Consider the following 57,671-nt stretch of genomic DNA (forward strand, 5'->3'; position numbering starts at 1 on the left):
ATTCATCCTTTGAGGATATTGAGAGTGATTCAAAAATACTTAGAAGCAGCATAGAAAAAGTAAGCAGTGAATTAGAAGGTGTTGGTAAAGATAGAGAAAATATAGTAGAAGCATTTTTAGGTTTAGCTCGAATTGCTGAAGACACGGCAGCATCTACAGAAGAAGTTAGTGCATCATCACAAGAGCAAGCTAGTGGACTTAGTGAAGTTCTAGCATCAGCAGAAAAATTAAGCAATTTAACAGACGAACTGAATGCTGCAGTTAAAAACTTTAAAATTAATTAAAATTTTATTCTAGATTTTAGCCAGTGAAAATTGATCACTGGCTAAATGTTTCATATTATTTCGCTTTATTTTTTTTATATGAAAGTGTAAAATCTAATTAAAGTGTAATTTTATGAAAGAAGCAGTGATTGCAATGTCTATTGTGGTTATGTTTTTATAATAAAAGGAGGTATTTAAAATGTTTGATACTCATATACACACAAAAATTTCTTCAGATTCAAAAATGGAAATAGAAGATGCTATAAAATGTGCTAAAAGTAGAAATATATCCATGATAATAACTGAGCACATGGATTTAAAATTTCCTAAGGAAGGGCTGTTTTGCTTTGATGCAGCACAATATTTTGAAGAGTATGATAAATATAGAGGTGAAGATCTTTTACTTGGCGTTGAAATTGGAATGAAGAAGGATTGTATTCAAGAAAGTAAGAAGGTTGCCAAGAATAATCCTTTTGATTATATAATAGGATCTGTACATTTAGTGAATAATTTAGATATTTATTATGAAGAATATTATAAAGGAAAAAATAAAAGAGAAGCATATGAAAAGTATTTTATGTCCATGTTGGAATCTATAAAGACCTATGATTTTATAGATAGTATGGGACATATAGATTATATTTCAAGGTATGCTAAATATGAAGATAAGGAAATATATTATGAGGAATACTCAGATATTATTGATGAAATATTAAAGGTTTTGATAAATACAGATAAATGTATGGAACTTAATACTAGAAGGCTTAATGATGAAAATGCAGTAAAAAACATAATACCTATTTATAAAAGATTTAGAGAGCTTGGTGGACAAAATATAACTATTGGTTCAGATGCCCACAATACACTGTCTATTGGAAGTAATTTTAATGCAGCAAAAGACATTGCTAAATTGTGTGATCTAAAAATAGTATATTTTAAAGAAAGAAAGAAAGAGTATGAAAAAGATCAATAAGTTAATACGAGGAGGAATAAACTATGGATTTTACAAATGATTTAGATAGGGCTATGGAATGCTTACATAAGGGTGGAGCATTTTTAACTTGTAAAAGTGAAAATAAGTTAAATACTATGACTATAAGTTGGGGAAGTATTGGATTTATGTGGAAAAAGCCAGTGTTCACAGTAATGATTAGGGAATCAAGATATACTCGAGAGCTTATAGAGAAGTCAGGAGAATTTACTGTAACAATTCCACTAAACGACGCTATGAAAGAAGCATTAGCTGTTTGTGGTTCAAAATCAGGAAGAGATATAGATAAATTTAAGCAGTGTAATTTACAAGTAGAAGAAGGTAAAAGTACCTTTACTCCGGTTATAAAATGTAAGGCAATGCAATATGAATGCAAGATTTTATATAAAAATACTATAAGTTCTGATTCTATGGATAAAAATACGGAGAAGGAAATTTATAATGGTGAGAATTATCATACTATATATTATGGAGAAATTGTAAATTGCTATAAGGGTGAATAAAATCATGATAAATATCAAGAGCTAAATAGTTCTTGATATTTTATTTTATATCAATTGCTTGTTAAAAATAAATGATAATATTATTATTTATACAAGGAGTGATATTATGAGCCTTATAAAGAAAGTGTCAAAAATAAGCAATATTATAGCGAGTTCTACCAAGGAAAAAATAAAGTGCAGTTATTTGGAAATGAATATTAAAAGTTTAAATAAGAAACTTGAAAATATAGATGATAAAAAAGGAGCACATCTTATAATAAAAAAAGAAAATATACAGAAAAAAATAGAAGAGGAAAAAATAAATGAAAGTGAAAGAAGAAAAAAAGCAGCAGAGGAGCTAAAAAAACAAGTTGAAATTTCAAAAGTAAAAAGAAAAGAAGAAGTTAAAGATTTAAATAATATTCAAAAGGTAAAAAAAGAATTTGAAGAACTTCCAATAGCAACAGCAATAGATGATTTAGTTTCGGGAGTATCTGATATTGAAAAGGTACAAGAATTAGTGAAAAAGAGTCCAGAGAATATTTATGTTTGGCTTAATTTAGCAGAGACCATAAAATTTCATAAAAAAGCTTTTTTGATTATAAATGGAATAAAGGCACCTTGGGATATGGTTGGAAGTACTATTGATTTGACTATGGAATTTGTAGGAGGAGCAATAGAGGATAATGTAGATAAAAACAAATGGACTTATGAAAGAGCTATTAATCAAGCTATAAAATTAGGAGCCACAAGAAAACAGATAAGAGAGTTTGCAGAAAATTATAAAAAGAATCTAGTTATTTCAGGTATAAAAGGCACATCTCATATGATTTCGAAACAAGGTAAGAAGCTTACTAAAACTAGTGAGAGAGTCATAGATTTTGCAGTTGATAAATTTCTGCTAAAAAACAATAAGAAATAGAGGAGAGACACATAATATGAATCCTTTAGCCAATAAAATAAGACCTAAAAATTTAGATGAAGTAATAGGACAGAAACATTTATTAGGAGAAGGAAAAATACTTCAAGATATGATAAGTTCAGGTCATCTAATGAACATGATTTTTTATGGACCTCCAGGTACAGGAAAAACTACTGTAGCTAATATAATAGCTTCTGCTACAGGAAAAAAGTTTTATAAATTAAATGCTACGACAGATTCCTTAAAAGATATTAAGGATATCATAAAGGATTTAAATACCATAATGGGATATAATGGTGTAATTCTTTATATAGATGAAATTCATCATTTTACTAAAAGAATTCAACAAAGTTTATTAGAATTTATTGAAAACGGGCAAATAACATTAATAGGCAGTACTACGGAGAATCCATATTTTTATATATTTAAAGCTATTTTAAGTAGATCTATAGTATTGGAATTTAAGAAGCTTACTAAGGAAGATATAGTAAAAGGTTTGAAAAGGGCATTGGAACTTATCAAAGATGATTTTCCTGGGAAAATTATAAGCTATGATGAAGCAGCGTTAGATTATATGGGAGAACTATGTGAAGGCGATTTGAGAAGAGCTTTAAATATATTAGAGTTAATATTATATTCTAATTCTTTAAGAGAAGATAAAGTTCATATTACAGTGGATTCTGTAGAAAAGTTTTCACAGAAAAAAATATTAAATTATGATAGAGATGGAGATAGTCATTACGATATTTTAAGTGCATTTCAGAAATCTATAAGAGGCAGCGATGCAAATGCAGCAATATTATATCTTGGAATGCTTATAAAGGCAGGAGACTTAGCTTCAATATGCAGAAGACTTTTAGTTATTGCCTCGGAGGATGTGGGTCTTGCTTATCCTCAAGCTATATCCATAGTGAAAGCTTGTATTGATTCAGCATTACAATTAGGATTTCCTGAAGCAAGAATACCACTTTCAGAGGCTGTTATACTTTTAGCTACAGCACCTAAATCTAACTCAGCAATTTTAGCTATTGATTCTGCACTTAAAGACTTAGAAACCTTGGATGTTGGAGAAATACCTTTATATCTTAAAGATGGACATTATGAAGGTGCAAAAGTCTTAGGAAGAATGCAAAATTATAAATATCCGCATAATTATAAAAATAGTTATGTAGAACAACAATACCTCCCAGATAACGTAAAAACTAAACAATATTATAGCTTTGGTAATAATAAAATGGAGCAAATAAGCAAAGCATATTGGGATAAAATTAAAGAAAAATAAGGAAGCATGATTGTTCAATTTTTACAGTTTAAATGCATTTGTATAAAAAGATTTTAAAATAATAAAGTATAAATGTAAAATGGCAAACAATGATTATTTTGCTATTTTGTAAACATATTAAGATAGGAGAGAGGTTACATGAATAATGAAAAAGAAGATATTTTGAAAGTACTTATAAATAATCCGTATTACATAAAGTCTATTGATAATCCTACAGAGGAAATGCAAATGATAGCTATAAAAAAGGATGGCATGCTTTTAAAATATATAGCAAACCCTACAATTAAAATTCAATATGAAGCCTTAAAGTCCAATAAGTGGGCTATTGAATATATAAAGGAACCAACAGAGGAAATGTGCAGTTTTGTAGTGGAACAAGCTTGGAATGCAATTAAATATATTAAAAATCCATCTAAAGAAATTTTAGTTAAGGCTATAAAGCAAAAAGGATGGGCTATTCAATTTTACAAGGATCCACCTGAAGAAATTCAAATTATGGCAGTGGAAAAAGATTGGGATTCTATTAAGTATATAGAACAACCAACGGAGAAAGTAAAAGTTAGAGCAGTTGAAATGGAATGGAATGCCATAAAATATATAAAAGAACCATCTATGAAAGTTCAAAGAATAGCTGTGTCTAAAAATGAAGAGGCTATAACGTTTATTAAAAATATAACAGAAGAAACGTGGAAGAATTTTATTGAAGATAATATTAAGGTCCTAAAGTATGTAGAAAATAAAATTTCTCAAGTTGATATAGAAGAAATTATTAAAGATAAAATTAAAAAAGAAGATGTTAATAAGGATTATATTATAGATTTTATAAAAGATAGTACTTTAAAAATTGATAAGATTAAATTTATATATAAATATGGCAGCATGAAGGCTAAAGCTACACTTTTAGATTATAAGCTTTCAATATCAAATAATCTTTAATTAAAATGTTAATTTCCACGTTACAAAATCAAGTATGATATGAAAATTTGAATAAAAGAAAGGGGAAATAAAAATGAATTTTACAGATGCACTATTAACAGTAGAATTAGTTATTAAAAGTGACTCAGTACCTTTGATTGTAGGTGAAAGTGGTATAGGAAAAACTGCACTGGTTAAAAGTTTAGCACAAATGCATAATTATTATAGTATAGGCATAGATGGCAATATGCTTAAGGAGGGCGAAATTGGAGGGTTACCTACAGTTGAAGAATATAAGGTAAATGTGGATGGAAATGTAGAAATAAGAAAAAAGACTGTATACGCAATACATACAAAACTTTTAGAAATACACAATGTTTTGAAAAAGGATCCCAACAAAAAAATATTGTTGTTCATCGATGAACTAAATAGGTGTGAACATAGTGTACAGCAAGAGCTTATGAATATAATATTAAACAGAGAAATAAATGGGTATAGGTTACATGATAATGTAAAAGTTATAGCTGCTATGAATCCATCTAATAAATATGATAATTTTGCCAATACAGATTACCAGGTAGTAGATATGGATCCTGCACAAGAAGATAGATTTGTTTGGATTGAAATGGAAGCAGATGCCAGGTCATGGCTTCAGTGGGGAATGAAGAAGAACGATAAAAATGGACAAACTAACATACATGAAGAAGTATTGGAGTTTATAGCAAACTTTCCTGAATATTTGAGTACTCCAAATTCAAAAGAATACATAAAGGCTACCCCAAGAAGCTGGGAAAGAGTGTCTAAAGCTTATAGAGTCTACTTAAATAGTAAAAATGAAATACCTTCTAGAATATTTTATAATGTTGTAAAGGGAAATTTGGGTGCAAGCATTGCTCAAGATTTTTATAATTATTTAGAAAATAATAAAAATCCTCTAATAAAGCCAGAAAATATATTTATAGATGAGAATATAAGTGATGAGCTGAAAGAAAGAATAGAAAGTGAAAGCCATTCTAGATTATATCTTACTGCTAAAAATGCATTGAATTATCTTAATAATAAAGAACATGGAAAAAGAGAGATTAGGTTATTATCAGAATTATTGCAATGTTATCCTGCAGATTTAAAAATGAGTATAATGCAAGAAATAAAATGGAATTATGAAGATAGTTTATATAAGGAATTTTTAGAAGAGCCATCTTTTGTAGAAGGATACTTTGATGTATATGAAATGGTAAATTCTTAGAAATTTGAATGAAAAAGGGTGATTTAAATGGAGGAAGTTAATAAGTTTGAGGATTTGAGAATTAAATTATTAAATGAAGTAATTCAGTGGGACAACAAGCCTAATTTAACAAAAGAATTTAAAGAAAATTTTTTTAAATTACTAGAACTTTGTACATTTTCTATGATGCAGGATAAGGATAATTTTTTTGCTCTTTTTACAGTTCAAATGAAAAGAGAAATAAGACTGGATTTAGATACAGCAGTGGGTAATATGGCATCGTTAACGCATTTTAATATATACTTTAATCCTTATATTTTTTTACAATGTTCTATTGAAGAGATGAAAGCATTAATAAAACATGAAATCTACCATATCATGAACAATCATTTAAAAAGAGCTAAATCTATAAGAGGAAAATATAGTTCTGTAGCTATAAGCAAAGCTATGGATGTATCAATTAATCAGTACATAGATAAACTTCCAGCTTGGTCCGATAATTTAACTAATGTAAGTCTTACTTATAATATAGATTTAAAACCTAATGAAAATATGGAATACTATGCTAAAGAAATTCAAAAGGGTATAGATAAATTAAAATCCAATAAGGGTAAAGAAATTATTGAAAATAGAGATGATAAAAATAGTAAATTAGTAAAAAAGGAGCATGATAGTGCTCATGCTCATGATTTATGGTGGTATTCAGAGGATGATCTCAATTTAGAACAATTAAAGGATCTTATAAAAAAAGTAGCTAATAATGCTAACAAGGGAAAAATTCCTAGTGAGATTCAACAAATAATTGATGATCTAAATAAAATACCTGAAATATCATGGAAAGATTATTTAAAAAAGATTATAGGAACATTACCATCAGGTCACAAAAAAACTATTACAAGAAAAGATAGAAGGCAACCATATAGATTGGAATTGAGAGGAAAGCTTAATAATCACATAGCTCAAATAATTATAGCAATAGACATAAGCGGCAGTATAACAGATGGAGAGATAGATCAAATAATGACAGAAGTTTTTAATATTATAAAAAGTTATCCTTCAGAAATAACGATTATAGAATGTGACAATCAAATAAGAAGAGTGTATAAGGTGAAAAATAAAAGAGATATAAGAAAAAAGCTAGATACTAGAGGTGGAACTTCATATTCTCCTGTATTTGAATATATTTATAGTCATAGAATGAGGAATCATCTGCTTATATACTTCACAGATGGGGTTGGAGAAAAAGAGCTTACCTGTATGCCTATAAACTATAAAACACTTTGGGTAATTACAGGAAAGGGGGAGAGCTTATCATTAAATAACTCATATGGTGAAGTAAAAAGATTATCAAATATAAAAGTGGAAAAACCAGATCCCACATATGCTAAAGATACTATGAAAGATATGCTTGTAGAATGGCAAAAATAAAGTAAAGTTTATTGTTGACAACTTTACTCTGGTTTGATATTATATATTTATAAAGCATAGTAAAATACTCAACATTAAAGGAAGTGGTTAAGTGAAGCTATCAACTAAGGGACAATATGGAGTAAAAGCTATGGTTGATTTGGCTGTTCACTATGGTGAAGGACCATCATCCATAAAAAGTATAGCAGAAAGACAGAATATTTCTGAATACTACTTAGAGCAATTATTTTCACCTCTTAGGAAGGCAAATTTGATAAAAAGCATAAGAGGAGCTCAAGGCGGTTATGTACTTGAAAGAGAGCCAAAGGATATGACTGTGTTTGAAATAATGGAAGTATTAGAAGGACCAGTAGAAATATCTAAATGTATAGATGAACACAATGAAAATTCTTGTGGTAATATGGATTGTTGTGCTACTAGACTTTTATGGTCAAGAATAAAGGAAAGTATAGATAGTGTTATGAAAGCTACCACTCTTGAAGACATGGTAGAAGATTATAAAAAAATGAAAAGTAACAAGGTGAAAGGGGATAATATTAATGAATAAAAATGTTTATATGGATTATTCAGCTACTACTTATACAAAGCCTGAGGTACTAAAGGAGATGCTTCCATATTTTACAGAATATTTTGGAAACCCATCCTCATTATATTCAATGTCAGATGCGCCTAGAAAGGCTATAGATAAAGCAAGAGAAAGAGTAGCTAAAGCACTAAATGCTTCTAAAGATGAAATATTCTTTACTGCAGGAGGTTCTGAAGGTGATAACTGGATATTAAAAGGTATAGCCTTTGCAAATAAAAACAAAGGAAATCATATAATAACTACAAAAATAGAACATCATGCCATATTACATACAGGTAAGTTCTTAGAGAAAAGTGGTTTTGATGTAACTTATTTACCAGTAGATGAGTATGGACTTATAAGAATAGAAGATTTAAAGAAAGCAATTACAGATAAAACTATACTTGTTTCAGTAATGTTTGCTAACAATGAAGTAGGTTCAATTCAACCTATAGAAGAAATAGGAAAGATATGTAAAGAGCATAATATTTATTTCCATACTGATGCAGTGCAAGCTGTAGGACATGTGAAGATAGATGTGCAAGCTATGAATATAACTGCATTGTCTTTAGCTGGACATAAGTTCTATGGACCTAAGGGTGAAGGTGCATTATATTTAAGAAAAGGAACTAGAATAGAAAATTTAATTCATGGTGGAGCACAAGAAAGAGGAAAGAGAGCTACTACTGAAAATGTACCTGGAATAGTAGGTCTTGGTAAAGCAATAGAAATTGCTGTAGAAGAATTAGAACCAGAAGCTAAGAGATTAACTAAACTTAGAGATAAGCTTTTAAATGGTCTTGTAGAAAAGGTTCCTTATGTTAAAGTTAATGGACCAATAGGTGAAAAGAGAATGCCTGGAAATGTTAATGTAAGTTTTATTGGAATAGAAGGAGAAACTTTATTATTAGATTTAAATGATGCAGGTATATTTGCTTCTACAGGAAGTGCGTGTGCATCAGGATCATTAGATCCATCTCATGTACTTTTAGCACTAGGTTTAAAACATGAAGTAGCTCATGGTTCATTAAGATTAAGCTTAGGCGCAGGAACTACTGAAGAACAAGTAGATTATGCACTAGAAGTAATACCTAAAATAGTTGAAAGAAGAAGAGAAATGTCACCACTTTGGGAAGATTTTATAAAAACAGAAAATGCAAAGAAAGAAGGTAGATAAATATGATGTACAGTGAAAAAGTTATGGATCACTTTAGAAATCCTAGAAATGTAGGAGAAATTCCAGATGCTAATGGTATTGGAGAAGTTGGAAACCCACAATGTGGAGATATAATGAAAATATATATTAAAGTTGAAAATGATATAATTGAAGATGTAAAATTTAAAACTTTTGGATGCGGATCAGCTATAGCATCTTCAAGTATGGCTACAGAACTTATAAAAGGAAAAAAGGTTGATGAAGCTTGGGAATTAACTAACAGAGCAGTAGCTGAAGCTTTAGATGGACTTCCACCAGTAAAAATGCATTGCTCAGTTCTTGCAGAAGAAGCTATTCATAAAGCTATAAATAATTATAGAGAATCTCAAGGATTGGAACCTTGGGCAATGAAGACACATTCAGAAACTATTCATGAACATGTGCACGGAAATTAAAATATAATTTATAAAAATATAACCTTATTTTGAGGTTATATTTTTTTTGCCATTGCACAAAATACAGCAAAGGAAGTTATTCAAGTTTTATAACTTAATTATAAATAGAGGTGATGAAACTTGTATAGATCAAAAGATTTTACACTTATGGATGTTATAAATGTAAATGGCAAAAAACTCGGATTTATAAATGATTTGCTTGTAGATTTTTATATGAAAAAGATAATAGGATTTAGTATTGCTCCATATGGGCTATTGAAAAAAACTTTAAATGTACTTATAGAAGATGTAGTTAGTTTTAATTCGGTAATGGTTATTACAAAAACAACTTCAGCAGATTTTTTGCAATTTAAAAGTATTAAAGATATGGATGTGAGAGATGAAAAAGGCAATATATTGGGTATGGTAGAAGATATAATATTTGATAAAATGTCTTTCAAAATAAGTTCATTAGTAGTATCTATGGGTTTTATAACTAATTTTTTATCTGGTAAGAAAATAATATTGATTAAGGATATTTTAATAGGAGAAGAAAGTTTGTTGTTTAATGGAAGAAGTGAAAACCTAAGTTTTTGTAGTTTACCACATAAATTGTTTACGGAAGATGATTTGAATGAAAAAAGTTAAAAGAATATATAAGTACATATTAACTATTATAATTGTATTTTTAATAATACTTCTATGTTTAAGAAGTTCTGCTATTAGAGAAGCAATATATTTACTGTTCATTTCTTTTATAATTGCTTATACTTTAAGACCAATGAATAAATATATGGAGCAAAATGGAATAAGAAAAAAATTTGCAGCAGTAAGTCTCATATGCATTTTAATATTAATTACAATGACAATTTTTTTGCTAATTGTACCATCTGCTTTTAAGGAAAGTTTAAATATAAGTTATACAATAGATAAAATACAGAAAATTATAGATAATTTATATTTAAAGTTAAAGCCTATAAGTAACAATAAAACCATTTATGCAGTAATGAATAATGTATCCATAAAGATAAATAATCAATTAATTAGTTTATTTTCAAAAATATTTGATTCAGCCTTAAATATAGGTCAAAATATAGTATCTATTGCGGTTATACCTATAATATCTTATTATTTTTTAGCAGATGGAGACAATATAGCAAATAAATTATTAAATTTTTTTCCAATTAACAGCAGGAATATGGTAAAAAAAATAAGCAAGGATATAGATAAAATATTAGGTAGATATATAGTTAGTCAGCTGCTTTTATGTGCATTTATTGGAATTGTAACTTTTGCAATTTTAATATTTCTACATATAGATTTCCCTATAATTTTATCCATACTAAATGCCTTTTTTAATATAATACCCTATTTTGGACCAGTTTTTGGAGCTGTGCCTGCAATTTTTATAGCACTGATTAAATCGCCACAAAAAGCTATGTGGGTATTGATATGGTTATATTTATTACAACAAATAGAAGGTAATATATTATCACCTAAAATTACAGGGGATAGTGTAAATATGCATCCACTTATGGTTATAATATTACTTGTAGTAGGTGGAAAGATTGCCGGTTTTCTAGGAATGATACTTGCTATTCCAGTAGGAGTTATGATAAAGGTAATTTATGAAGACTTGAATTATTACTTATTTTAAATAAGTGTAATTCTAATTTATGTAAATTTTGCGATTTATTAGCTGATACTGTTGACATATGAATTATTTTTAATTATAATTTGTATCATAATTAGATATGAAGGCAATGATTGGAAGGAGTATTTATATTTCTACATAAAGAGAAGAAGTGGAAGGTGAAAACTTCTTGTAGGATATACTGAAGCAGTCCAGGAGTCATAAGCTTTAAAGAGACACAGCTTTATTTTAAGAAGTGATTACTGAACTCAAGTTTTAATTTTCATGTATTTATAAATTAAAACGTTTTAGCTGTGTAATTAGGGTGGTACCACGGAAACAGCTTTCGTCCCTTTTGGGATGGAAGTTTTTTTGTTACAAAACATTAAGAATAAAGGAGAGATAATTTATGAAAAAGATAGGTTTAAATGAACTTAGAGAAATGTATTTAAAATTCTTTGAAAGTAAAGAACATTTGAGATTACCGAGCTTTTCACTTGTTCCTAAAAATGATAAAAGTTTATTGCTTATAAATGCAGGAATGGCACCTTTAAAGCCATATTTTACAGGGTTGCAAGTGCCTCCTAAGACAAGAGTTACAACTTGTCAGAAGTGTATAAGAACGGGTGATATTGAAAATGTAGGTAAAACATCAAGGCATGGTACGTTTTTTGAAATGTTAGGTAATTTCTCTTTTGGTGATTATTTTAAGGAAGAAGCTATTCCATGGGCGTGGGAATTTACTACAGAGGTATTAAAACTTCCTAAAGATAAACTGTATGTAACTATTTATTTAGATGATGATGAAGCACATGATTTATGGGTTAAAAAGACAGATATAGATCCTTCAAGAATATTTAGATTGGGAAAAGATGATAATTTTTGGGAGCATGGGATAGGACCTTGTGGACCTTGTTCTGAAATTCACTTTGATAGAGGAAATGAAAAAATAAATACAGTAGAAGAATTTTTAAAAGCAGCAGATGAAGATAGAGTAGTTGAATTCTGGAATCTTGTATTTACACAGTTTGATAAAGATGAAGATGGAAATTATAATAAATTAAAAAATCCTAATATAGACACAGGTATGGGACTTGAAAGAATAGCTACAATTATGCAGGGAACAAATAGCATTTTTGAAGTTGATACTATAAGAGCCATACTAGATGAAGTTAGTAAAGTGGCAAAAATTGAATATGGAAAAGATGAAAAAAGTGATATATCTATGAGAGTAATAACAGACCATGTTAGAAGTGTTAGTTTTATGATTAGTGATGGAATATTGCCTTCAAATGAAGGTAGGGGATATGTTCTTAGAAGATTACTTAGAAGAGCTGCTAAGCATGGAAAATCTTTAGGAATAAATAATGCATTTTTATATAAACTAACAGATATGGTTATAGATAATTCTTGTGGAAACTATGCTGAACTTGCAGAAAAAAGAGATTATATTAAAAAGGTTATAAAATTAGAAGAAGAAAGATTTGATGAAACTATAGATAGTGGAATGCAAATTTTAAATGAATTTATAGAAAATTTAAAAATTAATAATGAAACTATTTTATCAGGAGAAAAAGCATTTAAGTTATATGACACTTATGGATTTCCAATAGAGCTTACTGAAGAAATACTTGAAGAAAAAGATATGAAAGTGGATTTAGAAGGCTTTAATAAAGAAATGCAAAATCAAAGAGAAAGAGCTAGAGCTGCAAGAGAAGAGACCAACTACATGGGAGCAGAAGATACTATATTAAATAAAATACCTTTAGAAATAGAAACAAAATTTAATGGATATGATACTTTGCACACTACTTCAAAGGTTAAAATTTTAATTAAAAATGAAGAATTTGTTTCAACTATGGTAGAAGGAGATAAGGGTGTAATAGTTACAGAAAATACTCCTTTTTATGCAGAAATGGGAGGTCAAATAGGTGATCACGGTATAATATCCACAGATTCATTTAAGGCAGAGGTTGTGGATTGTAAAAAAAATGTAGCAGGAAAAATACTTCATTTTGTAAAGGTATTGAGTGGAACTATAGGTGTAGATCATCAAGTAACTTTAAATGTAAATGAAGCTAGAAGAAATAATATAAGAAGAAATCATACTGCAACACATTTGTTAAATGAAGCATTGAGAAAAGTTCTAGGAGAACATGTTCATCAATCAGGTTCTTACGTAGATGATGAAAGATTGAGATTTGACTTTAATCATTTTGAAGCACCAAGTCATGAGGAATTAAAAAAAGTTGAAGCTTTAGTTAATGATGAAATAGTAAAAGTACTAAATGTGCAAACACAAAGCATGAGTTTAGAAGAAGCAAAAGAAACTGGAGCTATTGCTTTGTTTGATAACAAATATAAAGATGAAGTTAGAGTAGTCTCAGTAGGAGATTTTAGTAAAGAATTGTGCGGAGGAACTCATGTATCAAATTCCGGAGAAATAGGTTTGTTTAAGATAATATCCGAAGCTGGTGTGGCTGCTGGTATAAGAAGAATAGAAGCAGTTACTGGACCTAAAGCAATTGCATATGTAGAAGCTAAAAATGATCTTATTAAGGAAATTGGTAACAAGCTAAGATGTTCTGAAAAGGAGATAATTCATAAATTAGATTTGCAGGCTCTTGAACTTAAAGAAAAAGATAAAGAAATTGCAGAATTAAAATCTAAACTTGCAGGAAGTGCAGAAGATGAAATATTAAATGGTTTCCAGGAAGTAAAAGGAATTAAGCTTTTTACTGGTGTATTAAAAGATGTAGATGGAAATGCACTTAGAGATTTAGCAGATAAGATCAGGAATAAAGGTGGAGAATGTGTAGTTGTTCTTGGAAGTGTAGTAGAAGGAAAAGTTCAGTTTGTATCTATGACTACTAAAGAGGCAATTGCTAAAGGAGTTCACTGTGGAAAAATTATAAAGGAAGTAGCAGCTATAGCTGGCGGCGGCGGCGGTGGAAGACCTGACATGGCTCAAGCTGGTGGAAAGCTTCCTGAAAAAGTGGAAGATGCAATAGGAAGTTGTGTATCAATATTGGAAAAACTAGTTAAATAGTATACATTTTCACGAATATAGTCTATAATAGAATTAGTAGAATTACTAGCGGGGTGATATAAATGGGTAACGATAATACTATTCAGTTTAATATTCCTAAAGATAAAGAAGATTTGACTAAAGAAATATTAACTGAAGTCTATGATTCTCTAATTAAAAAGGGATATAACCCTGTAAATCAATTAGTTGGTTATTTAATTTCAGGGGATCCTACATACATTACAAATTACAATGGAGCTAGATCCTTAGTTAGAAAGTTAGAAAGAGATGAAATATTAGAAGAAGTATTAAAAGCATATTTAGGAATAAAATAAAATCTGTTCCAAATGGGTTTTTAAACTCATTTGGAACAAATTATGTCGATGAATGAGATTAAAATATAATTGTATATATTGCAATTTTGATAAAATTTGATTTTAACAATAACACATTGTACAATACGATAATGAAATTAGGAGAATGAAAATGAGAATACTAGGATTAGATGTAGGCGATAGGACTATTGGTGTTGCCGTAAGTGATCCCCTTGGATTTACAGCACAAGGTATAACTACGATAAGAAGAAAAAGCCAAGATGCAGACATAAAGGAACTTAAAAATATTTGTGATGAATATAATGTGGAGACTATTGTATCAGGACTTCCTAAAAATATGAATGGAACCTTGGGACCACAAAGTGAAAAGGTATTAAAATTTTGCGAAGTGATAAAAGAAAAAATAGGGCTTCCAATTAAAATGTGGGATGAAAGATTAACCACTGTAGCAGCACATAGAGCTATGTTAGAGGCAGATTTATCTAGAAATAAGAGAAAAAAAATAGTTGATAAGATGGCTGCAATATACATACTTCAGGGATATTTAGATAGTATTTCAAATAAATAAACAAATAAATGAGGTGAAAAACCATGGAAAATGATGTAACAACTATCATTCTAAATGATGAGGATGGCAAAGAGGTAGAGTTTGATGTAGTTACTAAAATGGATATAGAAGATAAAGAATACGTGATAGTTGCTCCAAAAGATAAAGAAGAGATAGATGAAGCGATAGCATTAAGAATAGATGTAGACGAAGAAGGTAATGAGGTATTAACTACTGTTGAAGATGAAGATGAATTTGCAATGGTAGAGGAAGCTTACGAAACTTTATTCAGTGAAGATCAACTTAATTAATGTTTAATGCAAAAGCTATGATATTCATAGCTTTTATAATTTTATATAAGTCTAATAAAAATTAATTTTAACGAATTAATTGATTTTCAATTGACAATCAATTAAATACGTATTAAACTATGGTTTGAAAATAATTATTGAAATGGGGTTATATAATGTCAAAGCTTTCACCTGAAGAAACAGAAAAACTTAAGAATAATTTAAAGGAAAAAGGCTATAAGTTTACCCCTCAGAGAAGAGCCATTATAGATATAATAATAAAGAATGAAGGTAGTCATCTTACAACGGAAGAATTATATGATTTAGTAAAGAAGGATTGTCCAGAAATAGGATTGGCTACAGTATATAGAACAGTTCAATTATTAGAAGAATTAGGTGTTATATGTAAATTAGAACTTAATGATGGGTGTAGTAGATATGAGTTGATTCATGAAGAAGAAAATCATCAACACCATCATTTGATATGTACTAATTGTGGAAGTGTTATTGAAGTTCAACATGATTTGTTGGATGATTTAGAACATGAAATTGAAGAAAAATATAATTTTAAGATTACTAATCATAGTCTGAAATTTTATGGAATATGTAGTAAATGTAAAAATGAAACTTAATTCAGGTAGTATATATATGCCATCTGAATTTTAGCTGAATTTATCCAGCCCATAGCAGTCGTTTTTTATTGCTTTTATAATCAAGTAGTATTATTAGGATAGCTATTGGATAAAATATTTTAAAAATTATAAAAAAGGAGGGAAGATTTTTTTGCGAAAGGAAAAAGAGAAAATAAAAATCATTCCATTAGGTGGATTAAATGAAATAGGAAAGAACCTTACAGCAATAGAGTACAAAAATGACATAGTAGTAATCGACTGTGGATTAAGTTTTCCAGACGATGAAATGTTAGGAATAGATTTGGTAATACCAGATATAACATATCTACAAAAAAATATAGAGAAGGTTAAGGGTATATTTTTAACTCATGGACATGAAGACCATATTGGAGCGTTACCATATGTATTAAAAGAAATGAATGTACCTGTATATGGAACAAAATTAACATTGGGTATTATTCAAACAAAATTAAAGGAACACAATTTGTTAAGTGTAGTAGAGTTAAAATGTGTAAAACCAAAAGATATAGTTAAATTAGAGAATGTATCTGTAGAATTTATAAGAACCAGCCACAGTATTGCAGATTCAGTAGCTATTGCAATTCATACGCCTATCGGAGTTATTTTACACACAGGAGATTTTAAAATTGATTACACACCTATTGATGGATGTGTAGCTGATTTAGCAAGATTTGCAGAATTAGGTAAAAGAGGGGTACTAGTTATGCTGGCAGATAGTACTAATGTGGAGAGGCCAGGATATACTATGTCTGAAAGTACTGTAGGAGAAACATTTGGCAGAATTTTCACTAATGCTAAAGGAAGAATAATTGTGGCAACATTTGCTTCCAATATTCACAGAATACAACAAATAATTACAGAATCAATAAAGTATAATAGAAAAGTTGCTGTTTCTGGAAGAAGTATGGAAAATATAATGGAAGTTGCAATGGAATTAGGATATATAGATGCTAATAAAGATGTATTTATTAATGTTGATAATATAAACAAATATCCTAATAATAGAATAACTATTGTTACGACAGGAAGCCAGGGAGAACCTATGTCAGCACTCTCAAGAATGGCATCTTCAGAACACAAAAAGGTAAATATAATACCAGGAGATAGAGTTATTATATCTGCTAGTGCTATACCAGGAAATGAAAAATTAATTTCAAAAGTTATAAATCAGTTATTTAAAAAGGGAGCAGATGTAATTTATGAAGCATTGGCAGATGTTCATGTTTCTGGCCATGCGTGTCAAGAGGAATTAAAACTTATGCATACGCTTGTAAAACCTAAATTCTTTATGCCTGTACATGGTGAATACAGACACTTGAAACAACATGCAGAGTTGGCTGTTAAATTAGGACTTCCATCAAGTAATGTTGTAATTGCTGATAATGGTGATGTAATAGAAGTAACAAGAGATTCTATTAGAAAAAATGGAACTGTTATTTCTGGTCAGGTGTTTGTAGATGGCTTAGGTGTAGGTGATGTTGGAAATATAGTATTGAGAGATAGAAAACATCTTTCACAGGATGGTATACTTACAGTAGTAGTTACTATTGAAAAAGAAAGTGGAAGTGTAATTGCTGGACCAGATATTATTTCAAGAGGATTTGTTTATGTAAGAGAATCTGAAGATTTAATGGAAGAAGCAAGAGAACTAGTCAAGGATGCCTTGAAAAAATGTGAGGAAAAACATATAACTGAATGGGCAAGCATAAAATCAAATATAAAGGAAGTTCTTAGAGTATTCCTTTATGAAAGAACAAGAAGAAAGCCAATGATACTTCCTATAATTATGGAAATATAATTATAGATTTAAATTTTATTTGGCACTTGTTTGGATTTTAAGTTAAAGTTCCAATTATAAATAAGGAGGAGTTTATTTATGAATATCTATGATAAGGCTCACGAATTTGCAAAAGAGTTGGGAAATTGTCCGGAAGTTATTAACCTTAGAGAAGCAAGTAAAGGCATTGAAGGCAATGATAATAATAAAAGAATGTTGGATGATTTTAGAAAATTGCAGATAGAAGCTTATTCACAGCAAATGCAGGATGGAAAAGTATCTGATGAAATAACAGAAAAACTTAAAAATTTAGGACCAATTATATCTACTAATCCTGCTGTAAGCAATTACATTCAGGCAGAGCAAAGATTCAGCATTGTATGGAATGATGTTTTAAAAATTTTAAATGATGCAATAGGTATAGATTTTACCTTTGGAATGAATAAATAAAATACTTCAAAAGTTGACTTTTTAATGTTATGATACTAAAATAGATAGGGTAAGCATAATTGGGTACTTTATAAGTATCCAATTTTTTTGAGTGCTTATTAGGATATAAGGTTACATTTAGTGATTTAAACAAAAAATTGGAGGAATAATAATGGAATTATTTACAAGAAACGATATAAGGAATGTGGCAATAATCGCACACGTTGACCATGGTAAGACTACACTAGTAGATGCACTTCTTAAGCAAAGCCATGTGTTTAGAGAAAATGAAAAAGTTCAAGAAAGAGTAATGGATTCAAATGATCTTGAAAAAGAAAGAGGTATCACAATACTTTCAAAAAATACAGCAGTTATGCACAATGGAATAAAAATAAATATAGTAGATACTCCTGGTCATGCTGATTTTGGAGGAGAAGTTGAACGTGTACTTAAAATGGTAGATAGTGTTTTACTTGTAGTAGATGCTTATGAAGGACCAATGCCTCAAACTAAATTTGTATTGAAAAAGGCTTTGGAGCTTGATCTAAGACCTATAGTAGTTATAAATAAAATAGATAGACCAGATGGAAGACCAGCAGAAGTTTTAGATGAAGTATTTGATTTATTTGTAGAGCTTGGTGCAAGTGATGAACAACTAGATTTTCCAGTAGTTTATTGTTCAGCTAGAGCTGGCTTTGCAAAAAAAGAATTAGAAGATGAGTCAGATAATATGGACCCAATGTTTGATGTTATAGTGAAAAATGTTCCAGCACCACAAGGTCATCTGGACATGCCGCTTCAAATGTTAGTTACAACTATAGACTATAATGAATATGTAGGTAAAATTGGTATAGGAAAAATACAAAGGGGAAGTATAAAAAAGAATCAGCAAGTAGCTTTAGTGAGAACAGATGGACAAATAGATAATGTAAAAATTTCTAGTCTTTATGTGTACAATGGACTTAAAAGAGAAGAAACAGATGAAGCTAAACTTGGAGATATAGTAGCAGTTGCTGGTATTCCAGATATAAATATAGGAGAAACTATAGCAGATAGCGCTAATCCAGAAGCTCTTCCTTTTGTTGAGATAGATGAACCTACATTAAGCATGAACTTTATGGTTAATGACTCACCATTTGCAGGAAGAGATGGAGACTTTGTTACATCAAGACACTTAAGAGACAGACTTATGAAAGAATTAGAAACTAATGTATCTTTAAGAGTAGAAGAAACAGAAAGTGCAGATTGTTTCAAAGTAAGCGGAAGAGGAGAACTTCATCTTTCAGTGTTAATTGAAACTATGAGAAGAGAAGGATATGAATTCCAAGTTTCTAAGCCATCAGTTATATTTAAAGAAGAAAATGGTAAAAAGTGTGAACCTATTGAATACCTTACAATAGATGTACCAGAAGAATTCATGGGAGTTGTTATGGAAAAGCTAGGACCTAGAAAAGGTGAGATGGTAAACATGACATCTGCTATTAATGGATATACAAGACTTGAATTTAAGATTCCTGCAAGAGGACTTATAGGATTTAGAAATGAATTTATGACTGATACAAAAGGTAATGGTATAATGAACCACGTATTAAGTGGATATGAACCATATAGAGGAGAAATTCCTGAAAGAACTAGAGGATCACTAGTTGTATTTGAAACAGGTACATCTATTGGTTATGGATTGTTTAATGCACAAGAAAGAGGAACATTATTTATAGAACCAGCTACAGATGTATATGCTGGAATGATAGCAGGACAATGTTCAAGAGCAGATGATATAGAAGTTAATGTATGTAAGAAGAAACATTTGTCTAATACTAGATCATCAGGTGCAGATGATTCTTTAAAATTAGTACCAGTAACTCAAATGAGCTTAGAGCAAAGTCTTGAATTTATAGGTTCTGATGAACTTGTAGAAATTACACCTAAAAATATCAGAATGAGAAAGAAAATATTAGATTCTGATACTAGAAAGAGAGCTTCAAGAAAAAAATAAATTAAAGCATAATGAAAAAAATGTTTTATTAAATCATATATGTAATTAAAAAATAAGTAGTGTATGAATAAAGCCAGAAGTATCATCTTTTTAAAAGATATGCTTCTGGAAAATTTTATATGCATATATTGAGAAAAATAATTGATTTTGATTAAATATTTTGGAGGAAATAATGAAGGGTATCACATATGATTATATGGAACAATATATAAGATCTCTTATAGAAGAGCATAATGAACCTTTAAAAGAATTAGAGGATTATGCTCATGAAAATAATGTTCCTATAGTACATAAAGAGGTTGCTAGATTTTTGGAGCTTATGATAAATATCAAAAAGCCTTTAAAAATATTAGAACTTGGTACTGCTATAGGATATTCATCTATCCTTATGAATATAAGTTCTAAAGGCAATAGTGAAATAACAACTATTGAAAGAGATGAAAAAATGATAGCAGCAGCCCAAAGAAATATTGAAAAGTATGGATTTGCAGATAAAATTAAAATAATCCAGGGTGACTGTCTGGAAGTATTAAAGCAATTAAATGATAAATATGATTTAATATTCATGGATGCAGGGAAAGGTCATTATAATCACTTTCTTCCTGAATGCATGAGATTATTGAACAAGGATGGCATAATAATAGCAGATAATGCATTATTTAGAGGAATGGTTGCTTCTGATGATTTAGTAGAAAGAAGAAAAATAACCATAGTTAAAAGAATGAGAGAATATTTAAAACTTGTATCTGATAACAAAAGCTTTATAACTTCAGTTATACCTATGGGAGATGGAATTGCAGTTACAACAAGGAGGGATTGATTTGAAAAAACCTGAATTATTAGCACCTGCAGGAAATTTAGAAAAGTTAAAGACGGCCATAAATTTTGGAGCAGATGCGGTTTATCTTGGCGGTAGTAAACTTAATTTAAGAGCTTTCGCAGATAATTTTACAGATGATGAATTAAAAGAAGCATTAGAATATGCTCATGAAAGAGGAAAAAGAGTATTTGTTACTATAAATGTTTTTCCACATAATGAGGATTTAATTGGATTGGAAGAATATTTAAAAAAGTTATATGAACTAAAGGTAGATGCCATACTTGTATCAGATCCAGGAATTATTATGACTGCTAGAGAAACGGTACCAGATCTAGAACTTCATTTAAGTACACAAGCAAACAATGTTAACTGGAAATCTGCGCAGTTTTGGCATAAACAAGGAGTAAAGAGAATTGTTTTGGCTAGGGAGTTGTCTTTAACTGAGATTAAGAAAATAAGAAATAAACTTCCAGAAGATTGTGAGATAGAGGCTTTTGTGCACGGATCTATGTGCATGTCCTATTCTGGTAGATGTGTTATTTCAAATTATATGACAGGAAGAGATTCTAATAGAGGACAATGTGCTCAACCATGCAGATATAAGTATTATTTAATGGAAGAAAAGAGACCTAATGAATATTTCCCTATACTTGAAGATGAAAGAGGAACATACATATTAAATTCAAAAGATTTATGTATGATAGAATATATACCAGAGCTCGTTGAAGCAGGTATAAATTCTTTTAAAATTGAAGGTAGAATGAAGAGTCCTTATTATGTTGCTAGCATAGTTAAGGCTTATAGACAGGCAATAGATGCATATTTTGAAAACCCTAAAGAATATAAATTCCAGAAAAAGTGGATGGATGACCTTACAAAGGCAAGCCACAGAGTATATTATACAGGCTTTTATTTTGGAGATGCTAATAAACAGGCACAGGAATCTTCTAATTACATAAGAGAATATGATATTGTTGGAATAGTTAGAGATTATGATAAATCCACAGGTGTTGCTACTGTAGAACAAAGGAATAGAGTATTTGAAGGAGATACAGTAGAGATTTTTAGATCAGAGGGTGACAGTTTTGAAATATGCTTAAATGATATGAAAAATAGTAAAGGTCAAAAAATAGAAGTAGCACCTTCAGCTCAAATGATATTTACAGTTACCACATCAGTGGAACTAAAGAAAGATGATATGCTTATAAAGAAAAGAGATTAGTGTAATAAACTTGAGAGGGGGATACGAATGAAACGTCCAATTTTAATAGGTATTACTGGCGGAACTGGTTCGGGAAAAAGCACAATTGCTAAAGAAATATATAATAAGTTTGGTGAAGATTGTATAGCTATGATAGAGCAGGATTCCTATTATAAAGATCAAAGCCATCTTTCTATGGAAGAAAGAGTAAAAACTAATTATGATCATCCTAATGCTTTTGATACACAACTTTTGATAGAACATTTGGAGACACTTTTAAAAAAACAAGCTATAGATAAACCTGTTTATGATTTTGAGTCACATAACAGAAAAAAGGAAACTATAAGGATTGAGCCTAGAGAAATTGTGATAGTAGAAGGTATACTTGTACTTGAGGATGAAGAAATAAGAAATCTTTTAGACATAAAGTTGTATGTAGATACAGATGCAGATGTGAGAATAATAAGAAGAATACTAAGGGATATAAATGAAAGAGGTAGAACTGTAGATTCTGTTATAAATCAATACTTAAATGTAGTAAGACCAATGCATATGCAGTTTATAGAACCTACTAAAAGATATGCTGATATTATAATACCAGAAGGTGGACATAACAAAGTTGCTATAGACATTATAGTGGCTAATATAAAACAATTTTTACAAAGAGAAGAGTAAATTATTGAATAAAAAACCTCATTTTGGACAAAATTTTAGTTTGAGATGAGGTGTTTTTTTATGATGATAAAATTAAATAGGAATACGATAAAAAAGAGACAATATGTAATTTTTTGTATGTTTATAATATTTATTATAGGTATTTATGTTAGAATAGTTTATTTTCAGTATTTTAGCTCAAATAAACTAAGTGTTATGGCTAACTCACAGTATTCTTATAAAGAAGATATTACAGATGCAAACTACATGCTTTTTGATTCAAATGGAAAACAATTACTTGATTATAAAAAGAAGTATTATGTAGTTATATGTCCAGATATATTTATTAAAAATAATCAGGATACTGATTCGGATAAAATTTTGACTTTAATATATATATTGAGAAATTATAATAATGAGTACGACTTATCTAAGATAACTAATTTAAGCAGCAGCCAAAAGTTGTACTATGAAATAGATGAAAATACGTATAATAAATTGAAAAATGTGAAAGGAGTAAAGGGATTCTATACTTATACATATTCTTCAATAAATAGAGATGGTACCTGGAAAATAGAGAACTTATTAACTAGTACTAAAAAAACAGATAGTAATCAACTAAAGTCATCAAATTCATTAGAAATGCAGATTGCTGATAAAACTAAAAATAATAAAAAACCTCAAGTTATAATAGATAGAGATGTAAATGGAAATGTAACAAATGAAAAGACAGAATTGCCTGAAAAAAACATGAATGTAAGGCTTACTGTGGATAAAAATATAGAGGATAAAATTAAAGAGACTTTAAATGATGACAAGTATAAGAATTTTAGTCAAATAGGAGTAGTACTAATGGAGGCAAATACAGGAAATATAAAAGCTATGGTTCAAAAAAATGATAATCTACCTAATATAAATTTAGGTGCAGCAACTAACCATGGATTTTTTCCAGGATCCATATTTAAAGTAATAGTAGAAGAAGCTGGCTTGGATAGGAAAACATTAAGTCTAAATGATAAGTTTACATGTAAAGGACTATACGAATCGGAAGAACCACCACATGGTACTTTAAATCCAGCACAAGCATTAATAGAATCCTGTAATGATATATTCTTTCAAATAGGAAATAAAGTAGGATTTAATAATTTTTATGATAATGCTAAGTCTCAAGGTTTATTGGAAAAATCACTAGGTTTAGACTGTGAAAAGGAAGGAAATTTTGAAGTTAAAGATCCTAAGTATGGTGATGGTAGTTTAGGTGCAGCCTCAATTGGGCAGGGGATTAGAATAACTCCTATAGAAGCTATAAATATAGTTAACACAGTTATTAATGAAGGTGTTTATGTAAAACCTAAAATTTTAGATGCTTATGTTGATGATAACAATAATGAAATAGAAAAATTAAATTCTAATGGCCACCCTGTCATAGAAAAATCTACAGCTAATGTACTGAAGGACCAAATGATAGAGGTAATAAAGCAGGGAACTGGAAAAGCAGCAGCTGTAGACAATGTGGAAATGGGTGGTAAAACGGGAACCACGCAAAGAGTAGAAATGTCTAAATCATTAGCAAAGTCAGAAGAACATTCAGATGGATGGTTTGTAGGCTTTTTCAAGTTTAAAGGAAAATATTATTCTATGGTTGTATTTGTAAAAGATATAGATAAAGATAAAGAAAGCGGCGGTATTACAGCTGCACCAGTTTTTAAGGATGTTGTTAGTAAACTAGTATCTAAGTAACTATCTGAACTTCATGATAAAAGCATAATGCGACACAACTTTTTCAGAGGACAGAGGACAATTGACAGAGGACAGTGAAGGATGATTTTTCTCTGCTTTGCTACGAAAAATCTTTAATTAAATTTTGATGACTCGTTTCGCTAAAGCGAAACATTGCTGAATTATATACATCTAAAGATTATTTTGCTTTAGCAAAATAATCTTTAGAAATAAATTAGTTTTCTGACGTAAGGATGAAAACTCACCTTCATTGTCCTCTGTACTCTGTCAATTGTCCTCTAAAAAATGCTTCACATTTTTTTATATCATGAAGTAAAATTTGTTTGTACAGGCACTTTTTTTAATATTAGCTCATAGTATATTAATAAGCACTATTAGGAGGAGCATCCCGTGTTTTTAACCAACTGCTTATTAGATCTTGCAGGCAGCATGGTATTTCTCACTGCCTATATTACAAATAACAGTTCCTTTCCACAACCTTTAAACGATAAAGAAGAAGAATATTATTTAAAAAAGTTTAAGGAGGGGGATTTACTAGCCAAGAATATTTTAGTTGAAAGAAATTTAAGATTAGTAGCTCATATTGTAAAAAAATATTCATATCCAGGAAAAGAAGTAGACGATTTGATATCCATTGGTACTGTAGGACTAATAAAAGCTATAGATTCCTTTGATGCTTCAAAGGGAACTAGACTTGCTACTTATGCTGCTAAGTGTATAGAAAATGAAATACTTATGCTTATAAGAAATAATAAAAAAACTAAAGGTGAAATATATCTTCAAGATCCTATTGGAATAGATAAAGAAGGAAATGAAATTTCCCTTTTAGATGTACTTAGTAGTGATGAAGATTCTATAATTGAGATTGTGGAGAGTAAAATACAGGTAAAAAAACTATATGATAAAATGAATACTTGCTTAGCAGAAAGAGAAAAGAGTGTGGTAGAAATGCGTTATGGACTTTTAGAAGGAAAACCAAAAACTCAAAGAGAAATAGCTAAAATTCTTGGTATATCTAGATCCTATGTATCAAGAATAGAAAAGAGGGCATTAAAAAAGTTGTATAAAGAATTAAATTATGGTAAAAAGTGAAGATTAAAAATTAATGATTAAGATTTTTAGTATTCTTAGTCATTAATTTTTAGTTTTTTATAAATTTGTCTTTTGTAAAAGGAATTTAATAAAATTTGTAGAATATTAACTTTAAGGCAAGTAAGATTTAACTAATAGGTTACCAACTTCTTTAATAGTACATTTTACAAAAAATTAATCCAGATAACATATTGAATTTGCAAAATTATAATTATAGTAAGGATTGGCGAAAGGAGAACTTAAAGTGATATCACTAAAGGAATTATTGGAAATAACCATTAAAAATAATGCATCTGATTTACATTTAACTGTAGGAGTTCCACCAATAATAAGAATAAATGGAGAATTATCAACTGTTAATAGTGAAAAACTTCAACCAGCAGATACTGAAAGTTATAGTAAAGAAATTTTGAACGAAGACTACGAAGAATATATTAAAAAAGGTGAATTGGATACTTCTTTTTCCGTATCAGGATTAGGAAGATTTAGAATTAATTTATTTAAGCAAAGAGGAAGTTGTTCACTAGCTATAAGGGTTGTAGGACTAAAAATACCTTCAATAGGTGATTTGAATTTTCCATCTGTAATAAAAGAAATTACAAATAACAAAAGAGGTCTTGTACTAGTTACAGGTCCAACTGGGTCAGGAAAAAGTACTACATTAGCGGCAATGATAAATGAAATAAATTGTACCAGGGCAGCACATATTATTACTCTTGAAGATCCAATTGAATATTTACATAAACACAATAAATCTATAATAAACCAAAGGGAAATAGGAAAAGATAGCTTGAGTTATCATAATGCTTTAAAAGCGGTTTTAAGAGAAGATCCAGATGTTATTCTCGTGGGAGAAATGAGGGATTTGGAAACTATTTCTATAGCACTTACAGCTGCTGAAACAGGGCACTTGGTATTTTCTACGTTACATACAATAGGTGCATCAAAAACTATTGATAGAATAGTTGATGTATTTCCTCCATATCAACAGCAGCAAGTAAAAACACAATTAGCAGCAGTCCTTAAAGGAATTATATCACAACAACTATTGCCTAAAGTTGATGGTAATGGAAGAATAGCAAGTTTAGAAATAATGATAGCAACTGCAGCTATCCAAAATATGATAAGAGAAGGAAAAACTCATCAAATAGAATCTTCTATACAAACAGGAGCTAAATATGGTATGAAAACTATGGATATGTCTTTAGCTGAGTTATACAAAAAAGGAATTATATCATATGAATGTGCTTTGAGCTATGCTATGGATAGGGATATATTGAGCAGAATAATATCATTGTAGTTAAAAATAAAAATAGGACCTAAGTCCTATTTTTATTTATTAGAATATAAAGTAATCAAACATTTTTAGACAAGTTTTATTGGAATCAGAATCTAAATATACAGAAAGATCATCTTCAATTTGATGAGTACTTTCCTTCTCACTATCACATATATTCATAGTATCTACAGCATACATTTTTTCAAGCATGGCATCCATAAATAAACCTCCTTAAATTTTAAAATTTTTATTTAAAATTTTAAAGAGAATTTATCCAAAGGATTCATCTTTTTTATGAAGCCTTCGCAAATCAATATAAAAGATCAGTTCGTAGCGCCTCATAAGGCTCTACCCCCTTTTCAATTGCTGTACTATAACAGCGAATTTAATTTGTTATAATTATATAATAACACATGACAAAATTAATAACAAATCGTGTATATGCCATTAAAATAATTTAAAATTGAAAAAAATTTTAATATTCATTAATAAAATGATTTATGTACATTTTTCCTATGTATATCTCATGGTTAAGCATTTTTCCAAATGAGTGTAAAATATTTTTTACTTATTTATTACAAATTATATAGTAATTAATTTTTATTTATGCTAAAATAACTTTGAATTAGGGGGGATAAGTGGTGAGCATTTTTAAAGATATAATTCATGGCACCTCTAGTGTTTTTACCTGTATAGTATATGTTATAACGATATATTATTTATGTATATCATTTTTTGGTATATTGAGGAAAAAGAACGAAAGAGCCGTAGAACCAAAAAAAGTTTTTGCTTTAATTGTAGCAGCACACAATGAAGAAATTGTCATAGGTGATATTGTAGAAAGCTTAAAAAAGCTTGATTATCCTAAAGAACTTTATGACATTTTTGTTATTGCTGACAATTGTACAGATAAAACTGCCGAGAAGGCAAGAGAAAAAAGTGCTATTGTGTATGAAAGAACGAATAAGGAAAAAAGAGGAAAAGGGTATGCTCTAGAATGGATGTTTGATAAAATATTTAAGCTAGATAAAAAATACGATGCTATTGCCATATTTGATGCTGATAATTTGGCTCATAAAAGTTTTTTGAAAGAAATGAATAAAAAATTATGTGAAGGATTTAAAGTTGTTCAAGGATATTTAGATAGCAAAAATCCAGAAGATACGTGGATTACAGGAAGTTACTCTATATCTTTTTGGTCAAATAATAGGATGTTTCAAAATGCAAGAAGTAATCTGGGATTATCTACACAATTAGGTGGAACAGGTTTTTGTGTGGATGCAGAAATATTAAAAAAGTTAGGATGGGGAGCAACTTGTCTTACAGAGGATCTAGAATTTACATGTAAAATTGTGTTATCAGGTTACAAAGTAGGATGGGCTCATGATGCAATAATATATGATGAAAAACCTTTAACGCTTTCTCAATCTTGGTGGCAGCGAAAAAGATGGATGCAAGGATTTGCAGATGTTGCTAGTAGATATTTTTTCAAATTGTTAAAGAAATCTATAACCAACTTTAGTTTTACAGCATTAGATTGTGCATTATATAGCATACAGCCTATAGTAGCTATTTTAATAGGTATTTCTGCAGTAACAGGTATAATTCAATATTGTATGAAAGGACTTAACTTAATAAGCAACTTTAATACATTTATATATTCTGTTAACTTTGATTTGCTTCATATTACAATAGCATTATTAGCAATATTTCAATTTATATATACTCCATTTATTTTAGTATTAGAAAAAAAATTGAATAAAAAAATATTTTGGTATTACATATTATACCCAATATATGCTATTACTTGGTTTCCTATTTCGGTTCAAGGAATTATAGATAGGAATAAAAAAGAATGGAGTCATACTGCGCATACTAGAAGTGTAAAAATAAATGATTTAGATAAAGCCAACTAAAAAATGGGAAAGGTTCAAATCCTTTCCTTATTTTTGCAATGCTTACATTTAAAAACTATATTATTTAACTATATTTGAGATTTTATTAAAATATGATAAAATAATAAGAGGAAAAATAGAATTTTTGTTGAATATATAATTTTGGATGGTTCTCTAAGGGGGGAAAAGCACTTAATGGATGAATATATAGTTGGAATAGATATTGGGTCATCGAAAGTTCGTGCTGCTGCAGGAAAAGTTGATAGGTACGGCAAAGTACAAATTATGGGAGTTGCATCGGCAAAATGTAATGGAGTAAAAAAAGGAATTGTTGTTGATATAGATAATACTTCTGAAGCTGTAAAGGAGTGTATTGCAGCTTTGGAAAGAATGGTAGATATAAAAATTAAAGAAGCGTATATCTCTTTACCAGGGGGCATAAGTGAATTACTTTGGAATAAAGGTGTAGTAGCTGTATCTTCAGAAGATAGAGAAATAAGAGAAGGCGATGTAAAAAGAGTTTTAAAAGCATCTAAAATTGTTACGATTCCATCCGATAAAGAAATTATAGGAGTTATACCTGAGCAGTATATAATTGATGGTTATGATAAGATAAAAGATCCTATAGGTATGAGTGGGTTAAGATTAGAAGTAGATGCACAGATAATTTTAGCTCAGACCACTGTTGTTAATAATCTTTTTAAAAGTGTAATTAAGGCTGAAGTGAAAGTTTTGGGAGTAGTATTTCAACCTTTAGCTATATCACAAGCTGTACTTAAAGATGATGAAATTCAAAGAGGTGTAGCAGTGATAGATGTGGGGGCTGAATGTACAAATATTTATGTTTACGAAGGAGGAAATTTAGCCAGTATTCAAACAGCAGCCTTAGGTGGAAGTATTATAACCAATGATATTTCTGTATGCTTAAAAATACCTTTTTCTGAAGCTGAAAATCTAAAGAAAAAGCATGTTAGCTTAGGTGAAGATAACGCCAATTATAACATAAAAATAGAAGTTAATGCTGATTACAATAATAAAATTAAAGTAGATAATTATATGCTAAAGCAAATAGTTGAAGCTAGAGTAGAAGAACTACTGTATATAATAGATGAAAAACTAAAAAGTAGTGAGTATTATGAAAAAGTATCAGGTATAGTTATAGTTGGAGGAGGTTTAGGACTAATTAAGGGTATTGAGGATTTTAGCAAGAATATAATTAAGAAACCAGTTAGAATAGGAACTCCAGGCACTGTTGGTGCATCTAGTCCTTTATACGCATGTACAGTTGGTATAGTTAATGATGTTTCTTATGCTGTAAAGGGTAATAAACTTTCGGCTGATGTTGAAAAGCAACCAGAAAAGAAATATAAAGAGTATACTAAAAGTAAAGACAAAAAAGAAAATAGAAACGAAAACAAAAATGGAATTATGTTAAAAATAAAAGAATTTTTTACGGATTTTTTCTAATAAGGAGGTAGTATTGTGCTAGACTTTGATGTTGATGTTCAACAATTTGCTCAAATAAAGGTAATAGGCTGCGGTGGCGGAGGAAACAATGCTGTCAACAGAATGATAAGGGAAGGCCTTAAAAATGTTGAATTTATAGCTATAAACACAGATAAACAGGCTTTAATGTTATCACAAGCATCACAAAAAATACAAATAGGAGATAAACTTACCAAAGGATTAGGAGCAGGTGCTAATCCTGAAATTGGTCAAAAAGCTGCTGAAGAGAGTAAGGATGAAATATCCCAGGCCATAAAAGGAGCTGATATGGTTTTTATAACAGCAGGTATGGGAGGAGGAACAGGTACTGGAGCAGCACCTGTTATCGCTGAAATAGCTAAATCTATGGGAATACTTACAGTAGGTGTAGTTACAAAGCCCTTTCCATTTGAAGGTAGAAAGAGAATGCTTCATGCAGAATTAGGAATAAAAGATTTAAAGGAAAGAGTGGATACACTAGTTACTATACCAAATGAAAGATTATTGAGTATTGTAGATAAAAAGACCACTTTAATGGAATCCTTTAAATTTGCAGATGATGTTTTAAGACAAGGTGTTCAGGGTATATCAGATCTTATTACTATACCTGGACTTGTTAATCTAGATTTTGCAGATGTTAGAACTATTATGATAGATAAAGGACTTGCTCATATGGGAGTAGGTAAAGGAACTGGAGATAATAGAGCTCAAGAAGCTGCTAAACAGGCTATATCAAGTCCATTACTTGAAACTTCAATAGTGGGAGCTACAGGAGTTTTATTAAATATAACAGGCGGACCAGATTTAGGACTTTTAGAAATAAATGAAGCAGCAGAAATAGTTCAAGAAGCAGCAGATCCAGATGCAAATATTATATTTGGTGCAGTAATAGATGAAAACATAAAGGATGAAATAAGAATTACTGTAATTGCTACAGGTTTTGAATCAGAAGATATAAAGGGCAAACCAGAAGTTAGTCCAAAAGCTAACATAGAACAGCCTAAACATAATAATAATGTAAATGATTTTGATGGTAAAGATGAAGCTGCTACGTCTAAAGTAGAATATAAAAATTATGACGAAAGTAATCTTGAAATTCCAGCTTTTTTAAGAAGACAAAAAAGGTAATAGTATGATGGAATAAAAAACCATGTATAACGCATAATGGCTATACATGGTTTTTTATTTTATTTTTTGAGAAATTAAGTTGAAGATTATTTTTATAAAACTGAATTTATTGAAATAATATGGAAAATAAAAATATTACTTTTTATTAAGAAGTGACAAAATTTTAGAAAAAATAGGTATATAATAAGAATATAAAAATGGTAATAAATGGATGGAGGTGAGGCAGTATTTGATTGTATATTTAGACGTACTGATCTTGGAAAACTTAATAGTAAATTTATTTCTTTTGTATATAACGGCTCAATCATTGAGAGTAAGAGCAAAACTAATAAATATGATTTTCTCATCAGCTGTAGGAAGTATATATGTAATAACTTTACTTTATCCTAAACTAAATATTTTTTCACAGTTTCCATTTAAAATTTTAGTGGCTGCAATTATGATATTAATAATTTTTAGAAGAATAAAATTTATATTTTTTATAAAAGCTTTAGGAATATTTATCTTATATTCTATGGTACTTGCTGGAGCATGTATTTTTATAGAATATAGCAATTGTAGTAACTATATTAGTTGTTTTTCAATTATAAACTTTTCTTATAAGAAACTTATGATTTCAATCATGATAATATATATGCTTATTCATAGAACAATAATTTATATAAAGGATAGAAAAGATTTAAGATGTTTAATATATGATATAGACATTGTGATGAAAAATTCAGAAAAGACTGTAGAAGCTTTTTTAGATACAGGTAATGAATTAAGAGAACCTGCTACAAATTTGCCTGTAATAATAGTGGAAAAGTCAGTTTTTCAAGATATGGATTTAAATACTTATGATAAATTTTATATTCCTTATAGGGTTGTTAATGGTGCAAATGGTAATTTGCAAGGATTTAGACCTGAATATATAAAAATACATGGTTCAAAGGAAGAATTAGTAAGAGAAGTTATAGTAGCTTTTTGTGAAGAAAAATTAAGTGATTTTAATGAATACCATGCGCTTTTATCTAGAGGAGTTATGTAATGGTATCAAGTAATACATAGCTATCATAGATGAAGGACAACCATATTAATTATTTGGAGGATGAGTTATGATAAAACTAAAAATATTGCTGAATAGAATTTTAATTAAAATAAAGTTTTTGGCTGGGAAAATTTATTATATAGGTGGAAGTGATGTGCTGCCTCCTCCACTTAGTAAAAAAGAAGAAGATGATTTGGTATCTAAGCTTGATGGAGGAGAAGAGAAGGTTAGATCAACTTTAATAGAACGTAATTTAAGACTTGTGGTTTATATAGCAAGAAAATTTGAAAATACAGGGGTAAATGTAGAAGATTTAGTTTCAGTAGGAACTATAGGACTTATTAAGGCTGTTAATACTTTTGATCCAAGTAAAAAAATAAAATTGGCTACATATGCTTCGAGATGTATTGAAAACGAAATACTCATGTATTTAAGAAGAAATAGTAAAGTAAAAGCTGAAATATCCTTTTATGAGCCTTTAAACATAGATTGGGATGGAAATGAATTACTCTTATCTGATATATTAGGTACAGATAATGATGTGGTTTACAATTTGATAGAGGATGAAGTAGACAAACAATTACTTATGGTAGCCATGAAAAAACTTAATGATAGGGAAAAGGAAATAGTTAATTTAAGATTTGGTCTAAATGGACAAGGCGAGAAAACTCAAAAGGAAGTAGCTGATATGCTTGGTATATCACAATCTTATATTTCAAGATTGGAAAAAAGAATAATAAAGAGGCTAAAAAAAGAAATAAATAAAATGTTGTAAGGTTGTCTTTAGTATAAAATTTCGCTCCTTAGGAAACAATTAAAATGCGATATATTCTGAAGGGGCTGATAACTTTATGATAATTAATAAAGTTGAAATTTGTGGTGTAAACACAGCAAAACTACCAGTTTTAAAAGAAAAAGAGATGAAAGAATTATTACTAAGTATGAGAAATGGAGATGTAAGCTGTAGGGAAAAATTTATAAAAAGCAATTTAAGATTAGTACTAAGTGTGATTCAAAGATTCAATAACAGGGGAGAAAATGTAGACGATTTATTTCAAGTAGGATGTATAGGGCTAATCAAATCAATTGATAATTTTGACTTGAGCCAAAATGTAAAATTCTCTACATATGCTGTACCAATGATTATTGGTGAAATAAGGAGATATTTAAGAGATAACAATTCTATAAGAGTAAGTAGATCACTTAGGGATATTGCTTATAGAGCATTGCAGGTTAGGGATAGACTTATAAGTGAAAATAATAAAGAACCTACAGTATCACAAATAGCAAAAGAATTAAAAGTTCCTAGAGAGGAAGTGGTATTTGCTTTAGATGCTATACAAGATCCAGTATCACTATTTGAGCCAATTTATCATGATGGAGGCGATGCAATTTATGTAATGGATCAAATAAGTGATAACAAAAATATGGATGATAGTTGGCTTGAAAATATAGCCATAAAGGAAGCTATGAAAAAATTAAATGACAGAGAAAAACTCATACTTAATTTAAGATTCTTTGATGGAAGAACTCAAATGGAAGTGGCAGATGAAATAGGTATATCTCAAGCGCAGGTATCTAGGCTTGAAAAAACTGCTTTAAGACATATGAGAAAATATGTTTAAACATTAGTAATTATATTGTTTATAGATAAGTTGTATAGAATGCTGAAAATATAAGATTATTTAATATTTTCAGCATTTTTTGTTGTGGTAATTAATAATTAATATAACTCATATATTAATAAAAAGAGATAAAATGAGGTGATAAAAGTGGAAGATGAAAAAGGATTATACTCTATAAGCAATTTAAGATCCATGGAAATTATAGAGATAAATACTGGAGCAAAATTAGGTTTTATAAAAGATTTAAAAGTAGATTGTGATGAATCTAAAGTTATATCAATTATTTTGCCTTCTGGAAAAATGTCTTGGTTTGGTAAAAGTGATGATATAGAAATTCCATGGGAAAATATTAAAAAGATAGGCATAGATGTGGTTTTGGTAGAAACTAATGATTTTGGTATAAAAGATTAATAGTAGAAATTTATTAAAAAAAGTGTATAATGTATATATATTGAGTATTTTTAAAGCTAAGGTAAAAATTGATTTTAAAAGGACGTGAATAGATGTGAAATGCCCTTACTGCGGCTATGCGGAAAGTAAAGTTGTAGATTCTAGATCTACAGAGGACAATATGTCTATTAGAAGAAGAAGAGAATGTTTGAAGTGCAATAAAAGATATACTACATATGAAAAAGTTGAAAATGTACCTATACTAGTAATAAAGAAAAATATGAATAGAGAATATTTTGATAGAACTAAAATAATAAATGGTTTAATAAAAGCTTGTCAAAAAAGACCTGTGTCTAGACATCAGATAGAAAGCATAGCTGATGAAATTGAAAAGACAATAAACAATCAAATGCTGACAGAAGTACATTCTGAATATATTGGAGAAATGATAATGGAAAGCCTTAAAAATATAGATGAAGTTTCCTATGTTAGATTTGCATCTGTATATAGGCAGTTTAAAGATATAAATACCTTTATGGAAGAAATTAAAAATTTAATTAGTGATAAGTAGGTGGTATGCTGAATAAGTATACCACTTATTTATTATTAAATTTAAATTATTTTTATTAAAAGCATGCTGTGTTAAATTTAGGTTAAAACAACTAAATTTTTCTGTGTCTACAAAACAAACAATGTTAAAATGTAATTAACAGTTAGTTAATGGAGGAGTAAAATGGAAGAATTAAGAATTGAGAATTATAAATTTATAAAAGAGTCTTTAGAAGGAGCAGATATGATTTTTTCTACTGCAGAAGGTGGGTTAGATTTTAATAAAAATTCGTCTAATGGAAAAGAAAGTTTGCAAAATATAAAAAAATGGTTTGGAGTAAATGAAGTTGGATTTTTAAATCAAATACATAGTGATAAAATTATTGAGTACAAAAATGAAACAGAAGAAGGGGATGCTTTAATTACAGACAAAAAAAATACAGCAATAGGTGTATTTACTGCCGATTGTGTTCCAGTTCTTTTATATGATAAAAATAAAAAGGTAATAGCAGCAGTGCATAGTGGGTGGAAAGGAACCTTTGATTGTATAGTGTTAAAAACAATTGAAAAAATGGAACAACAATATGAAACTAAATGTGAGGATTTAATAGCTTATATAGGACCACATATACATGAATGTTGTTATGAAGTAGGATTTGATCTTATAGACAAATTTAAGGGTTTAGAAACATATAAAGATGTGAATATATGCAGTGGAAGGTATTTAAGTTTGAAAAAATGCATACTACATCAGCTAAATTTAAAGAATATAAATAAGAGTAATATAAAAGATTTAGATATATGTACCTTCTGCAGTAAAGAATATAAAACTCATTCTTATAGAAGAGACAAAAATCAAGGAAGGTTATTTTCATTTATTTATTTAAAATAGTTTTTAATGGAGTGGGAGGGAAAATTAGTGTCAGAAGAAAAAATACTTATTGTAGACGACGAAGAACACATAACAGAATTGATAAAATTCAATTTGGAGAATAGCGGATATAAGACTATTTGTGCAGATAATGGTTTAGATGCAATAAAGAAAGCTAAAAGAGATACTCCAAATCTCATATTATTAGATATTATGCTGCCTGGAATGGATGGATATGATGTATGTAAGGAAATTAGAAAAGATAATTCCATATCCTCAACTCCTATAATAATGATAACTGCTAAGGGAGAAGAATTTGATAAAGTACTAGGTTTAGAGTTAGGAGCAGATGATTACATTACTAAGCCTTTTTCTATAAGAGAATTATTAGCTAGGGTAAAAGCAATTCTTAGAAGAACTACAGCTAAATCTATAGATAAAAACTTTGGTTTTGGAAAAATTAACATAAATTTTGAAAAACATGAAATTTTAAAAGATGGCGTTAAATTAGATCTTACTTTAAAGGAATTTGAAGTATTGGAACTCTTAATAAAAAATAGAGGAAGAGTCATGACGAGAGATTTTTTATTGGATAAAGTGTGGGGATATGAATATATAGGTGAAACAAGAACTGTGGATGTTCATATAAGACACTTAAGACAAAAAATAGAGGAGGATGATAAAAATCCAAAATATATAGAAACTATTCGTGGAATAGGATACAGGTTCAATTCAGAAGAGTAGTTGGTGATTAAAATGAAAAAAAAATTAATGATAACAATGCTCATTACATTGCTTCTTACATTTTCCATAGTTACTACCTTATTTGTAATTATTGAAAATTATCAATATATGCAAAACACAAAGGAAAATTTGAGAATAAATAATCAAATTGTAGTAAATGTGTTAAAGACAGAAGGCCTTAATAATAAAAATTTTTCTTTCAAGAATAATTTTAAAAATGATGTTATTAGAGAAACATTAATAGATAAAAAAGGAAAAGTTTTAAGTGATACTATAGCAGATGCCGAAACAATGGATAATCATAATGAGAGAAAAGAAGTTAAGGATGCAAGAAAATATGGCACGGGGTATAGTACACGATATAGTGCTACCTTAGGAAAGAAGACTTTATATTTTGCTACAGCTGTTGATAATGGTTATGTGATAAGAAGTGCTATAGCCATGCAAATTATTAAAGGAATAGAAATGAGCTATCTGAAGTATTATATAATTGCTATGATGTTTTCAATTATGGTTTCTATAATATTTGCATCAAAGCTTTCTCATACCATAGTAAAACCCATTAAAGAATTAGAATTTACTACTTCAAGTATTGCTTCGGGAAAATTGGATAAAAGGGTAAAGATTAGTTCTAAAGATGAAATAGGTCAATTAGGTATAACCTTTAATAATATGGCAGATAAACTAAATAGTACCCTGAATGATGTTTTAGATAAACAAAATAAATTGGAAGCAATATTAAAGAGTATGGACAGTGGAGTTATAGCTGTAGATGTAAACTACAAAATTATTATGATAAATCCTTATGCAAAAAAAATATTTGGTATAAATGGAGACATTATAGGTGAAAATCTTATGGATAATATAAGAGATTTTGAGTTTGAAGATGTATTTAAAAATACTGATGAAGACTATGTAGAAATAAAGATATTGTGGCCTAAGGAAAGAAATTTAAGAATAAGAACTGCTGATATAATTAATGTTAGAGAAAAAATTGGTACAGTTGCTGTAGTACAGGATATAACTGATATAAAAAGATTGGAAAATATGAGGACTCAATTTGTAGCCAATGTTTCTCATGAGCTTAAAACACCATTAACGTCAATAAAGGGATTTGCAGAAACTTTGAGATATGTAGATGATTTTAAAAACAAAGAAAAGTTTTTAAATATTATAAATGATGAAGCTGATAGATTAACAAGATTGATCAATGATACCCTGACACTTTCGCATATTGAAAGTAGTATAGAGAATAAGGAAGAAGAGATAGATGTAAACTTTATTATAAAAGATGTATGTTGTTTAGTTAAAAATTCAGCTGAAAAGAAGAATATTAAGGTTCTTACAATAGGAGATAAGGTTCCTAATTTAAAAGGAGACAATGATAGATTTAAACAAATGCTTATAAATCTAGTGGATAATGCAATAAAATATTCTGATAACAATGGAATTGTAAAAATAGGCACTAAGCTTGAAAATGATAATTGCATAATATGGGTTGAAGATAAAGGTGTTGGTATATCAAAAGAACATATAGATAGAATCTTTGAAAGGTTTTATAGGGTTGATAAAGCAAGATCAAGAGCTCAAGGTGGAACAGGATTAGGCCTTGCTATTGTAAAACATATAGTTATGGCTCTTAATGGAAATATTAGAGTTGAAAGTGAGATAGGAAAAGGAAGCAAATTTATTTTAGAAATACCTATTGTATGATTTTTAGTATATTACTAGACCGATTGTTTATGCTTAGAATAAAAAATTTTAACGTTTATGTTAGCAATGTTAAGAGTTTGTTAAGTAAGTAAAATTAAATGATTTTGTTAAATATTGTGAAAAGAACCTTTGAATACAGAGTATTCAAAGGTTCTTTTGTTATATTTTTAATAAAAGTGGTAAAAATAAATAAATTCCTTATGTTAATTTTAATTAACCTATGTATAATAATGGGTTAACCTTGTAAAGTTATCATAGTATTCATAGGGAATAATTTAAAATTAATAAACGTTGAAAGTTTTAGGAGGTTCGTATTAATGAAGAAAAAGAGTTTAAAAATTATAATAGCTGCATTAGCAGTTACCATGGTAACAGGTGTATTTGCAGGATGTGGATCAAAAGAACAATCATCTTCAGGAGATACTAAAAAGGAAGTTTCAGGTTCAATAACATTGGCAGGATCCACAGCACTTCAACCACTAGCTGATCAAGCAGGAAAAAAATTCACTGAAAAAAACTCTAAAGCTACTATTAATGTACAAGGTGGAGGTAGTGGTACTGGAATAAAATTAGTAGCTGAAGGCACTGCTGACATAGGAAACTCTGATATAACAGCAGAAGCAGCTAAATTAGATGCACAAAAGGCAAAAGAATTAGTTGATCATAAAGTTTGTGCTATTGGTTTTGCAGTAGTTGTAAATAAAGAAGTTAAAGTTGATTCTTTAACAAAAGACCAGATACAAAAAATATTTACTGGTGAAATCACTAACTGGAGCCAAGTTGGAGGAGACAACCTACCTATAAATGTAATTAATAGAGCAAAATCTTCTGGTACAAGAGCAACATTTAAAGATACAGTAATGGGTGGAAAAGATGAAAAGGACGGACTAGGAACTACACAAGATTCAAACGGAAACGTTGAAAAAGGAATACAGTCTACAAAAGGTTCTATAAGCTATTTAGCATTATCATATTTAAGTGATAAAGTTAAAGAAAGTGTAAAACCATTAAAAATAGATGGAGTAGATGCAACTGAAGAAAATATAACTGCTGGAAAATATCCTTTCTGGTCATATGAGCATATGTATACAAAGGGAGAAGCTAAGGATTTATCAAAAGCATTTATTGATTACATGTTGAGCAGTGAAAATAGTGATTTAGTTAAAAAATTAGGATATATTCCAATGAGCGAAATTAAAAATAAATAAAGTTTTTTATGGGGCTGGCTGTTAATCAGTCAGCCATTAAATTAATATTGAGGTAGAGAGTATGGAGAATAGTATAAAGAAAAGAACCTTTTGGAAAAAGTTAAAAACTGAATATTTAGGAAGAAGTTTTGCCATATTTTGTGGAATGTTAATAATAATTTTAACTTTAAGTATAATAGGATTTGTAACTGTAAAGGGATTAAATACTTTTATAAAGCATGGATATTCATTAAAAGACTTTCTATTTACTGCAAATTGGAATCCAGATAGTGAAAAACCTAAATTAGGAGCACTTATATTTATTGTAGGTTCTACTTTAGTATCCATAGGTGCAGTTATTTTGAGTGCACCGATAAGTATTGCACTAGCAATTTTTATGAACTTCATTTCACCAAGAATGGGAAAGAAATTAGTTCAACCTGCATTAGAATTATTTGTAGGAATACCTTCAGTTGTTTATGGCTGGATAGGATTTAGTGTTTTACTACCTCTTATTAAAAAAGGTTTTGGAGGTATTGGATTTAGCTTAATAGCAGGTATTATAGTATTAAGTATTATGATACTGCCAACTATAGCTAGTTTATCAGCAGATGCTGTTAGAGTTGTACCTAAGAGCTATTTAGAGGCATCCTATGGATTGGGTGCAACTAGATGGCAAACTATAAGCAAAGTTATATTACCAGCAGCCAAAAGTGGCATATTAACTTCAATAGTATTAGGACTTGCAAGAGCTTTTGGAGAAGCTTTAGCTGTTCAAATGGTTATAGGTAATTCAATTAAATTTCCTAAAAATTTAGTAAGTCCAACAGCTACTTTGACTAGTATTTTAACTATGGATATGGGAAATACAATATCAGGAACAGCATGGAATGATGCGTTGTGGTCACTTGCTTTATTGCTTTTAGTTATATCATTTTTATTTATTTTACTAATAAGAGCCATTGGAAAAAGGAGTGAGCTTAAATAAATGGATGCTAAGTTAAAAGATAAAATATGGACAGGAATTTTATATGTTGTATCTGGATTTGTAATATTACTTCTAATGGCCTTAATAGGATATATATTATATAAGGGCGGAAATTCATTAAATCCTTCTTTCTTGTTTGGAAAACCTAAAGTAGGTGAAGCTGGAGGTGGAATAGGTCCTCAGCTATTTAATTCCTTCTACATGCTAGTAGTATCTTTAATAATAACTGTACCTTTTGGAGTAGGTGCGGGTATATATTTAGCAGAATATGCGAGAGAAGGATTTTTATTAAATATAATAAGGTTATGTATTGAAACTATGGCTTCATTGCCTTCTATAGTAGTGGGTCTTTTTGGTCTTTTAGTGTTTGTTGGTATGACGAATTGGGGGTTTACACTTTTATCAGGAGCATTAGCTATAGCAGTGCTAAATCTGCCATCTTTAACAAGAGTTAGTGAAAATGCTATAGTAGCAGCTGGTAAATCTGTGAAGGAGGCAAGTCTTGGGCTTGGAGCAACTAAATGGCAAACTATAAAAAAAGTTATATTGCCTTCTGCCATTCCGCAAATCTTAACAGGAGTAATATTGGCATCAGGAAGAATATTTGGTGAAGCAGCAGCACTTTTGTATACTGCAGGTATGAGCGCACCAGTACTTCCATTTGATAGCTTTAGTTTAGTTGGAAAAACATCTCCTTTTAGTGTAATGAGACCTGCAGAAACATTAGCAGTATACATTTGGAAGCTTAATTCTGAGGGGATGGTACCAGATGCATCAGCTATAGCAAATAAAGCATCAGCAGTGCTTATAATAATGGTTTTGTTATTTAATTTAACTGCTAGAATATTAGGAAAAAAAATATATGAATCTTATGCTGGTAAAAAATAAGGAGGAAGCTAAATGGGTATAATACAAACTAAGGCACTTGATTTATACTATGGAAGTACTCAAGCCTTGAAGAAAATAAATTTAGATGTAGAAAAAAATGCAGTTACAGCATTAATAGGTCCATCAGGTTGTGGTAAGTCTACCTTTTTAAGAACTTTAAATAGAATGAACGATTTAATAGACTCTGTAAAAATAGAGGGAGAAGTACTATTTGAAGGTAAGAATATATATAAGGATTATGATGAAATAGATCTTAGAAAAAGAGTAGGAATGGTTTTTCAAAAGGCTAATCCTTTCCCAATGTCTATATATGACAATATAGTATATGGACCCAAGATACATGGAGTAAAGGATAAAAGTAAATTAGATGAATTGGTTGAAAGTAGTTTAAAAGGTGCTGTACTTTGGGATGAAGTAAAAGATAGATTAAATAAAAGTGCATTAGGACTTTCTGGTGGTCAACAGCAGAGGTTGTGCATTGCAAGAACGCTAGCAGTAGAGCCAGAGGTATTACTTATGGATGAGCCAACTTCTGCATTAGATCCAATATCTACATTGAAAATAGAAGAGCTTATGGATGAGTTGAAGAAAAAGTATACTATAATTATAGTTACGCATAATATGCAGCAGGCAGGAAGAATATCAGATTATACAGCATTTTTTCTTAATGGAGAGATAGTTGAAAATGGAAAAACTGAAAGTATTTTTTATAAACCTCAGGATAAAAGAACAGAAGATTATATAACGGGAAGATTTGGTTAAAATTATATATAGATAAAAGTATATAAAATAATAATATAAACTTAATTTAAATAGAGGTGAGTATGAATGACTAGGACCGGATTTGATATTGCTTTAAAAGAACTTCATAATGATTTATTAAGAATGGGAAGCATAGTTGAAAAACAGATACATCAGTGTATAGAATCATTAGTTAATAAAGATGTTGAATTAGCAGATAACATAATAAAGAACGATGATTTGGTAGATGATCTTCAAAAGGAAATAGAAAATAAATGCATAAGATTAATAGCTAAAGAACAACCTTTGGCTATAGATTTAAGAACTATTTTTACAACTACTAAGTTAGTAACAGATCTTGAAAGAATGGCAGATTATGCAGTAGACATAGCAAAAATAACAAAAAGACTTAAAAATGAACAGTATGTTAAGGAACTTATAGATATTCCTAAAATGTCAGAGATAGTTAAGAAGATGATAAGAAGTGGGTTAGATGCTTATGTAGCTGCAGATGTGGATAAGGCCTATGAAGTGTGTAAAATGGATGATGAAATAGATAACTTATATAAAAATGTTTTTACTGAAATGCTAACTATAATGGCAAACAATAATCAAAATATAAATCAAATAACCCAACTTTTATTTGTGTGTAAATATTTAGAAAGAGTTGGCGATCATGTGACTAATATATGTGAATGGACTATATATTTAGTTACAGGAGAATTAAAAGATTTAAATGAATAAAACATTTTGAATTTTATAGAAAAATGAACCTTTGAAAATGATTACATGAATTATGATTTCTATAATATTAGGATGCCAGCATATGGATTGATATGCTGGCATCCATTTTTTTGAAATTTATTTTTTTGTTAAAGTGTGATTTGCGCTTGTTTAAATATTTACTTATAATTAGTAAATAGAAACTAGAAGCATAAAGAAGAAAAAAGCATAATAATGTAATATAATGTAGAAAGAATATTTGAAATAAATTTATACAAACACTGTATAAAAGAGTTATTGAGTAAAATATATGTTAATTTTCTGTTTTATTTTTGCAAAATCTATGGTATACTTTATAAGGTCGAAAATTTATACTTTTACATTCAGGAGGGATAAAGATTGTTTAGTTTGACTCCAAAAGAAGACAAATTTTTCGAATTTTTCGTAGAAACTGCTAATATAGCTTATAAAGCATCAAATATGTTGGTAGAGTTTCTAAAGGATCTTGACAATTCAGAGGAAAATTTAAAAAAACTTAAAGAGGTGGAACACGAAGGAGATAGAAAACAACATCAAATACTTGAACAACTTAATAAAACATTTATAACACCCTTTGACAGAGAAGATATTTACATAATAGCAAAGGATATGGACGATATTATAGATCTAATAGAGTCTGCTGCAAGTAGATTTGTTATGCTAAACGTGAATAATACCACAAAGGAAGCAATTATATTAGGTGATATGATTGCAGCAAGTTGTAAAGAAATTATTACTCTCATGGAAGAATTGAAAAATATGAAAACCAGTAAATATCTAAATAAAAAAATTATAGAAATTAATAGAATTGAAGAAGAAGGAGACAGAGTTTCAAGAAGAGCTATTGGTGATCTCTTCAGATCAAATATTGAAGTTATTGAAGTGATTAAATGGAGAGAAATTTATCAGTATTTAGAGGATACTTTAGATGCTTGTGAAGACATAGCTAATGTAATTGAAGGAGTAGTAATGAAAAATGCTTAGTAGTACTTTTGTTTTGATATGTATTATAGTTGTTACTGCTTTAATTTTTGATTTTATTAATGGCTTTCATGATAGCGCCAATGCTATAGCATGTTCTGTATCTACTAGGGTATTAACCCTAAAACAAGCGGTTGTAATGTCAGCTGTATTAAATTTTATTGGAGCCTTTGTTAGTGAAGGGGTTGCTAAAACTATAGGTAGTGGTATTGTAGATCCAAATCATATATCACAAACTGTAATTGTAGCTGCTTTGATCGGTGCAATAGTATGGAATATAATAACATGGTATTTTGGAATTCCAAGTAGTTCTTCACATGCTCTTATAGGAGGATTAATTGGATCTGCAATGGTTTTTCAATGGTCTTTCGGTATAGTTAATTGGTCAAACTTATTTTGGAAAGTTATAATATGGATTTTTTTATCGCCAATGATAGGATTTGTTATAGGATTTGTAGTTATGACTATTATGAATAATGTTTTAAAGATGATGGAAGCAAGACCTTCATCTGTTACTAAAGTTTTTTCCAAGGCTCAAATATGCTCAGGAGCGTTTATAGCTTTTAATCATGGCTGTAATGATTCTCAAAAATCTATGGGAATTATTACGATGGCACTTATAAGTGGTAATTTTATAACACAGTTTGAAATACCAAATTGGGTAAAGATTTGCTGTGCTTTAGCTATGGCGTTAGGTACAAGTCTCGGAGGAAAAAAGATTATTAAAACCATGGGTACAGGTATGACCAAACTTGCTCCTATTAATGGATTTACAGCTGAAATGAGTGCATCAACAGTAATGATGACTGCAACTTTGTTAAAGGCACCAGTAAGTACAACTCATATAATCACTGGTTCTATAATGGGTGTTGGTGCATCTAAAAGATTTTCTGCAGTAAAGTGGGTTATAGCCAAAGATATTGTAACTGCCTGGGTGATTACTATACCGGCAAGTGCTGTAATTGCAGCTTTAGCAATGTTTTTAATAAAATTACTTTAAAATGTGATTTACCCTTCTTAAATATGAAGGGTTTTTTTGTTCCCTTAAACAATAAAGCTAATACGTTGACTAAATAAACATATTAAGGTAATATTACTAAATGGATATTTTTTTAGTAACAGAGCCATATTGCGAGATGTCTATAGGTCAAAAAGGAGTTGTATATATGAAAAATCAAATAGCATTAGTAGAACCGGGAAGTATTGCAGAAGAAATGGGAATAGAAGTAGGAGACTATTTATTAAGCATTAATGGCAAAATTGTTAAGGATATTATAGATTACAGATTTCTTATGTGTGATGAATATATTAATGTAGAAATAGAAAAGAAGTCTGGAGAGATATGGGAATTAGAGATAGAAAAAGAGTATGATGAAAAGCTAGGAATACAATTTGCAGAGGCTATTTTAGATAAACCTAAAAGTTGTCATAATAATTGTATATTTTGCTTTATAGATCAATTGCCTAATGGTATGAGAGAAACTCTTTATTTTAAAGATGATGATTCAAGGCTTGCTTTTTTGCAAGGTAACTTTATAACATTGACTAATATGAAGGAAGAAGATATAGACAGGATAATTCAATATAAAATTAGTCCAATAAATGTATCTGTTCATACAACAAACTCTGAGCTTAGAATTAAAATGATTAACAATAGGTTTGCAGGAAATGTTTATGATAGATTAAAAAGACTATCTGAAGCAGGTATAAAAATGAATTGCCAAGTGGTGTCTTGTCCAGGAATAAATAATGGAGAAGAACTGCAAAAAACCATAGAAGATCTATATAAACTGTATCCACAAATTGAAAATTTAGCAGTAGTTCCAGTAGGTGTTACAAAGTATAGAGAAGGATTATATGAACTTAAACTATATGATAAAAAAACATCACAAGAGGAATTAGATAGAATTTCTGAAATTCAAAAGAAGTATATAAAAGAAATAGGATCTCCATTTGTAAGATTATCAGATGAATTTTACGTTCTAGCAGAAAGGGATGTTCCTTCGTCAGACTTTTACGATGGCTTTGAACAGCTGGAAGATGGAATAGGCATGATAAGAGTTTTTAGAGATACTATTGAAAGTTCTTTAAAAAATTTGAAGAAAGATATAAAGGGTTCTTTTACTGTTATTACAGGAGTTTCTGCTTATGAAGAAATAGTTAAGGGTACTCAAAAAATATGCAATGTTAATAATAAAATTAATATAAAGGTTGAAAAGATAATTAATGATTTTTTTGGCCATACTATAACTGTAGCAGGACTTGTAACTGGTGGAGATATAATCCAGCAGTTAAAGGAAGTAGAGATAGGAGAGTATATTATAATTCCTAATGTTATGCTGAGAAAAGGATATGAACTTGCCTCAAATAATGAAAAAGTATTTTTGGATGATGTTACTATAGAACAATTAGGAAAGGCTTTAAAGAGAAAAGTTATCATATGTGACTTCACAGGAGAGGATTTAATAAATATAATAAATGATCATTGTAAGGAGGAATAAAAATGGGAAAACCAATAGTAGCGATAGTAGGAAGACCTAATGTAGGAAAATCTACATTGTTTAATAAAATGGCTGGAAAGAGAATATCTATAGTTCAAGATACACCAGGTGTTACTAGGGACAGAATATATGCAGAGGCTGAGTGGCTTAAGTATAATTTTACTATAATTGATACAGGTGGTATAGAACCTGAAAATAGTGATATAATAATTTCTCAAATGAGAAGACAGGCAACAATGGCAGTTGAAACTGCAAATGTCATAGTATTTATAGTAGATGGTAAACAAGGACTTACAGATGCTGATAAAGAAGTAGCTCAAATGCTTAGAAAAAGTAAAAAACCTGTAGTACTTGTAGTTAACAAAATAGATAGTCTAAAAGATGAAGATAATGCATATGAATTTTATAATTTAGGAATAGGAGAGCCTATTGCTATATCAGCTTCACAAGCACTTGGACTTGGAGATATGCTAGATAAAGTTGTATCATATTTTGATGATGACAAATTAGATGATGAAGATGATGAGTATATAAAGATAGCATTTGTAGGAAAACCTAATGTAGGAAAGTCATCTCTTATCAACAAGCTTTTAGGAGAAGATAGGGTTATAGTAAGCGAGATACCTGGAACTACTAGGGATGCTATTGACAGCTATTTAGAAACAGAACAAGGCAAATTCACTCTTATTGATACAGCAGGTCTTAGAAGAAAAAGCAAGGTAAAGGAAGAAATTGAAAGATACAGTGTAATAAGAACTTATACAGCCATAGAAAGAGCAGATGTTTGTATACTTATGTTAGATGCTACTCACGGTATAACAGATCAAGATGAGAAAATAATAGGTTATGCTCATGAAATGAGTAAAGCTATTATGGTTATAGTAAATAAGTGGGATTTGGTTGAAAAGGATACAAATACCATGAATGCTTTTAAAAAGCAAATAGGAATGAATCTTTCATTTATGTCTTATGCTCCATATCTATTTATATCTGCAAAAACAGGACAGAGAGTTCAAAAAGTGTTAGATATGGTTAAGGAGTGCTATTCTAATTACTCTAAGAAAATAAAAACAGGTGTATTAAATGATGTAATAAGTAAAGCTGTAATGATGAAAGAACCTCCTATAGTGGGGACAAAAAGATTAAAGATATATTATGTTACACAAATAGGTACAAAAGCACCTACTTTTGTATTCTTTGTAAATGATCCATCATGTATTCATTTTTCCTATGAGAGATATATTGAAAATCAATTAAGGGAAAATTTTGATTTTACAGGTACAGGTATAAAGCTGCAGTTTAGGGAAAGGAAGGAATAAATATGAGTTCTAAAGTTGCTTTTTTAGGTGGAGGAAGTTTTGGAACAGCGTTATCTATAATGCTAGCTAAAAAGGGAACTAAGGTTAAAGTTTGGGATAGAAATAAAAGTGTAGTAGATGATATTAATATCAAGAAAGAAAATATAAAATATTTGCATGGAGCAGTTATACCTGTTGGTGTAGAAGCTTCAGAAAATATGGAGGAAGTAATAAAAGATAGTGATTACATAGTAATTTCAGTTCCATCTCATGTGGTAAGAACAATATCTAGAGAAGTGGCAAAGTTTATTAATAAAGATCAAATAGTAATAAGTATAGCTAAAGGAATTGAAGAAAAGACTGGTAAGAGACTTTCACAAGTTATAAAAGAAGAACTACCGTTAAATCATATAGTTATTTTATCAGGACCAAGCCATGCTGAAGAGGTAGCTCAAGACATACCAACTACTGTAGTTGCTGCTTCAGAAGATATAAAGTTTGCAGAGAATGTGCAGGATTTATTTATGACAAATAAATTTAGAGTTTACACTAATGATGATTTAATAGGAGTTGAAATAGGTGGTGCTGTTAAGAATATTATAGCACTAGCAGCAGGAATATCTGATGGTGTTGGATATGGTGACAACACAAAAGCTGCACTTATGACAAGAGGTATGAGTGAAATAATAAGAATTGGATTAGCTTTAGGTGGAAGAAGAGAAACTTTTTCAGGACTTACGGGTATAGGAGACCTTATAGTTACATGTACTAGTATGCACAGCAGAAATAGAAGAGCTGGTATACTTATAGGAAAAGGAACTGCTCCAGAAGAAGCTACAGAACAAATAGGAATGGTTGTAGAAGGTATAAAGGCCTGTAGGGCATTTTATGATTTAAAAGAAAAATTAGGAGTTTCTATGCCTATAACAGATGTTTTATATAAGGTACTTTTTGAAGGTAAAGATGTTAAGTATGGGGTTTATGAATTGATGACCAGAGATAAGAAAGAAGAAGTTTATTAAACAGTATAATTTTTATATTTAGTAATAAGTTGCCTCTCATTTTAATATATATATATTGTTAATATTAGAATATTGGGGGGTATACTTTGGAAAATTTTGATATATACAAAGACATAGCAGAAAGAACCCAGGGAGACATATATGTGGGAGTAGTAGGTCCTGTTAGAACTGGAAAATCTACATTTATAAAAAGATTTATGGAACTTATGGTATTGCCTAATATAGAAAATTCCTATAAAAAAGAAAGAGCTAAGGATGAATTGCCTCAAAGTTCATCAGGAAAATCCATTCATACAACTGAGCCAAAGTTTGTACCAAATGAAGCAGTAGAAATAACTTTGGATGAAAGCACTAGGTTTAAGGTTAGAATGGTGGATTGTGTTGGATATATTGTAAAAAGTGCATTGGGATATATGGAAGGCGAAGAGGCAAAAATGGTTACTACACCTTGGTATGATTATGAAATACCTTTTGAAGAGGCAGCTGAAATAGGTACTAAAAAAGTTATAAACGAGCATTCTACTATAGGACTGTTAGTTACAACAGATGGATCTATTACGAATATAAGCAGAGATGATTATGTAGAAGCAGAGGAAAGAGTAGTAAATGAACTTAAATCAATAAATAAACCTTTTATGATAGTTCTTAATTCTCAGCACCCATATGACCCAGAAACTATGACTATTAAAAAAGATCTAGAGGATAAATATGATGTTCCTGTTCAGACTATGGATGTACTTAATATGAGACAGGAAGATATAACTAACATATTTCAAAGAATATTAAAGGAATTTCCAATTAAGGAAATAAACATTGATATGCCTGAATGGATTGAAAAGTTAGAAGCAAAGCATTGGCTTAAGGTAGATTTTATTAATGTTGTAAAAGATATGTGTAAGAACATATATAAGGTCAGAGATATAAATAAGTCTGTGGATAGTTTAAATGATGTAGAATTTATAGGAAGATCAGATATAAATGAAATTAATATGGGAGAAGGCACTTCAAGGGTAAGTATAAATCCTAAGGAGGATTTATTCTATAGAGTACTCAGTGAAGTTTGTGACAGTGAAATAGCAGGAGAGAGCGATCTTTTGAGAGCAGTACAGGAGATGCATGAAGCAAAGATTGAATACGATAAGGTAGCAGATGCGTTAAGAGATGTTAGAGAGACAGGTTACGGATTAGTTGCTCCACAGCTTTCAGAAATGAAATTGGAAGAGCCAGAAATAGTAAAGCAAGGTAATAGATCGGGAGTTAAATTAAAAGCTAGTGCACCTTCATTACATTTTATAAGAGCAGATATCGAAACAGAAGTTTCTCCTATAATTGGTACAGAAAGAGAAAGTGAGCAAATGATTAAATCACTATTGGAACAGTTTGAAAATGATCCATCAAAGATATGGCAAAGCAATATGTTTGGTAAGTCTTTGGAAATATTGGTAAAAGAGGGACTTCAAAATAAATTGTATAAGATGCCTGAAGATGTTCAAATAAAAATACAAAAAACACTTCAGAAGATTATAAATGAAGGTAATGGTGGATTAATTTGCATTATATTATAAAAGTTCATATGTTAGCATATAATTTCATTAAAATAAGCCTGTGAATTTAAATTCACAGGCTTTGAAGCGTAATATGCAATAATTTAAAATAAATTTTCAATATTTCATTAAATATGTTTATACCTTATATTTTGTGGTATAATTTTTATAAATGTATTTTAATCTTCTTATGATATTAGTAATTGTAAATTTATCTTGAAATTATTATTAATATTTATGTATAATTAGTATGGATTGGTAAGGTAAACACGGAAGGATGAAAAATATGATAAAAAGTATGACTGGTTTCGGAAGGGGAAGTACAGACCAAGAAGGTGGAAGATTTACAGTAGAAATAAAAACTGTTAATCATAGGTACTTTGACTTAAATATTAAAATGCCTAAGGCCTTTATAGCTCTTGAAGACAGAATGAGAAAACTTATTAAGGAAAAGATTAATAGAGGCAAAATTGATGTTTTTATCACGCAAAACAATTATGAAAAACAAGGTGTAAATGCCGTATTAAATGAATCACTAGCTGATAGTTATGTGCAATGTTTAAACAAAATAAGAGAAAGATATGGTATACAAGAAAATATAACTGTATCACTTGTTGCAAAGTTTCCAGAAGTGATAACTGTAAAGCAAGAGGAAGAAGATTTAGAAATACTATGGGAATCTCTTAAAACTCCATTAGAAGATGCAGTGAATATGCTTGTTTCTATGAGAGAAAAAGAGGGAACAAAGTTACAGCAAAATATATTTGTAAAGTGTGACTATATTAAATCTCTATTGGATAAAATAGAGAAAAGATCACCACAAGTAGTAGTGGAATATAAGCAAAAACTTACTACTAGGTTAAGTGAGCTAATGCAGGATTGTTCAATAGACGAGAACAGAATTGCTATGGAAATTGCTTTGTTTGCAGATAAGGCTTGTTTAGACGAAGAAATTGTTAGATTAAATAGTCATTTGATTCAAGTGAAGGATACTTTAAATTTAGATGAACCTATAGGAAGAAAGTTGGATTTTATTGTTCAGGAAATGAATAGAGAAGCCAATACTATTGCGTCAAAGTCAAATGATTTAGAGATCACTAACCATGTATTAAATATAAAAAATGAAATTGAAAAAATTAGAGAACAAATTCAAAACATAGAGTAAAATTAGGAGGAAGCATATGGGTATAAAATTGATAAATATAGGTTTTGGAAATATAGTTTCAGCAAATAGATTAGTAGCTATAGTTAGTCCTGAGTCTGCACCTATAAAAAGAATAATACAAGAAGCTAGAGACAGGGGAATGCTTATAGATGCTACTTATGGAAGAAGAACAAGAGCTGTTATAATTACAGATAGTGACCATGTAATACTTTCAGCAGTTCAACCAGAGACTGTAGCACATAGATTGGCTTCAAAAGAAGAAGATGATGATGCAGTTAATGAGGTAGAGGAATAATGAAGGAAAAAGGGCTATTAGTGGTTATATCAGGTCCATCAGGGGCTGGTAAAGGAACTATATGCAAGGCTTTATTAGAAAAAAATGATTTTTGGCTTTCTGTTTCTGCAACTACGAGAAATCCAAGAGTAGGAGAAGTAGATGGCACAAATTATTATTTTTTGAGTAAAGAAGAGTTTCAAAATAGAATAAAAAGTGAAGGATTTCTTGAATATGCAGAGGTTTATGGAAATTACTATGGAACACCTAAGGATAGTGTTTTATCAGCAGTAGATAGTGGCAAAGATGTAGTGCTGGAAATAGATATTCAAGGGGCTTTACAGGTAAAAGAAACTTATCCAGAAGGAGTTTTCATTTTTATACTTCCTCCATCTATGAAAGAATTAAGACAAAGGATAATAAACAGAGGAAGTGAAACTGAAGAGTCTTTAATGACAAGATTTAAGGCTGCATATAAAGAAATAAATTATGTTTCCAAATATAACTATGCAGTTGTAAATGACACTGTAGTAGAAGCAGTAAAGAAAATAGAAAGTATAGTTATAGCAGAAAGATGTAGAGTAGACAGAGTTAAAGAAAATATATTAGATTCAAAGGAGGGTATTATTCATGAGCAACTCTATGATTAATCCATCAGTAGTAGATTTATTAAAAAAAATAGATAACAGATATACATTAGTTACAATGACAGCTAAAAGGGCTAGACAATTAATTGAAGGTGCAGAACCTATGGTAAGAATTACTTCTACTAAACCTGTTACAATAGCAATAAATGAAATTAGTCAAGGAGCAATTACTTATACTACAGTTAAAGAAGGTATTAAATAAACAATGACTAATAAAAAGACTATAGTTATAGGGGTAACGGGTGGTATTGCAGCTTATAAAGCTTTAGATGTAATAAGTAAACTAAAGAAAAAAGATTTTGAAATACATGTGATTATGACTAAAGCAGCTTTGGAGTTTGTCACTCCTTTAAGTTTTCAAACCCTAAGCCAAAATATAGTTAGTTTGGATATGTTTTCTGAACCAAAGGCTTGGGAAATACAACATATTTCTCTTGCAAAAAAAGCAGATTTAATGTTAATAGTTCCTGCTACAGCAAATATAATAGGAAAGGTTGCCAGTGGCATAGCAGATGATTTATTATCTACAACTATTATGGCCACTAAGGCACCAGTAATTTTTGCGCCTGCTATGAACACTAATATGTATAATAATCCTATAGTACAGGATAATATGGGAAAACTTATTAAGTTTGGATATAAGTTTATATATCCTGAGTCAGGAAGATTAGCTTGTGGTGATGAAGGCGAAGGTAAGCTGGCTAATACAGAACTTATATCAGAGTTTGTGCAAAGTATGATGTATGATATAAAAGATCTTGAAGGTAAAAAAGTTTTAGTTACAGCAGGACCGACTATAGCATCAATGGATCCTGTTAGATACATAACCAATAGATCTTCAGGAAAAATGGGTTATGCTATAGCAGAAGAAGCTAGGGACAGGGGAGCGGATGTAACTTTAATATCTGGAGATACTTATATTAAAGCTCCTGCTGGAGTAAATGTAATCAATGTTAAAACTAATGAAGAAATGCTAAATAGTGTTATAGATAACTTTGAAAAGCAGCATATAGTAATAAAAGCTGCAGCTGTAGCAGACTATAAGCCAAAGAATTATTCAGAAAAGAAAATAAAAAAATCTGAGGATGAGTTTGAATTAAAACTTGTTAAAGATGAGGATATACTTAAAAAATTAGGAACTTTAAAGAAAAAACAAATACTTGTAGGTTTTGCTGCAGAAAGTAATGATTTAATGGAAAATGCACAGAAAAAACTTCAGGTTAAAAATTTAGATTATATTGTTGCCAATGATATTACGGCATCAGATACAGGTTTTGCTTCTGATAACAATAAAGTAACCATTTTGTGTAGAGATGGAAGAAAAATTGATTTAGAAAAAATGTCTAAGAGGCAAGTTGCAAAGAAATTATTTGATTTAATAAATGAAAAATAAATTTTGGGGAGGGGTTAAAACTTACGATTTATCGTAAGAAAATACCTCTCCTATTTACTATTGGAAACAAAGGGTGATTAAGTGTACAGTTATGCAGGTATAGTAGTTAATAATAGTTCCTTACAAGTAGATAGAATTTTTACATATAAAATACCAGAAACATTAGTAAATAAAATAGATATTGGCATTAGGGTAAAAGTTCCTTTTGGTATGGGAAATAAAAAAATAGATGGATTTGTGTTAGAACTTTATGATGAATATACAGGTAATACAAGAATTAAAGAAATATCAGGAATATGCGATAAGTTTACCTTGTTTACCAGAGATGATGTAATTCTTATTAAAGAGATGAAGAGTAAATATTTGTCAACTTATTTGGAATGTATAAAAGTTTTTATTCCAACAGGTATTTCTAGTGGAATGAAAAATAAGACAGAAATACAAGTGTATACGGGAGAAGTAGAGCTAAGTGAAAAATTTCAAAAAGAACCCTATTTAAGTATATACTCAATAGTGAAAAAAAATCCGGGTATTTACAATAAAAATGCCTTAGCAAAAAAATTTAATATATCATTATCTTCTATAAATACAATGATAAAACATGGTTTTCTTGCTCAAAAAGAGAATATAGTAAATAGATATAATGTAAGGCAGTATGAAAAATACTCCAAAAAGATTTTAAATGGGGAACAACAAAATGCTGTAGATACTATATTGAATTCTCCCAAAAGTGTGTTTCTGATACATGGAGTTACAGGTAGTGGAAAAACGGAAATATACATGCATTTGGTGAGTAACATGATAGAAAAAAATAAAGAATCTATAATACTAGTACCTGAAATTGCACTTACACCTCAAATGGTAGAAAGGTTTAAAGGCAGATTTGGAAAGGATATAAGTGTTTTCCATAGTAAGTTATCACCAGGGGAAAGATATGATGAATGGCTAAGGGTAAAGGAAGGAAAAGTTAAAGTAGCAATAGGAGCTAGATCTGCAATATTTCTTCCTTTTAGCAATCTAGGAATGATAGTTATAGATGAAGAACATGAAGGAAGTTATAAATCTGACAGTAATCCTAAATATAATGCCAGAGAAATTGGAGAAATGAAATGTAGAATAAGTAATTGTAAGTTAATTCTAGGTTCAGCCACACCATCTGTAGAAACCTACTATAGATGTAAAAATAAAGATATAGAACTCATAACTATAAAAAATAGAGCTGATAATGCTATTATGCCTAAAATTGAAATTGTTGATATGAGACAAGAATTGCTAAACAATAATAAATCTATGTTTAGTAAAAAACTTTATGAATCTATAGAAGAAAGATTAAATAAAAAAGAACAAATAATACTTTTCTTAAATAGAAGAGGTTTTTCTACATTTGTTTCCTGTAGAAAGTGTGGTTATGTATTCAAGTGTGATAATTGTGATATATCTCTAACCTATCATAGGGATGAAGGAAAATTAGTGTGCCACTATTGCGGTAGCAGCAGAAAATCACCTAGTATTTGTCCTGAATGCGGAAGTAAGTATGTTAAGTATTTTGGTGTTGGTACTGAAAAGATAGAACAGGAAATAAAAAAGTATTTTCCTGAGGCTAGAACTTTAAGAATGGATTTTGATACCACCAGAGGTAAAAATTCTTATGAAACAATATACAACACTTTTAAAGAAGAAAAGGCAGATATACTCATAGGAACTCAAATGGTAGCAAAAGGATTAGACTTTAAAAATGTTACACTAGTAGGGATAATTGCAGCAGATTTATCTTTAAATTTGCCAGACTTCAGATCTAATGAAAGGACATTTCAGCTTATTACACAGGTTTCAGGTAGAGCTGGCAGAGGGGAAAAAAGAGGAGAAGTTATTGTTCAAACCTATAGCCCGGAAAACTATAGTATAATATGTGCAACTGATAATAATTATAAAGGTTTCTATGAAGAAGAGATAAAAGTTAGGAACATTATGGAGTATCCACCGTTTGTTGATCTATTTCTTATTAATATGAGCAGCAAGAACGAAAATATATTAATAAAAAGTATACAAAATGTTGGCATATTTTTAAAAAATGTATTAGAAAAAAATGATACAATTAAAATGTTAGGACCTTGTCCTTGTGAAATTTCTAAAATTAAAGAATTTTATAGATGGCAAATAATATTAAAGGGCAATATAGAAAAGGAAGTTAAGGAAAAAATAAGAAAACTAGTTTATGATTTATTAAAAAATGTTTATAATGATATAAGGGTAAGTATTGATGTAAACCCTAATAGTTTATTATAGTTAGTTAAATAAAGTTTGTATTTAAATTAGGAGGTAAAAGTAATGGCTTTAAGAAATATTAGAAAATATGGTGATGATTTATTAAGAAAAAAGAGTAGAAAAGTAGAAAATATAGATGATAGAATTGTAACATTGTTAGATGATATGGCAGAAACTATGTACGATGCTGATGGAGTAGGACTTGCAGGACCTCAAGTAGGTATACTTAAGAGAGTTGTAGTAATAGATGTAGGAGAAGGAATATTAAAGCTCATAAATCCTGAAATTATATCTACAGAAGGTAGTTACATAGATGAAGAAGGATGCTTAAGTGTACCTGGTGAACAGGGAAAAGTGGAAAGACCTTACAAGGTAAAAGTAAAAGCTTTAAATGAAAAAGGAGAAGAAATCATAGTGGAAGGTGAGGAATTACTTGCAAGAGCATTATGTCACGAAATAGATCATTTAGAGGGAATATTATTTGTTGATAAAATTTTAAAAACAGAAGGAGAAAATTAGGAGTATGAATATAGTTTTTATGGGAACACCGGATTTTGCCGTTCCTTCATTAAAAAAACTTATAGAAAAATTTAATGTGACAGCTGTCTTTACTCAACCAGATAAACCTAAGGGAAGAGGAAAAAAATTAGGTATGTCAGCTGTAAAAGAAGTAGCAGTACAATATGATATACCTGTATATCAACCAGAAAAGTTAAGAAAAGATATTGAAGCTTTAGAAAGCTTAAAAAATATAAATCCTGATTTTATAGTAGTAGTAGCATATGGCCAGATACTTACAAAAGAAGTATTAGACACACCTAAATATGGGTGTATAAACTTACATGCTTCGCTTCTTCCAAAGTATAGAGGAGCTGCACCTATAAATTGGGCTATAATAAATGGGGAAAAGGAAAGTGGAAATACAACCATGTTTATGGATATTGGTTTAGACACTGGTGATATGCTTTTAAAAAGTCATGTGGACATTACAGAAGATATGACGGCAGGAGAACTTCATGATATTTTAATGGAAGATGGATCAGAGCTTTTAGTTAGAACTTTAGAAGGTATTGAAGACAAAACTATAAAAAGAGAAAAACAGGGAGATTCAACTACTGCTTATGCAGCCATGTTAAATAAGGATATGGCTAAAATAGATTGGAATTTAAGTAATAGAGAAATAAAAAATTTAATTAGAGGATTAAATCCTTGGCCTATTGCATATACTCAATATGAAGGAAAAAATATGAAGATTTATGAAGCAAGCATATTAGATGAAAATAGTAATTACAACCCTGGATATGTAATAGATGTATGTAATGAAGGAATAAAAGTTGCTTGCAAGGAAGGATCTATACTTTTAACAAATATACAATTTCCAGGTGGTAAGCCTATGAAGGTTAGTGAATATATAAGAGGACATAAATTAAATAAGGGCATTACATTGG

At 29.6% G+C, this 57,671-nt stretch carries 58 protein-coding genes and 1 other annotated feature (2 of these 59 cut by a window edge); of the genes, 57 read left to right on the forward strand and 1 reads right to left on the reverse strand.

Translation table 11 applies throughout. From position 1 onward, the window contains the following. The 27 genes from Ccar_RS00315 to Ccar_RS00445 form a co-directional block, all read left to right on the forward strand. Window positions 1-284, forward strand: partial view of a methyl-accepting chemotaxis protein gene (locus Ccar_RS00315; RefSeq protein ID WP_007064519.1) — the 3' portion only. The gene continues 1,720 nt to the left of window position 1, outside the view; only the last 284 of its 2,004 coding nucleotides appear in the window; its start codon lies beyond the left edge, outside the window; it ends in the stop codon at window positions 282-284. Window positions 285-462: 178 nt separating this feature from the next. Continuing rightward, window positions 463-1,236 carry a histidinol phosphate phosphatase gene (locus Ccar_RS00320; protein ID WP_007063748.1) on the forward strand — a complete coding sequence of 258 codons (774 nt, stop codon included), beginning with the start codon at window positions 463-465 and terminating at the stop codon, window positions 1,234-1,236. Window positions 1,237-1,259: 23 nt separating this feature from the next. After that, on the forward strand, window positions 1,260-1,757 hold the full coding sequence (locus tag Ccar_RS00325) for a flavin reductase family protein (RefSeq protein ID WP_007063747.1): 498 nt from the start codon (window positions 1,260-1,262) through the stop codon (window positions 1,755-1,757). Window positions 1,758-1,863: 106 nt separating this feature from the next. Beyond that, window positions 1,864-2,658 carry a hypothetical protein gene (locus Ccar_RS00330; protein WP_007063746.1) on the forward strand — a complete coding sequence of 265 codons (795 nt, stop codon included), beginning with the start codon at window positions 1,864-1,866 and terminating at the stop codon, window positions 2,656-2,658. Between the two features lie 16 nt (window positions 2,659-2,674). Continuing rightward, window positions 2,675-3,940: a replication-associated recombination protein A gene (locus tag Ccar_RS00335; protein WP_007064518.1), complete on the forward strand. Its 1,266-nt coding sequence runs from the start codon at window positions 2,675-2,677 to the stop codon at window positions 3,938-3,940. A gap of 138 nt (window positions 3,941-4,078) precedes the next feature. Further along, entirely contained in the window at window positions 4,079-4,876 is a 798-nt protein-coding gene (locus Ccar_RS00340) for a hypothetical protein (RefSeq protein WP_007063743.1), read from the forward strand. A gap of 73 nt (window positions 4,877-4,949) precedes the next feature. Beyond that, window positions 4,950-6,101, forward strand: a complete 1,152-nt coding sequence (locus Ccar_RS00345; protein WP_007063742.1) for an AAA family ATPase — start codon at window positions 4,950-4,952, stop codon at window positions 6,099-6,101. Window positions 6,102-6,128: 27 nt separating this feature from the next. After that, a complete protein-coding gene (locus tag Ccar_RS00350) occupies window positions 6,129-7,508 on the forward strand; it encodes a vWA domain-containing protein (protein WP_007063741.1) in 1,380 nt (459 codons plus the stop codon). A 91-nt stretch (window positions 7,509-7,599) separates the two neighbouring features. After that, window positions 7,600-8,055 (forward strand): RrF2 family transcriptional regulator, encoded by a 456-nt coding sequence (locus tag Ccar_RS00355; RefSeq protein ID WP_007063740.1) that lies wholly within the window; start codon window positions 7,600-7,602, stop codon window positions 8,053-8,055. Further along, on the forward strand, window positions 8,048-9,250 hold the full coding sequence (gene nifS / locus Ccar_RS00360) for a cysteine desulfurase NifS (protein WP_007063739.1): 1,203 nt from the start codon (window positions 8,048-8,050) through the stop codon (window positions 9,248-9,250). Before Ccar_RS00355 ends, nifS begins: the two co-directional genes overlap by 8 nt. A gap of 5 nt (window positions 9,251-9,255) precedes the next feature. Next, entirely contained in the window at window positions 9,256-9,684 is a 429-nt protein-coding gene (nifU, locus tag Ccar_RS00365; protein WP_029161411.1) for a Fe-S cluster assembly scaffold protein NifU, read from the forward strand. A gap of 120 nt (window positions 9,685-9,804) precedes the next feature. Continuing rightward, complete coding sequence (locus tag Ccar_RS00370; protein WP_007063737.1) at window positions 9,805-10,311, forward strand: PRC-barrel domain-containing protein; 507 nt, start codon at window positions 9,805-9,807, stop codon at window positions 10,309-10,311. Next, window positions 10,298-11,320: an AI-2E family transporter gene (locus tag Ccar_RS00375; protein WP_007064515.1), complete on the forward strand. Its 1,023-nt coding sequence runs from the start codon at window positions 10,298-10,300 to the stop codon at window positions 11,318-11,320. Before Ccar_RS00370 ends, Ccar_RS00375 begins: the two co-directional genes overlap by 14 nt. 97 nt (window positions 11,321-11,417) lie before the next feature. Further along, window positions 11,418-11,653: a binding site (T-box leader), on the forward strand. Window positions 11,654-11,705: 52 nt separating this feature from the next. Then, complete coding sequence (alaS, locus tag Ccar_RS00380; RefSeq protein ID WP_007064514.1) at window positions 11,706-14,345, forward strand: alanine--tRNA ligase; 2,640 nt, start codon at window positions 11,706-11,708, stop codon at window positions 14,343-14,345. 62 nt (window positions 14,346-14,407) lie between these two features. Beyond that, the gene (locus tag Ccar_RS00385) at window positions 14,408-14,659 is read left to right on the forward strand and encodes an IreB family regulatory phosphoprotein (protein ID WP_007063587.1); all 252 of its coding nucleotides are present in this window, start codon (window positions 14,408-14,410) and stop codon (window positions 14,657-14,659) included. 151 nt (window positions 14,660-14,810) lie between these two features. Continuing rightward, window positions 14,811-15,227: a Holliday junction resolvase RuvX gene (gene ruvX / locus Ccar_RS00390; RefSeq protein WP_007063586.1), complete on the forward strand. Its 417-nt coding sequence runs from the start codon at window positions 14,811-14,813 to the stop codon at window positions 15,225-15,227. Window positions 15,228-15,250: 23 nt separating this feature from the next. Continuing rightward, window positions 15,251-15,517: a DUF1292 domain-containing protein gene (locus tag Ccar_RS00395; protein WP_007063585.1), complete on the forward strand. Its 267-nt coding sequence runs from the start codon at window positions 15,251-15,253 to the stop codon at window positions 15,515-15,517. Between the two features lie 155 nt (window positions 15,518-15,672). Further along, entirely contained in the window at window positions 15,673-16,128 is a 456-nt protein-coding gene (locus tag Ccar_RS00400) for a Fur family transcriptional regulator (protein ID WP_007063584.1), read from the forward strand. A 151-nt stretch (window positions 16,129-16,279) separates the two neighbouring features. Next, window positions 16,280-17,947, forward strand: coding sequence for a ribonuclease J (locus tag Ccar_RS00405; RefSeq protein WP_007063583.1), 1,668 nt, complete (start codon window positions 16,280-16,282; stop codon window positions 17,945-17,947). Between the two features lie 78 nt (window positions 17,948-18,025). Then, window positions 18,026-18,376 (forward strand): YlbF/YmcA family competence regulator, encoded by a 351-nt coding sequence (locus Ccar_RS00410; protein ID WP_007063582.1) that lies wholly within the window; start codon window positions 18,026-18,028, stop codon window positions 18,374-18,376. A gap of 151 nt (window positions 18,377-18,527) precedes the next feature. Beyond that, window positions 18,528-20,351, forward strand: coding sequence for a translational GTPase TypA (typA, locus tag Ccar_RS00415; protein WP_007063581.1), 1,824 nt, complete (start codon window positions 18,528-18,530; stop codon window positions 20,349-20,351). Between the two features lie 172 nt (window positions 20,352-20,523). Further along, entirely contained in the window at window positions 20,524-21,171 is a 648-nt protein-coding gene (locus Ccar_RS00420) for an O-methyltransferase (protein ID WP_007063580.1), read from the forward strand. Between the two features lies 1 nt (window position 21,172). Beyond that, window positions 21,173-22,393 carry a peptidase U32 family protein gene (locus Ccar_RS00425; RefSeq protein WP_007063579.1) on the forward strand — a complete coding sequence of 407 codons (1,221 nt, stop codon included), beginning with the start codon at window positions 21,173-21,175 and terminating at the stop codon, window positions 22,391-22,393. A gap of 27 nt (window positions 22,394-22,420) precedes the next feature. Further along, the gene (udk, locus tag Ccar_RS00430) at window positions 22,421-23,047 is read left to right on the forward strand and encodes a uridine kinase (RefSeq protein ID WP_007063578.1); all 627 of its coding nucleotides are present in this window, start codon (window positions 22,421-22,423) and stop codon (window positions 23,045-23,047) included. Window positions 23,048-23,107: 60 nt separating this feature from the next. After that, entirely contained in the window at window positions 23,108-24,766 is a 1,659-nt protein-coding gene (locus tag Ccar_RS00435) for a penicillin-binding transpeptidase domain-containing protein (protein ID WP_007063577.1), read from the forward strand. A 390-nt stretch (window positions 24,767-25,156) separates the two neighbouring features. Further along, window positions 25,157-25,858, forward strand: coding sequence for an RNA polymerase sporulation sigma factor SigK (gene sigK, locus Ccar_RS00440; RefSeq protein WP_007063576.1), 702 nt, complete (start codon window positions 25,157-25,159; stop codon window positions 25,856-25,858). A gap of 244 nt (window positions 25,859-26,102) precedes the next feature. Continuing rightward, window positions 26,103-27,158, forward strand: coding sequence for a type IV pilus twitching motility protein PilT (locus tag Ccar_RS00445; protein WP_007063575.1), 1,056 nt, complete (start codon window positions 26,103-26,105; stop codon window positions 27,156-27,158). A 39-nt stretch (window positions 27,159-27,197) separates the two neighbouring features. Here Ccar_RS00445 and Ccar_RS26955 read toward each other — a convergent pair whose 3' ends face one another. Then, entirely contained in the window at window positions 27,198-27,356 is a 159-nt protein-coding gene (locus tag Ccar_RS26955; RefSeq protein WP_007061503.1) for a hypothetical protein, read from the reverse strand. A 422-nt stretch (window positions 27,357-27,778) separates the two neighbouring features. On the opposite strand from Ccar_RS26955, the gene Ccar_RS00450 reads away from it, so the two are divergent. The 30 genes from Ccar_RS00450 to fmt all read left to right on the forward strand — a co-directional run. Next, window positions 27,779-29,053, forward strand: coding sequence for a glycosyltransferase family 2 protein (locus Ccar_RS00450; RefSeq protein WP_034825770.1), 1,275 nt, complete (start codon window positions 27,779-27,781; stop codon window positions 29,051-29,053). Window positions 29,054-29,227: 174 nt separating this feature from the next. After that, window positions 29,228-30,499, forward strand: coding sequence for a cell division protein FtsA (gene ftsA, locus Ccar_RS00455; protein WP_007061500.1), 1,272 nt, complete (start codon window positions 29,228-29,230; stop codon window positions 30,497-30,499). A gap of 15 nt (window positions 30,500-30,514) precedes the next feature. After that, window positions 30,515-31,645: a cell division protein FtsZ gene (gene ftsZ / locus Ccar_RS00460; protein WP_007061499.1), complete on the forward strand. Its 1,131-nt coding sequence runs from the start codon at window positions 30,515-30,517 to the stop codon at window positions 31,643-31,645. Window positions 31,646-31,874: 229 nt separating this feature from the next. Continuing rightward, on the forward strand, window positions 31,875-32,675 hold the full coding sequence (spoIIGA, locus tag Ccar_RS00465) for a sigma-E processing peptidase SpoIIGA (protein ID WP_007061498.1): 801 nt from the start codon (window positions 31,875-31,877) through the stop codon (window positions 32,673-32,675). Window positions 32,676-32,742: 67 nt separating this feature from the next. Continuing rightward, the gene (gene sigE / locus Ccar_RS00470; protein ID WP_007061497.1) at window positions 32,743-33,450 is read left to right on the forward strand and encodes an RNA polymerase sporulation sigma factor SigE; all 708 of its coding nucleotides are present in this window, start codon (window positions 32,743-32,745) and stop codon (window positions 33,448-33,450) included. A 76-nt stretch (window positions 33,451-33,526) separates the two neighbouring features. Next, on the forward strand, window positions 33,527-34,300 hold the full coding sequence (gene sigG, locus Ccar_RS00475) for an RNA polymerase sporulation sigma factor SigG (protein WP_007061496.1): 774 nt from the start codon (window positions 33,527-33,529) through the stop codon (window positions 34,298-34,300). A gap of 147 nt (window positions 34,301-34,447) precedes the next feature. Further along, on the forward strand, window positions 34,448-34,711 hold the full coding sequence (locus tag Ccar_RS00480) for a YlmC/YmxH family sporulation protein (protein ID WP_007061495.1): 264 nt from the start codon (window positions 34,448-34,450) through the stop codon (window positions 34,709-34,711). A gap of 94 nt (window positions 34,712-34,805) precedes the next feature. Beyond that, on the forward strand, window positions 34,806-35,261 hold the full coding sequence (gene nrdR, locus Ccar_RS00485; RefSeq protein ID WP_007061494.1) for a transcriptional regulator NrdR: 456 nt from the start codon (window positions 34,806-34,808) through the stop codon (window positions 35,259-35,261). A 162-nt stretch (window positions 35,262-35,423) separates the two neighbouring features. Further along, on the forward strand, window positions 35,424-36,131 hold the full coding sequence (gene pgeF / locus Ccar_RS00490) for a peptidoglycan editing factor PgeF (protein ID WP_007061493.1): 708 nt from the start codon (window positions 35,424-35,426) through the stop codon (window positions 36,129-36,131). 27 nt (window positions 36,132-36,158) lie between these two features. Then, window positions 36,159-36,854 carry a response regulator transcription factor gene (locus Ccar_RS00495; protein ID WP_007061492.1) on the forward strand — a complete coding sequence of 232 codons (696 nt, stop codon included), beginning with the start codon at window positions 36,159-36,161 and terminating at the stop codon, window positions 36,852-36,854. Window positions 36,855-36,866: 12 nt separating this feature from the next. Then, the gene (locus tag Ccar_RS00500; protein ID WP_007064511.1) at window positions 36,867-38,567 is read left to right on the forward strand and encodes a HAMP domain-containing sensor histidine kinase; all 1,701 of its coding nucleotides are present in this window, start codon (window positions 36,867-36,869) and stop codon (window positions 38,565-38,567) included. A gap of 317 nt (window positions 38,568-38,884) precedes the next feature. Beyond that, window positions 38,885-39,775, forward strand: coding sequence for a phosphate ABC transporter substrate-binding protein (locus Ccar_RS00505; protein WP_007061490.1), 891 nt, complete (start codon window positions 38,885-38,887; stop codon window positions 39,773-39,775). Between the two features lie 61 nt (window positions 39,776-39,836). Next, window positions 39,837-40,742 carry a phosphate ABC transporter permease subunit PstC gene (pstC, locus tag Ccar_RS00510; RefSeq protein WP_007061489.1) on the forward strand — a complete coding sequence of 302 codons (906 nt, stop codon included), beginning with the start codon at window positions 39,837-39,839 and terminating at the stop codon, window positions 40,740-40,742. Then, entirely contained in the window at window positions 40,743-41,630 is an 888-nt protein-coding gene (gene pstA, locus Ccar_RS00515; protein WP_007061488.1) for a phosphate ABC transporter permease PstA, read from the forward strand. It abuts the gene before it with no gap. Window positions 41,631-41,642: 12 nt separating this feature from the next. Continuing rightward, window positions 41,643-42,392, forward strand: a complete 750-nt coding sequence (gene pstB, locus Ccar_RS00520) for a phosphate ABC transporter ATP-binding protein PstB (RefSeq protein ID WP_007061487.1) — start codon at window positions 41,643-41,645, stop codon at window positions 42,390-42,392. A gap of 66 nt (window positions 42,393-42,458) precedes the next feature. Beyond that, window positions 42,459-43,115 (forward strand): phosphate signaling complex protein PhoU, encoded by a 657-nt coding sequence (gene phoU / locus Ccar_RS00525; RefSeq protein WP_007064510.1) that lies wholly within the window; start codon window positions 42,459-42,461, stop codon window positions 43,113-43,115. 378 nt (window positions 43,116-43,493) lie between these two features. Beyond that, window positions 43,494-44,117: a DUF47 domain-containing protein gene (locus Ccar_RS00530; RefSeq protein WP_007061484.1), complete on the forward strand. Its 624-nt coding sequence runs from the start codon at window positions 43,494-43,496 to the stop codon at window positions 44,115-44,117. Further along, the gene (locus Ccar_RS00535) at window positions 44,110-45,114 is read left to right on the forward strand and encodes an inorganic phosphate transporter (protein WP_007061483.1); all 1,005 of its coding nucleotides are present in this window, start codon (window positions 44,110-44,112) and stop codon (window positions 45,112-45,114) included. Before Ccar_RS00530 ends, Ccar_RS00535 begins: the two co-directional genes overlap by 8 nt. A 166-nt stretch (window positions 45,115-45,280) precedes the next feature. After that, window positions 45,281-46,615 (forward strand): DUF512 domain-containing protein, encoded by a 1,335-nt coding sequence (locus Ccar_RS00540; RefSeq protein WP_007064509.1) that lies wholly within the window; start codon window positions 45,281-45,283, stop codon window positions 46,613-46,615. 2 nt (window positions 46,616-46,617) lie between these two features. Further along, window positions 46,618-47,934: a ribosome biogenesis GTPase Der gene (gene der, locus Ccar_RS00545; RefSeq protein ID WP_007061481.1), complete on the forward strand. Its 1,317-nt coding sequence runs from the start codon at window positions 46,618-46,620 to the stop codon at window positions 47,932-47,934. 2 nt (window positions 47,935-47,936) lie between these two features. Further along, window positions 47,937-48,935: an NAD(P)H-dependent glycerol-3-phosphate dehydrogenase gene (locus Ccar_RS00550; protein WP_007061480.1), complete on the forward strand. Its 999-nt coding sequence runs from the start codon at window positions 47,937-47,939 to the stop codon at window positions 48,933-48,935. A gap of 86 nt (window positions 48,936-49,021) precedes the next feature. Continuing rightward, window positions 49,022-50,500: a stage IV sporulation protein A gene (gene spoIVA, locus Ccar_RS00555; RefSeq protein WP_007064508.1), complete on the forward strand. Its 1,479-nt coding sequence runs from the start codon at window positions 49,022-49,024 to the stop codon at window positions 50,498-50,500. 265 nt (window positions 50,501-50,765) lie between these two features. Continuing rightward, window positions 50,766-51,644 carry a YicC/YloC family endoribonuclease gene (locus tag Ccar_RS00560; RefSeq protein WP_007061477.1) on the forward strand — a complete coding sequence of 293 codons (879 nt, stop codon included), beginning with the start codon at window positions 50,766-50,768 and terminating at the stop codon, window positions 51,642-51,644. Between the two features lie 16 nt (window positions 51,645-51,660). Then, the gene (gene remA / locus Ccar_RS00565) at window positions 51,661-51,939 is read left to right on the forward strand and encodes an extracellular matrix/biofilm regulator RemA (protein ID WP_007061476.1); all 279 of its coding nucleotides are present in this window, start codon (window positions 51,661-51,663) and stop codon (window positions 51,937-51,939) included. Beyond that, window positions 51,939-52,568 (forward strand): guanylate kinase, encoded by a 630-nt coding sequence (gmk, locus tag Ccar_RS00570; RefSeq protein WP_007061475.1) that lies wholly within the window; start codon window positions 51,939-51,941, stop codon window positions 52,566-52,568. The genes remA and gmk overlap by 1 nt, the downstream gene beginning before the upstream one ends. Then, the gene (gene rpoZ / locus Ccar_RS00575) at window positions 52,549-52,767 is read left to right on the forward strand and encodes a DNA-directed RNA polymerase subunit omega (protein ID WP_007064507.1); all 219 of its coding nucleotides are present in this window, start codon (window positions 52,549-52,551) and stop codon (window positions 52,765-52,767) included. Before gmk ends, rpoZ begins: the two co-directional genes overlap by 20 nt. A 3-nt stretch (window positions 52,768-52,770) precedes the next feature. Then, on the forward strand, window positions 52,771-53,958 hold the full coding sequence (gene coaBC / locus Ccar_RS00580) for a bifunctional phosphopantothenoylcysteine decarboxylase/phosphopantothenate--cysteine ligase CoaBC (RefSeq protein WP_007061473.1): 1,188 nt from the start codon (window positions 52,771-52,773) through the stop codon (window positions 53,956-53,958). A gap of 81 nt (window positions 53,959-54,039) precedes the next feature. After that, window positions 54,040-56,244, forward strand: a complete 2,205-nt coding sequence (gene priA, locus Ccar_RS00585) for a primosomal protein N' (RefSeq protein WP_007061472.1) — start codon at window positions 54,040-54,042, stop codon at window positions 56,242-56,244. A gap of 42 nt (window positions 56,245-56,286) precedes the next feature. Beyond that, window positions 56,287-56,742 carry a peptide deformylase gene (gene def, locus Ccar_RS00590; RefSeq protein ID WP_007061471.1) on the forward strand — a complete coding sequence of 152 codons (456 nt, stop codon included), beginning with the start codon at window positions 56,287-56,289 and terminating at the stop codon, window positions 56,740-56,742. A gap of 4 nt (window positions 56,743-56,746) precedes the next feature. After that, window positions 56,747-57,671: the 5' portion of a methionyl-tRNA formyltransferase gene (gene fmt, locus Ccar_RS00595; RefSeq protein WP_007061470.1), read on the forward strand. 8 nt of this gene lie beyond the right edge of the window; the window shows 925 of its 933 coding nt (coding positions 1-925); its start codon is at window positions 56,747-56,749; its stop codon lies off the right edge, out of view.

This window comes from Clostridium carboxidivorans P7 (assembly GCF_001038625.1).
Classification (GTDB): domain Bacteria; phylum Bacillota; class Clostridia; order Clostridiales; family Clostridiaceae; genus Clostridium_AM; species Clostridium_AM carboxidivorans.

Coding starts and splice junctions, on each gene's coding strand:
- ruvX (WP_007063586.1), top strand. CDS start 14,811: ATGAGAATACTAGGATTAGATGTAGGCGATAGGACTATTGGTGTTGCC.
- Ccar_RS00540 (WP_007064509.1), top strand. CDS start 45,281: ATGAAAAATCAAATAGCATTAGTAGAACCGGGAAGTATTGCAGAAGAA.
- Ccar_RS00420 (WP_007063580.1), top strand. CDS start 20,524: ATGAAGGGTATCACATATGATTATATGGAACAATATATAAGATCTCTT.
- udk (WP_007063578.1), top strand. CDS start 22,421: ATGAAACGTCCAATTTTAATAGGTATTACTGGCGGAACTGGTTCGGGA.
- phoU (WP_007064510.1), top strand. CDS start 42,459: ATGACTAGGACCGGATTTGATATTGCTTTAAAAGAACTTCATAATGAT.
- typA (WP_007063581.1), top strand. CDS start 18,528: ATGGAATTATTTACAAGAAACGATATAAGGAATGTGGCAATAATCGCA.
- pgeF (WP_007061493.1), top strand. CDS start 35,424: ATGGAAGAATTAAGAATTGAGAATTATAAATTTATAAAAGAGTCTTTA.
- nifU (WP_029161411.1), top strand. CDS start 9,256: ATGTACAGTGAAAAAGTTATGGATCACTTTAGAAATCCTAGAAATGTA.
- alaS (WP_007064514.1), top strand. CDS start 11,706: ATGAAAAAGATAGGTTTAAATGAACTTAGAGAAATGTATTTAAAATTC.
- Ccar_RS00325 (WP_007063747.1), top strand. CDS start 1,260: ATGGATTTTACAAATGATTTAGATAGGGCTATGGAATGCTTACATAAG.
- Ccar_RS00340 (WP_007063743.1), top strand. CDS start 4,079: ATGAATAATGAAAAAGAAGATATTTTGAAAGTACTTATAAATAATCCG.
- Ccar_RS00350 (WP_007063741.1), top strand. CDS start 6,129: ATGGAGGAAGTTAATAAGTTTGAGGATTTGAGAATTAAATTATTAAAT.
- Ccar_RS00375 (WP_007064515.1), top strand. CDS start 10,298: ATGAAAAAAGTTAAAAGAATATATAAGTACATATTAACTATTATAATT.
- Ccar_RS00385 (WP_007063587.1), top strand. CDS start 14,408: ATGGGTAACGATAATACTATTCAGTTTAATATTCCTAAAGATAAAGAA.
- Ccar_RS00550 (WP_007061480.1), top strand. CDS start 47,937: ATGAGTTCTAAAGTTGCTTTTTTAGGTGGAGGAAGTTTTGGAACAGCG.
- def (WP_007061471.1), top strand. CDS start 56,287: ATGGCTTTAAGAAATATTAGAAAATATGGTGATGATTTATTAAGAAAA.
- Ccar_RS00345 (WP_007063742.1), top strand. CDS start 4,950: ATGAATTTTACAGATGCACTATTAACAGTAGAATTAGTTATTAAAAGT.
- Ccar_RS00560 (WP_007061477.1), top strand. CDS start 50,766: ATGATAAAAAGTATGACTGGTTTCGGAAGGGGAAGTACAGACCAAGAA.
- Ccar_RS00410 (WP_007063582.1), top strand. CDS start 18,026: ATGAATATCTATGATAAGGCTCACGAATTTGCAAAAGAGTTGGGAAAT.
- pstC (WP_007061489.1), top strand. CDS start 39,837: ATGGAGAATAGTATAAAGAAAAGAACCTTTTGGAAAAAGTTAAAAACT.
- pstA (WP_007061488.1), top strand. CDS start 40,743: ATGGATGCTAAGTTAAAAGATAAAATATGGACAGGAATTTTATATGTT.
- gmk (WP_007061475.1), top strand. CDS start 51,939: ATGAAGGAAAAAGGGCTATTAGTGGTTATATCAGGTCCATCAGGGGCT.
- Ccar_RS00400 (WP_007063584.1), top strand. CDS start 15,673: ATGTCAAAGCTTTCACCTGAAGAAACAGAAAAACTTAAGAATAATTTA.
- Ccar_RS00330 (WP_007063746.1), top strand. CDS start 1,864: ATGAGCCTTATAAAGAAAGTGTCAAAAATAAGCAATATTATAGCGAGT.
- ftsA (WP_007061500.1), top strand. CDS start 29,228: ATGGATGAATATATAGTTGGAATAGATATTGGGTCATCGAAAGTTCGT.
- Ccar_RS00535 (WP_007061483.1), top strand. CDS start 44,110: ATGCTTAGTAGTACTTTTGTTTTGATATGTATTATAGTTGTTACTGCT.
- sigE (WP_007061497.1), top strand. CDS start 32,743: ATGATAAAACTAAAAATATTGCTGAATAGAATTTTAATTAAAATAAAG.
- pstB (WP_007061487.1), top strand. CDS start 41,643: ATGGGTATAATACAAACTAAGGCACTTGATTTATACTATGGAAGTACT.
- Ccar_RS00335 (WP_007064518.1), top strand. CDS start 2,675: ATGAATCCTTTAGCCAATAAAATAAGACCTAAAAATTTAGATGAAGTA.
- der (WP_007061481.1), top strand. CDS start 46,618: ATGGGAAAACCAATAGTAGCGATAGTAGGAAGACCTAATGTAGGAAAA.
- Ccar_RS00395 (WP_007063585.1), top strand. CDS start 15,251: ATGGAAAATGATGTAACAACTATCATTCTAAATGATGAGGATGGCAAA.
- Ccar_RS00435 (WP_007063577.1), top strand. CDS start 23,108: ATGATGATAAAATTAAATAGGAATACGATAAAAAAGAGACAATATGTA.
- Ccar_RS00320 (WP_007063748.1), top strand. CDS start 463: ATGTTTGATACTCATATACACACAAAAATTTCTTCAGATTCAAAAATG.
- coaBC (WP_007061473.1), top strand. CDS start 52,771: ATGACTAATAAAAAGACTATAGTTATAGGGGTAACGGGTGGTATTGCA.
- nifS (WP_007063739.1), top strand. CDS start 8,048: ATGAATAAAAATGTTTATATGGATTATTCAGCTACTACTTATACAAAG.
- Ccar_RS00505 (WP_007061490.1), top strand. CDS start 38,885: ATGAAGAAAAAGAGTTTAAAAATTATAATAGCTGCATTAGCAGTTACC.
- rpoZ (WP_007064507.1), top strand. CDS start 52,549: ATGAGCAACTCTATGATTAATCCATCAGTAGTAGATTTATTAAAAAAA.
- sigG (WP_007061496.1), top strand. CDS start 33,527: ATGATAATTAATAAAGTTGAAATTTGTGGTGTAAACACAGCAAAACTA.
- Ccar_RS26955 (WP_007061503.1), bottom strand. CDS start 27,356: ATGGATGCCATGCTTGAAAAAATGTATGCTGTAGATACTATGAATATA.
- remA (WP_007061476.1), top strand. CDS start 51,661: ATGGGTATAAAATTGATAAATATAGGTTTTGGAAATATAGTTTCAGCA.
- Ccar_RS00500 (WP_007064511.1), top strand. CDS start 36,867: ATGAAAAAAAAATTAATGATAACAATGCTCATTACATTGCTTCTTACA.